34 protein-coding genes (2 of these 34 running past the window's edge) are annotated in these 57,671 nt (G+C 53.1%); 30 read left to right on the top strand and 4 right to left on the bottom strand.

The features are described from left to right. On the top strand, positions 1-96 hold the end of the coding sequence (locus KP806_RS18630) for a dipeptidase (protein WP_224725239.1). 1,260 nt of this gene lie to the left of the window's left edge; 96 of the gene's 1,356 nt are visible here — the last part of the coding sequence; its start codon lies beyond the left edge, outside the window; the stop codon is at positions 94-96. A 40-nt stretch (positions 97-136) separates the two neighbouring features. Here the strand turns inward: KP806_RS18630 and KP806_RS18625 are convergent, their stop codons facing one another. Continuing rightward, positions 137-1,429, bottom strand: coding sequence for a galactokinase (locus KP806_RS18625; protein ID WP_224725238.1), 1,293 nt, complete (start codon positions 1,427-1,429; stop codon positions 137-139). A gap of 201 nt (positions 1,430-1,630) precedes the next feature. Between KP806_RS18625 and KP806_RS18620 the strand changes: the two genes are divergently transcribed. The 9 genes from KP806_RS18620 (at position 1,631) to KP806_RS18580 (ending at position 30,063) form a co-directional block, all read left to right on the top strand. Further along, a complete protein-coding gene (locus tag KP806_RS18620) occupies positions 1,631-7,483 on the top strand; it encodes a PKD domain-containing protein (protein WP_224725237.1) in 5,853 nt (1,950 codons plus the stop codon). Between the two features lie 211 nt (positions 7,484-7,694). Beyond that, on the top strand, positions 7,695-8,384 hold the full coding sequence (locus KP806_RS18615; RefSeq protein WP_224725236.1) for a hypothetical protein: 690 nt from the start codon (positions 7,695-7,697) through the stop codon (positions 8,382-8,384). Between the two features lie 4 nt (positions 8,385-8,388). After that, positions 8,389-8,874, top strand: coding sequence for a DUF485 domain-containing protein (locus tag KP806_RS18610; RefSeq protein ID WP_224725235.1), 486 nt, complete (start codon positions 8,389-8,391; stop codon positions 8,872-8,874). Positions 8,875-9,006: 132 nt separating this feature from the next. Then, positions 9,007-9,285 (top strand): hypothetical protein, encoded by a 279-nt coding sequence (locus KP806_RS18605; protein WP_224725234.1) that lies wholly within the window; start codon positions 9,007-9,009, stop codon positions 9,283-9,285. Positions 9,286-9,545: 260 nt separating this feature from the next. After that, positions 9,546-17,528, top strand: coding sequence for a SpvB/TcaC N-terminal domain-containing protein (locus tag KP806_RS18600; RefSeq protein WP_224725233.1), 7,983 nt, complete (start codon positions 9,546-9,548; stop codon positions 17,526-17,528). Positions 17,529-17,645: 117 nt separating this feature from the next. Next, positions 17,646-25,205: a neuraminidase-like domain-containing protein gene (locus KP806_RS18595; protein ID WP_224725232.1), complete on the top strand. Its 7,560-nt coding sequence runs from the start codon at positions 17,646-17,648 to the stop codon at positions 25,203-25,205. Next, complete coding sequence (locus KP806_RS18590) at positions 25,202-28,999, top strand: Tc toxin subunit A-related protein (protein WP_224725231.1); 3,798 nt, start codon at positions 25,202-25,204, stop codon at positions 28,997-28,999. The genes KP806_RS18595 and KP806_RS18590 overlap by 4 nt, the downstream gene beginning before the upstream one ends. A 270-nt stretch (positions 29,000-29,269) precedes the next feature. Next, positions 29,270-29,692: a hypothetical protein gene (locus tag KP806_RS18585; RefSeq protein ID WP_224725230.1), complete on the top strand. Its 423-nt coding sequence runs from the start codon at positions 29,270-29,272 to the stop codon at positions 29,690-29,692. Then, on the top strand, positions 29,692-30,063 hold the full coding sequence (locus KP806_RS18580) for a type II toxin-antitoxin system RelE family toxin (RefSeq protein ID WP_224725229.1): 372 nt from the start codon (positions 29,692-29,694) through the stop codon (positions 30,061-30,063). Before KP806_RS18585 ends, KP806_RS18580 begins: the two co-directional genes overlap by 1 nt. A gap of 94 nt (positions 30,064-30,157) precedes the next feature. Here the strand turns inward: KP806_RS18580 and KP806_RS18575 are convergent, their stop codons facing one another. Together KP806_RS18575 and KP806_RS18570 are read right to left on the bottom strand one after the other, a co-directional pair. Beyond that, on the bottom strand, positions 30,158-30,982 hold the full coding sequence (locus KP806_RS18575) for a WYL domain-containing protein (RefSeq protein ID WP_224725228.1): 825 nt from the start codon (positions 30,980-30,982) through the stop codon (positions 30,158-30,160). Next, positions 30,969-32,279 (bottom strand): helix-turn-helix transcriptional regulator, encoded by a 1,311-nt coding sequence (locus tag KP806_RS18570; RefSeq protein WP_224725227.1) that lies wholly within the window; start codon positions 32,277-32,279, stop codon positions 30,969-30,971. The genes KP806_RS18575 and KP806_RS18570 overlap by 14 nt, the downstream gene beginning before the upstream one ends. Before the next feature lie 472 nt (positions 32,280-32,751). Here KP806_RS18570 and KP806_RS18565 point away from each other — a divergent pair, with 472 nt between their 5' ends. The 16 genes from KP806_RS18565 (at position 32,752) to KP806_RS18490 (ending at position 55,111) form a co-directional block, all read left to right on the top strand. Then, positions 32,752-34,251 carry a TROVE domain-containing protein gene (locus tag KP806_RS18565; protein WP_224725226.1) on the top strand — a complete coding sequence of 500 codons (1,500 nt, stop codon included), beginning with the start codon at positions 32,752-32,754 and terminating at the stop codon, positions 34,249-34,251. An 18-nt stretch (positions 34,252-34,269) separates the two neighbouring features. Beyond that, complete coding sequence (locus KP806_RS18560; protein ID WP_224725225.1) at positions 34,270-35,067, top strand: nucleotidyltransferase domain-containing protein; 798 nt, start codon at positions 34,270-34,272, stop codon at positions 35,065-35,067. A gap of 15 nt (positions 35,068-35,082) precedes the next feature. Further along, positions 35,083-36,309: an RtcB family protein gene (locus KP806_RS18555; protein ID WP_224725224.1), complete on the top strand. Its 1,227-nt coding sequence runs from the start codon at positions 35,083-35,085 to the stop codon at positions 36,307-36,309. A gap of 94 nt (positions 36,310-36,403) precedes the next feature. Then, entirely contained in the window at positions 36,404-36,775 is a 372-nt protein-coding gene (locus KP806_RS18550; protein WP_224725223.1) for a helix-turn-helix domain-containing protein, read from the top strand. Beyond that, complete coding sequence (locus tag KP806_RS18545) at positions 36,768-37,592, top strand: ImmA/IrrE family metallo-endopeptidase (protein ID WP_224725222.1); 825 nt, start codon at positions 36,768-36,770, stop codon at positions 37,590-37,592. The genes KP806_RS18550 and KP806_RS18545 overlap by 8 nt, the downstream gene beginning before the upstream one ends. Beyond that, positions 37,585-38,175, top strand: a complete 591-nt coding sequence (locus KP806_RS18540) for a hypothetical protein (protein WP_224725221.1) — start codon at positions 37,585-37,587, stop codon at positions 38,173-38,175. Before KP806_RS18545 ends, KP806_RS18540 begins: the two co-directional genes overlap by 8 nt. A gap of 123 nt (positions 38,176-38,298) precedes the next feature. Further along, the gene (locus tag KP806_RS18535) at positions 38,299-39,006 is read left to right on the top strand and encodes a nuclease-related domain-containing protein (RefSeq protein WP_224725220.1); all 708 of its coding nucleotides are present in this window, start codon (positions 38,299-38,301) and stop codon (positions 39,004-39,006) included. 20 nt (positions 39,007-39,026) lie between these two features. After that, positions 39,027-39,353: a nucleoside triphosphate pyrophosphohydrolase gene (locus KP806_RS18530; protein WP_224725219.1), complete on the top strand. Its 327-nt coding sequence runs from the start codon at positions 39,027-39,029 to the stop codon at positions 39,351-39,353. Further along, on the top strand, positions 39,346-41,778 hold the full coding sequence (locus KP806_RS18525) for a DEAD/DEAH box helicase family protein (RefSeq protein ID WP_224725218.1): 2,433 nt from the start codon (positions 39,346-39,348) through the stop codon (positions 41,776-41,778). Before KP806_RS18530 ends, KP806_RS18525 begins: the two co-directional genes overlap by 8 nt. Before the next feature lie 325 nt (positions 41,779-42,103). Beyond that, positions 42,104-44,023 (top strand): AAA family ATPase, encoded by a 1,920-nt coding sequence (locus tag KP806_RS18520; RefSeq protein ID WP_224725217.1) that lies wholly within the window; start codon positions 42,104-42,106, stop codon positions 44,021-44,023. After that, on the top strand, positions 44,010-45,032 hold the full coding sequence (locus KP806_RS18515) for a hypothetical protein (RefSeq protein ID WP_224725216.1): 1,023 nt from the start codon (positions 44,010-44,012) through the stop codon (positions 45,030-45,032). Before KP806_RS18520 ends, KP806_RS18515 begins: the two co-directional genes overlap by 14 nt. A gap of 172 nt (positions 45,033-45,204) precedes the next feature. Further along, a complete protein-coding gene (locus tag KP806_RS18510) occupies positions 45,205-46,458 on the top strand; it encodes a vWA domain-containing protein (RefSeq protein WP_224725215.1) in 1,254 nt (417 codons plus the stop codon). Positions 46,459-46,539: 81 nt separating this feature from the next. Beyond that, positions 46,540-47,502, top strand: coding sequence for a helix-turn-helix transcriptional regulator (locus KP806_RS18505; protein ID WP_224725214.1), 963 nt, complete (start codon positions 46,540-46,542; stop codon positions 47,500-47,502). 31 nt (positions 47,503-47,533) lie between these two features. After that, on the top strand, positions 47,534-50,494 hold the full coding sequence (locus KP806_RS18500) for a PD-(D/E)XK nuclease family protein (RefSeq protein WP_224725213.1): 2,961 nt from the start codon (positions 47,534-47,536) through the stop codon (positions 50,492-50,494). Next, positions 50,487-53,744 (top strand): UvrD-helicase domain-containing protein, encoded by a 3,258-nt coding sequence (locus tag KP806_RS18495; protein WP_224725212.1) that lies wholly within the window; start codon positions 50,487-50,489, stop codon positions 53,742-53,744. The genes KP806_RS18500 and KP806_RS18495 overlap by 8 nt, the downstream gene beginning before the upstream one ends. 38 nt (positions 53,745-53,782) lie before the next feature. After that, positions 53,783-55,111: a hypothetical protein gene (locus KP806_RS18490; RefSeq protein ID WP_224725211.1), complete on the top strand. Its 1,329-nt coding sequence runs from the start codon at positions 53,783-53,785 to the stop codon at positions 55,109-55,111. Between the two features lie 87 nt (positions 55,112-55,198). Here the strand turns inward: KP806_RS18490 and KP806_RS18485 are convergent, their stop codons facing one another. After that, the gene (locus KP806_RS18485; RefSeq protein WP_224725210.1) at positions 55,199-55,861 is read right to left on the bottom strand and encodes a 3'-5' exonuclease; all 663 of its coding nucleotides are present in this window, start codon (positions 55,859-55,861) and stop codon (positions 55,199-55,201) included. Between the two features lie 183 nt (positions 55,862-56,044). Here KP806_RS18485 and KP806_RS18480 point away from each other — a divergent pair, with 183 nt between their 5' ends. From KP806_RS18480 to KP806_RS18465, 4 genes are all read left to right on the top strand, one after another. Beyond that, a complete protein-coding gene (locus tag KP806_RS18480) occupies positions 56,045-56,623 on the top strand; it encodes a hypothetical protein (RefSeq protein ID WP_224725209.1) in 579 nt (192 codons plus the stop codon). Positions 56,624-56,742: 119 nt separating this feature from the next. Beyond that, positions 56,743-56,988 carry a helix-turn-helix domain-containing protein gene (locus KP806_RS18475; protein ID WP_224725208.1) on the top strand — a complete coding sequence of 82 codons (246 nt, stop codon included), beginning with the start codon at positions 56,743-56,745 and terminating at the stop codon, positions 56,986-56,988. After that, positions 56,985-57,587 (top strand): DUF1819 family protein, encoded by a 603-nt coding sequence (locus KP806_RS18470; RefSeq protein WP_224725207.1) that lies wholly within the window; start codon positions 56,985-56,987, stop codon positions 57,585-57,587. Before KP806_RS18475 ends, KP806_RS18470 begins: the two co-directional genes overlap by 4 nt. A gap of 1 nt (position 57,588) precedes the next feature. Further along, positions 57,589-57,671, top strand: partial view of a DUF1788 domain-containing protein gene (locus KP806_RS18465; protein ID WP_224725206.1) — the 5' portion only. Its footprint extends 496 nt past the window's final position; 83 of the gene's 579 nt are visible here — the first part of the coding sequence; the start codon lies at positions 57,589-57,591; the stop codon falls past the right edge of the window.

Raw genomic sequence — 57,671 nt, 5'->3', positions numbered from 1 at the left:
CCGGATGAGAATCTGCATGCGCCGAACGAACATTTTAATCTGCACAATTTCGATAAAGGGCTTCTGACGATCGTATCGTTCTTGAAGCGGCTATAGGGATGAAAAAATCACGAAGCGGGCGGCTTCGTGATTTTTTTTAAGCCTGCAAGAGCGTATTCAAGCAGACCGCTCCGATTTCGCGCACGCGGATTGTGAACAGCTCCGTGCCGGTCGTACGCCCGATTAGTTCCCGGTATTCCGCTACCGCCGTATGCGGCAGAACGGCGAGAATGACGCCGGCGAAGCCGCCGCCGTGTACTCTGCAGGCACCGTCGCCCAGCCGGACGATGAAACGTTCGGTAATGGCGAGTGTCAGCGCAATCCCCTGTTCACGGGACACCGATTCTTGGTAGATGTTCTGCAGCCATTTCCAGGAGGAATTACCTGAAGCGGTAATATCCTTCAGCACGTTCTGCCACTCGCCCGCCTTAATTGCCTCTACCTGCCGCCCGACGCGGTCATTTTCATCCAGGTAATGCAGCGCCCGCAGCACCGCCCGATCTCCGGCAGTTCCGCGTAGTTCCGCGAGCCGGCCGTAGATCATCTCTGCCGTCAAATCGCGGCATACCTCTACGCCGAAGGCATGCGCCACCGCCCGCATCTCGTTCGGGATCGAAGCATAATCCTCCGTCAGGTCGGCATGGTTACCGCCGGTGCTGACGATGACAAGGCTGTAACCGGCAGCCTCAAAGGTACCTGGAATACGCTCGACCTGCGGCTCTGCAGGCTCCTTAAAGTCGATTGTAATCAAACCGCCGTGCGAGCAGGCCATCTGGTCAAGCATCCCCGATGGCTTGTTCCAATAAAGATTTTCGGCATACTTGCCGATGCGCGACATCATGACCGCATCCATCTCTCCGTTGTTATAAAAAGTATTTAGAATCTGGCAGATCAGAACTTCGAAAGAGGCAGAGGAGCTGAGTCCTGACGCCGGAAGCACGTTACTGCTGACGTAAGCATGGAAACCGCCGATTCGGTACCCGTGCTGCCGGAAACCGTGTGCAATGCCGCGGATTAAAGCAGCCGTCCCGCTCTCGCCGGCCTGCGGTTCCAGATCATCCAGTTTGATCACCGACATGCCTGGATACCCTTCGGAAATGACGGAAATGACTCCGACGTCCACGGCTGCTGCAGCCGCAATCGTATCCAACTGAATACTAGCCGCCAGAACCTTTCCATTGTTATGGTCCGTATGATTGCCGCCTATCTCTGTGCGACCCGGCGCACTGAAATATTTCAACGACTCTGTCTTTCCATATTGCGCACTGAATCCTTCCATACACCTCCGGTACCTGTCGATCTGTCGCTCTCGTTCTTCGCTGCCATACATCTGCTCCAGCAGCTGTTGTGCCCGAGCCGAATCAAAAAGTATTTCGAATTGATCGTTCATCTTGAATGTTCCTCCTGATTCTAACCTTGTGAGTAGCAGTTATCATGTCCATTGTACCGAATGGCAGCGTTCACGGATAGGAAATGATCCTCGGGACTTTTTTTTGCGTTCAGGCGAGGTCCGGGGAGGGGGTGAAAAAAGTTCATCCTTACGGATCATGTCATCTCTTTATATAATTCAAAATGTGGCAAGGGAACGAAAATGGGGAGGTTCTTATGGTACAGCAACAGGATGGGAGTGATTATTATTTTTCGTAAATTAATTGCAATGATGGTAACGAGTTTGCTGCTTCTCGGAGCTGTGCTTCCGGCAGCGAATGCAGATTCGGGGCTCGGCCAGTGGATCTGGTGGAACGATGAAGGCAATGACTATACCACATTCGGAGGAAACGCCGGTATTACGATCCACACCGGGAAGATGCAAATCATCCCGAGCTGTGCGGAAGGAAATCCGGACGGGTTAACCTCATGGACCGACCTTTATATCGTGGAGAGCGGAAGCGTTAACGCCCTTTCCCACGGGGATGAACTTGAGGATGCAGGCGGCGGCGATCCGAACACCGTCATGAGTTTATCAAGCGGCATCTTCATCTCGGAAACGATCGGCTACACAGGGCCGGATGGAAAAATACCCCCTGGCGAATACGCCATCGTGTTTGACGAATGCCAAGACGGCAAGTTCGATTATCTCGTCGACGGCGTCATTGATCCTGCGTTCAAGGTTGAATATACGACCGGCTTCGTTCCGCCGCTGGATCTGACACAGCTGAAGGAAGATGCAGGAAAGCTGGCGGAACGCTGGAAGAAGTATGAGGAATATGCAGACAAATTGTTCAAGCTTCAGAAAGCTGCCGATGCCGGAAGAAATCCAAATGAGAAATTTGTAGATTTCCTGATGCGCAGCGGCCTTCAAGATCCGCGGACGATGGCCTTGCTTCAGCTGGCCAATCAGTCCAAACATTATCAAGGCATCAAGGATGACCCGCCGGATCCGGACTATAAACATATTACTCCGCTTGGAGAGAGGCTCCTCCTGGATTTCCAAAGCAGTGATCCGGTGGATGCCGCGATGCAGGGCTTGGTGAATGATATTGCCAAAGAGCAGGCGATGACCCGTCAAATGTGGACGCAGCTTGAACGTTATCAAGGAGCGCAAGCGACGGGGAATGTGAATTGGGCGCTGGTACACGGCAAGGCGCTTAGCGACAACATCAATCTGCTGCTCTACCAGCTGCAGTTTACAAGCGCAAGCCTCTCACGGTTCAACCAGGCATTCGCACAGGATAACGAAGCATTAAACGAGAAGGCTGCCGAGCTGACGCAGCTGCAAGATCGAGTTGCAGCGTCAGGCTTCACGAATGAGGAGCTGCAATATTTTGCATCGCTTGGATTTACCGAGTCTGAAATGGCGCAGTTCAAAACAGAGTTCACGGCTATGGATTTTGATTTTTCAAAACAAAATATGCTGGCAGAAGGTTCGGCTATCATTGATGACAATAACGTCTTCGGTACCAACCTGGTAGACTTCGGAGGCCATGTGGTCGGACTCGTTAACCAGCTGCTGCAGGATCCGACCGTAGTCGACGATGCTCCTTATGCGGACGCAGGCGGTCCATACTCCGGGAAAGAAGGAGCTCCCGTCACCTTTAAAGGAACATGGTCCAGAAGCGATGCCGGTATCGCCGCCTATGATTGGGACCTGGATAGCGACGGATTTTTCGACGATGCTCAGGGCGTACAGGTGACACACACGTTCACCAAGCCGGTTAATGGGCTTGTCGGATTGAGAGTGACGGACAATAACGGCAAACAAGCGGTTCATTACGCGCAAACCGTCATTGCGGATGTGAATCGCGCTCCGCTTCTCGTGGAACAATCGCCCCCTGCCCGTCAAGTGCAGCAGTATGTAGGGGAGGCGGCGTCATTCGAAATGACGGCCATCGATCCCGATAACGACCCGATAACTGTTGAATGGTTTGTTGATGGGGCAACCGCAGGCACAAGTACAGGAAATAAGTATACGTACGTTCCGGCTTCCGTCGGTTTGCATGCGGTTGAGGCGGTCGTGTCGGATTCCAATCCGCTCGGCGGAGCCTTCCGTATCAGTTGGACGGTAAAAGTCGTTCAGAAGCAGCCGCCCGCGGCTATCCATCTGACTCCTGACAGCGCATCGCTTTCGGTTGGCGCGAAACATACGATAAAAGCCACTGTCCTTGACCAGCAAGGCCAACCGGTGGCCGGGACGCCTGTTTCCCTTGTCGTTACCGGCGCTAACCCGGGCACCTATACGGCAAACACGGATGATGCCGGTGTGGCAGCCTTTCAATACACGGGCACAAAGACGGGCGAAGATCGGGCCGTCGCACAGGCCGGTTCGCTGTCCAGCAGCCCTGCAGTTGTTGTCTGGAGTACGGAGGATGTGACCGCTCCTTCTACGACGGCATCCTTGTCGCCGTCAGAGCCTGACGGTACGGGCGGTTATTACCGGTCCCCGGTAACCGTTGCCTTTACAGTCGATGACGAGGGCAGCGGCGCTGCGAAGACGGAATACCAAGTGAATGAAGGCGATTGGGCGATTTATTCGGCTCCGGTCACTTTTAATACGGACGGAGCTTACACGATTTCATACCGGAGCACCGACAACGCAGGGAATGTCGAGGCCGTGAAGCAAGTCTCGTTCAGGATCGGCGCATCGGAGGTTCCGCAAGCGTTCTTTAATCCCGTTACGGCCGGAAAGAACGTCGCGTTATTAGAGGAAAGAGCAAAGGTTGAAGCCGTATCCGGCAATTACGACTCGGGCCACAGCGCAGAAAACATGCTGAAATTTAACCACAGCAACCCGTGGGCAACAAAGTCGAAGGACAATCAATGGGTGAAGATCAGCTTGGCAGACGGCGAGTCGTACCTCATTGACCGGATCCAGATCAGACCGCGTATTTCTTATGCGGAGCAGCGGGTGAAGGATTTTGAGGTTGCGATTTCAAATGACAGCTTAACCGAATTCACTACAGTCGTTAGCGGCACGCTGGAAAACAACGGAGAGCTGCAAGAGTTCAAGCTTCCAAAGCCGATGTTTGCCAAATATATTTTGTATAAACCCCTTTCCTCTCAAGGAAACGGATCCATTATTTCAACTCAGCAATTGAAAGCCAAGACAGGTCAGATCGGCGCCGAAACCGTCACTTTCCAAAACCTGTCCACGGACAAAAACAACGATATTGTTTCTTACGAATGGGATTTCGGGGATAACAGCCCGACGAGTGATGTGAAGGAACCGACTCATACGTTCCCGGGTCCGGGCACCTATCCGGTTACGTTGACCGTAACGGATTCGCAGGGCCAGTCGAGCAGCTTTACGCTGGAGCAAACGGTGGAGCCTGCAGACTTCGAGTTTCTCCCCCAGAACCCGAAAGAAGGGGAGCTGGTCACGCTTATCAATACGACAGCCGGCGGTGACCAAGGACTTATTGCAAGCAGCACATGGGATTTCGGTGACCGCTCCTACACGGATTACGGAATGACCGTCTCGAAATATTACCATGACAGCAATACCTATATGGCAACGCTTGATATCGTGATGAAAGACGGCAAGAAATATCAGGTGAAAAAACCGATTACTCCGTCAAACGTTGCGCCTGTCGTCGATACAGGCAGAGCTGTAACGGTGCTTGGCGGCCAAAGATATCAAGGAACGACCCGAATTACCGATCCGGCCAGAGACGACCGTCACACCTGCGTCTGGGATTTCGATGACGGAACGACATCCACGTCTTGCCACTTTGATCATGCCTACCCGGCATTGGAAAAGGATGCGCCTGATAAAACGTATACACCGACCGTCACGGTTACGGATGATGACGGCGGAGTGGGCACGGATACGTTTGAGATTACCGTTCGCGCAGAGCAGACGCCTAGACAGATCGCTTACTATACGTTTGACGGCGATTTCCGGGACTCTTCGGGTAACGGCAACCACGGAACGTCTAAGGTGGGGAATCCGACATTTGCCGAAGGGATTATCGGCCAAGCGGCGAAGTTTGACGGCAAGAGCGGAGTGCTCGTAGAAGACAGCGATTCGCTTGATTTGGCGACATCTTTCAGCTTCTCCATGTGGATCTACAAAGAGAATGGAGGCACGGGCGGCTACGCGCCTATATTATCCAAGGGCCATACGGAAAATTACGGTCCATATTCGTTCCTGCATGACGGATGGGGAGACTCTCCGGGCATGCGCCTTGTAAGCGGCGACCGCAGCGGATATACGCATCTCTTTCCGAACACGCCAATGCCGGATAAAGAGTGGTATATGTCTACTGTCACTTGGGACGGCACGACGGCTAAATACTATATTAACGGCGTATACAAGGCTTCGATGCCTTGGAAAGGCGTATTTGAAAATACAAACGAGAAGCTGACCATCGGCTTCGATCCTCCGGGAGCGACGGAATATTTTAATGGGATGATGGACGATTTTAGAATGTACAATTATCCTCTCACCGAGGAGGAAGTCGAGCAGCTGTACGACCTGAAAAATCCGGCGCCTGCTGAAATTGCGGTTACCGCGGATCCGGCCGTTCTTAACGCCGGCCAATCGAGTACGGTTACCGCCGTTGTGAAGGATGCGAACGGCCAAACGATGCCGGGAGAAGAGATTACGTTCTCGACGACACTCGGTACGATTACCCAAACAGCCGTCACCGATGCGAATGGAGCGGCAACAGCTGTGCTGACGTCGCCGGTCGCCGGTACCGCGAAGGTGAAGGCGCAGGCTGCCGGGGAAGCCTACGGGGAAACCAGCGTGCAGTTTACGAATACGAATACGCCTCCGGTTGCACGGACGGATTCCGTTCAAGGGCATGAGGACCAGCCGTTGTCGGGAGCATTATCCGCAAGCGATGCGGAGGGGGATGACCTCACCTTCAGCTTGGTCGACCAGCCGTTGAAAGGCACGGTATCCATTCTTCCATCGGGACAGTTTACGTTTGTACCGGACGCCGACTGGAACGGAACCGACAGCTTTACCTTCAAAGTGAATGACGGCAAGGAGGACTCCGAGCCTGCTGTTCTATCGGTAACGATGGATCCGGTAAACGATGCGCCGTCCTTTAATAAAGGAGAAGACCAGGCGGCAAATAAGGCCGATACCGTTCAAGGGGTAAACGTGCCGGCTTGGGCTTCGGGCCTTTCCGCCGGTCCGGCTAACGAGTCCGGTCAGGCTCTGGCGTTCAGCGTGACCAATGACCGGAACGATCTGTTTGCCGTTCAGCCGAAGGTCGCACCGGACGGTACACTGAGCTTCACGCCTAAGGCTGGCATCAGCGGTACGGCAGCGGTTTCCGTCATTCTGAAGGATGACGGGGGCACGGCAAACGGCGGCGTTAACGCATCCGCAGTCCAAACCTTCAATATTACTATCGATGCGGTCGCTCCGGTGACGGAAGCTTCCGTTAATCCGACTGGACCGAACGGATGGCATACCGTCGATGCGGTTCTGACGCTTTCGGCTGCTGACGATTTGTCAGGCGTAGCCAAGACGGAATACCGGATCAATAACGGTGAATGGGTCACTTACACAGGTTCGATCCCGGCCTTCCATGACGGGGAGTACCGGGTGGATTACCGCAGCGTGGACAACGCGGGGAATGTGGAAGAGGAACAATCGGTAACGCTTCGAGTGGACACAACCGCCCCGGCCTTAACCGTCAGCCTAGATCACGGAACCTTATGGCCGCCAAATCATAAAATGGTCGACATTACGGCAACGCTTGATTTCGCAGACGCAGCCTCAGGCATTGCCTCGTTCGAACTGACTTCGATTACGAGCAGCGAGCCCGATGACGGGCTCGGCGACGGCGATACGGCGAACGATATTCAAGGCGCCGATTACGGAACGCCGGATACCAAGTTCAGCTTGAGGGCGGAGCGCTCCGGGCAGGGGACGGGGCGTGTCTATACGGTTACGTATACGATAACCGATAAAGCAGGCAACCAGTCGGTGCAAAGCGTGACCCTCAAAGTGCAGCACGATAATTCGGATAAACCGTCCAAAAAATAATGGTTAAATGGCAGGCCGTACCCTTGGAGATGATCCTTGGGTACGGTCTTTTCGCAAGAATAAGACAGTAACAGAATGGAACAATAAAGAAAGCTGGAAAATAAGCCGGAAATTAGGGGGAATTCATCTGGATGGAAATCAGCAGCCGCGAAGACCGCGTGCCAGGATCAGCACTTTCGGCATTACTCATCTCCGCTGGATCAGTCCCTTTATGGTTGCTTGGTGGTCTGCGGCATTTCCGGGTTTCGGCCATTATTTGATGGGTCAATACATACGTGCGACAATGCTTACGTTATCGGAAGTCATCTTTAATACCCTAGCGCACATCAACGAAGCGCTGGTTTATTCTTTGTCCGGAAGATTTGCGGAGGCCATCGAGATTCTCGAGCCCAGATGGACGTACGGTTATTTGCTCGTCTATATGATTTGCATCTGGGACGCCTACCGTTCCGCCCTGCATAATAATCAGTTAGTCCAGCTGGCGGAGCTGGAGAACAGCCGAATCAGGCCATTTTTTATCGGGAGATCTGAGATTCAATATTTGGAGAGGAAGAGTCCGGTCAAAGCGGCGGTCTTCTCCTTTGCCTTTCCCGGAATGGGGCATTTCTACAATCACCGCATCGGATTGGCTTGTTATGCGATATTCTGGTGGTGGGTGTACCTGACCTTGTCCCATTTGCATGAAGCTTGCTATTTGCTATTTTACGGACAGATTCAGGCATCCACTCAAATGCTCCACCCTCATTGGCTGCTGTTTATGCCTTCCGTAATGGGAGGTGCCGTGTATCATTCTTTCGCGACGGCTCTTGAGCATAACCAGCTGTTCTGTGTCGAACAAAGGCAATATTTCGCCGATAGGTACGGCGGTTCCTCCATACGAATTTTCCCGGATCCGAGGTGACGTTATGCTGATCGTAAGCACATTCGAATATTGCACGGAGCTTGAGCTGGCGCTTTCTCTTCTGGAGCATAACGGTATCGATAAAAGCCGGATCATGGTCGTGCCGATGGGTATGAACCAGGAAACGAAGTCTGCTTTGACTCCCCGGACGGCGACCGATGCCGAGAGGGCATTCGAGACCGGCATCGCTTCCGGCACAGCATGCAGCGTCATTGGGGTCAGCATCGGGTTTTCCTTATCCTTGGGGCCTTTGTTATGGGGGATCATTTTTGCCGCCGGAGGTTTCTTGGTGGCATTCGGCATCACCATGTGGGTGAGAAAGAAAAACAGAGCCCAATCCGGAAATAAAAATACGAAGAAAAAGAGCAAGAAGGCGGATCAAGTGACGGTGCTGATTCAATGTGAAGCGGAGCGCACCGAGAAGGTTAGCCAGATTTTATGGGCGCACGAAGCGCTCTCCGTAGGGACGGCGGCGTATGACTCCGAATAAAAACCCATTTTACATAAAACGATATTCTTTTGCGGCGGCGAACATATTCTATGAATATATCAAACTATTATTTATTTGGAGAGTGATCCAATGAGAGAGCTTCAAAGATTAAGAGAGAAGGAAGGGAGATAGATGCCGCACGTACGCCGGTTCCGGAGTGAAAATTCCAACATTAAAATCAAAAACATCAATATTACGACGATGAACGGCTCGGCCTCCTTTAACACTGGAGATTTTGTAGTCATTGACCCGGTCAGCAGCCAGAACACGACGACCGAAAACAACAACAGCTCTAACAATTCCAGCACAACAACGACTAATCAGCGCGGAGGTGCCGGTGCTTTCAATACGGGCAACAACAATAAGTTCGTTTCGCCGTTCAACCGGATTAACGACCTTGGCAGCGGATGAAAATTTTTTCAAAACAGGACTTACGCCCCGCTAATTTGCAGGATGGCGAGCTCCGGTCGTTTCTTCATGCGGAAACGTGCCTGTAAATGTCAGATCATTGCGTAAAAGCGCGGAGCTTGAGCAGCGAAATTGGGGGAAAATTCTGAAAAATAGTCATTCAGACATATTGGTTATTTTATCCATCTGCCCAGATAATAGGTATTGGGGTTATAGGACTTTTATGCCGATAACGCCAGACCATTATCAGGGGGATGAATGGAATGACATCACCGGACATGGCCTCAAGTTCAAGCAGCAGTGCACAGCCGCAGCTGCAAACGCTTCCCGGCCTTTCGCTGCCCAAGGGGGGCGGGGCGATCCGCGGCATGGGGGAGAAATTCGCCGCAAGCCCGGTAACGGGCACCGGCTCCATGAGCATACCGGTCGCTGCGAGTCCCGGGCGCGCAGGCTTCGGGCCTGCACTTGGACTGACTTACGATTCCGGCGCGGGCCAGAGCCCTTTCGGCTTCGGATGGAGCCTGTCTCTGCCGGCCATTACCCGCAAGACGGACAGCGGATTACCGCGGTATTTCGACTCGGATGAATCCGACGACTTCCTTTTATCGGGGGCGGAAGATCTTGTCCCGGAGCTTATGCCGAATGGGGGCCGTTTGGAAGACACCGTCACCGCTCCGGGCTACTGCATTCACCGCTACCGGCCGCGCATCGAAGGGACGTTTGCACGAATCGAACGATGGACCCGTCAGCCGGACGGCGACGTTCACTGGCGTATCATTTCTCCGGACAACATCATCAGCCTCTATGGAAAAGACCCCAATTCACGCATTGCAGACAAAGAACGCATATTCAGCTGGCTCATCAGCGAAACCCGCGACGATAAAGGAAATGCCATCATTTATACATACAAAGCGGAGGATCAGGCAGGCGTCGATCTGACCTGCGCGCATGAGCGGGGGCGCGACGAACATTCCCGAAGCATGAACCGCTACCTCAAGCAAATCCGTTACGGCAACCGGATTCCGCTGCTGGATGGCGCCGGCCGCCGGCCGCGCTTCCTGGAGAACGAGCAGCTCGAAAGCGCCGGCTGGATGTTCGAGGTTGTTTTCGATTACGGCGAACACGACGCTGTCGGTCCTTCCCCCGGCGATGCCGGTGAGTGGCTGTGCCGGAGCGATCCTTACTCCAGCTTCCGCAGCGGCTTCGAAGTCCGCACCTACCGCCTATGCAGGCGTGTTCTGATGTTTCACCATTTCCCGGATGAACCCGGCGTTGGCGTCAACTGCCTGGTGCGGTCCACCGAATTTTCTTACAAAGAAACGCCTGCCGGCACGTTCCTGACAGAAGCTGTGCAATGCGGCTTTAAACGCTCCGGTTCCGGCGGCTACAGCCGTAAAACTTTGCCTCCCGTCGAGTTTGAATACAGCGAGGCTGTCATCGGACAGGAGATCCGCGATATCGATCCGTCAAGCATAGAGAATTTGCCAATCGGCGTGGATGGAGCCCGTCATCAATGGGTCGATCTGGACGGGGAAGGGCTTCCGGGGATATTGTCGGAGCAGGGCGGAGGCTGGTTCTACAAGCGCAACGAATCGGCGCTTACTCATGAGTCGGGCACGCCTTCGGCACGGCTGGCGCCGTCCTCCGCAGTTGCGCGCATCCCGTCCGCCGCCTCGTCCGGTCAAGACCGCTGGCAATTTAACGACCTTGCCGGCGACGGGCAGACGGATGTGGTGACGCTTCAGCCGCCGATGAGAGGTTTTTATGAGCGGAGCGGCGGTCAGTGGGAAACGTTCCGCGCCTTCTCCAGCAGCCCGAATTTGAACTGGAACGATCCGAACCTGAGATTCATCGATCTTACCGGCGACGGACAAGCCGATCTCCTGATTTCCGAGGACCAGGCCTTTGTCTGGTATCCGTCGCTTGCCGAGGAAGGCTTCGGAGCGGGGGAGCGCATCAGCGTGCCGACCGACGAGGAGCGCGGCCCGCGCATCGCGTTTGCCGACGAGACGCAAACCATTTTCCTGGCCGATCTGTCCGGCGACGGACTGACGGATATCGTACGCATCCGCAACGGCGAAGTCTGCTATTGGCCGAACCTGGGCTACGGCCGCTTCGGGGCCAAAATTACGATGGACGACGCACCGTACTTCGATCATCCCGAACAATTCGCTCCAAGCCGAATACGCCTCGCCGACATCGACGGCTCGGGGGTAACGGACATCATCTACCTGGGCCGTGAAGGCGCCCGCTTCTGGTTCAATCAGTCCGGCAATTGCTGGAGCGGGGCGTACGAGCTGCCTGTTTTTCCGCCTATAGATAACATCGCTTCCGTTGCGGCCGTCGACCTGCTTGGCAGCGGCACCGCCTGCCTCGTCTGGTCGTCGCCGCTGCCGGGAGCTTCCGTCAAGCCGATGAAATATCTCAATCTCCTATCCGAAGGGAAGCCTCATTTGCTAGTGAGTACCCGCAATAACCTTGGAGCGGAGACCCGGATTCACTACGCTCCGTCGACCTATTTCTATTTGAAAGACAAATACGCGGGCAAACCTTGGATCACGAAGCTTCCTTTTCCGGTGCATGTCGTCGAACGGGTAGAGACCTTCGATCACATTAGCCGCAACCGTTTCGTTACCCGCTACGCCTATCATCACGGCTATTACGACGGCGCCGAGCGCGAGTTTCGCGGCTTCGGCATGGTGGAGCAATGGGATACGGAGGTCATGGCCGCTCTCGGTACGGATGGCGGGCTTCCGGCCGCTTCGAACCTCGATGAGTCGTCGGACGTTCCGCCGGTCCATACGAAAACCTGGTATCACACCGGGGTTTATGCGGACCGGGAGCATATTTCGGATTTTTATGCCGGGAGGTTAGGCTCGCCGCATCCGGGCGAATATTACCGGGAGCCGGGAGCGTCCGACGAGCAGTACCACGCGATGCTGCTTCCCGACACGGAATTGCCTTCCGGGCTGACGGCGGAGGAAGAACGGGAAGCCTGCCGTTCGCTGAAGGGAACGATGCTGCGGCAAGAAATTTATTCGCTCGACGGCTCGGAGAAGGAGGAGCATCCGTATTCCGTCATCGAACAAAATGTAACGATCCGATGCCTGCAGCCGCGCGGCGGCAACCGTAATGCGGTGTTCTTCACTCACCCGAACGAGGCGATTACGTACGGCTATGAGCGGAACCCCGCCGATCCGCGGGTCAAGCATGCGCTGACGCTGGAAGTGAATGAATTCGGCCATGTGCTGAAGGAAGCCGCGGTCGGCTACGGCCGCCGCCGGCCCGACATGAATTTGGCGGAGCCCGATCGCAGGAAGCAGACGCAGACGCTAGTCACGTATTCCGAGAGCCGCGTAACCGGGCCGATTGTTGATCCGGTGAAGTACCCGGATGATTACCGCCTGCCGCAGACGTGCGAGACTCGCACGTACGAGCTCACCGGCTACCTCCCGACAGGCGGCGCTGGAAGGTACCGGAGTTCGGACTTTGTACGGCTCGCAGGCGATAAGCTTGTCCATCGGGATGACAGCGGGCTTCTGGATTACGAGGAGTCGCCGGCGGGCGGCATGCAGCGCAGATTGGTCGAATGTGTACGTACGCTTTACCGCAAGGACGATTTGTCGGAAATACTGGAGCTCGGCAAAATGGAAACGCTGTCTTTGCCCGGCGAAAGCTACAAGCTCGCGTTTACTCCGGGACTTCTGGATTCGGCGTACCGGCGCGGCGGGTTGCAGCTGCTGCCTGACCGCTCCGATGTGCTCGAGGGACCGGGCGCCGATCGGGGCGGCTACGTTTCCAGCCGGCAGCTGCAGGATGACGGACTATTCCCTGAAGGCGATCCCGACGAATACTGGTGGATTCCCGCGGGGCGCGTGTTCCTGTCGCCTTCGGGAAGCGATACATTCGAGCAGGAGCTGGCTTATGCACGGAATCACTTTTACTTGCCGTGCCGGTACCGCGATCCTTTCCATACGCGCACGGCCGGCACGGAGAGCATCGTTACCTACGACGCCTATGACCTGCTTGTGCAGGAAAGCTGCGATCCTTTCGGCAACCGCTTTACCGTCGGTGAACGGCTGCCTGGCGGCGAGCGTAACGCCGCCGCGCCGGGCAACGATTACCGTGTGCTTCAGCCTGCACTGATGATGGACCCGAACCGCAACCGGACAGCGGTCGCTTTCGATGCTCTCGGCATGGTGACGGGCGCGGCGGCGATGGGGAAGCCGGAGGAGAGCAAAGGGGATTCATTAGCCGGATTTGCGGCCGACCTCAGCGATACGGACATCGTCAGCCGCCTCAGCGATCCGCTGGCCGATCCGCATTCGCTGCTCGGAAGCGCCTCGAAGCGGATGGTCTATGATTTGTTCGCCTATATGCGAACGAGGGAAGATCCGGAGCCTCAGCCGGCGGCCGTCTATACGCTGGTCCGGGAGACGCATGCGGCCGATCCCGCTCCCGGCGGGAAAACCGCCGTGCAGCACAGCTTCTCGTATTCGGACGGCTTTGGGCGGGAGATTCAGCAGAAGCTGCAGGCCGAGCCCGAGATCGCCGGCGGGAGTGTTGGGCCTCCGCGCTGGCTGGCAAGCGGATGGACGATTTTTAACAACAAAGGGATGCCGGTGCGCAAATACGAGCCGTTTTTCAGCAGCGGTCACGCATATGAGCCGAACGTGGAGGCCGGCGTCAGTCCCGTCATTTTCTACGATCCGATGAACCGCGCCGCCGCCACCTTGTACCCTAATCACACCTTCGAAAAAATCGTGTTCGATCCGTGGCGGCAGCTGACCTACGACGTGAACGACACGATCGCGGCCCGCGGCGGACAGACCGGAGACCCGCGAACCGATCCGGATATCCGGGGTTTCGTCGCCCGCTATTTCGAGAATCTGGCGGCCGGGCCCGGCACGCCTTGGCAGTCCTGGTATACGGAGCGGGCGGGCGGAGCGAAAGGACCCGCCGGTAAGGATGCCGCGGACAAAGCGGCCGCGCATGCCGATACGCCGACGACGGTTCTGTTCGATACGCTGGGACGCCCTTTTCTCACTTATTCGCATAACGGGTACAATCCGGACGGCTCGCCTATTTTATTCGCTGCAAGGGTCGAGCTGGACATCGAAGGCAACCGGCTGTCGCTGCGGGATGCCATCGAGCAGAATGGTGACAAGCTGGGTCGTATCGTCACTCGTTATGCATATGACATGCTGGGCAACCGGATTTATGAAGCCGGCATGGAGGCGGGGGAGCGGTGGATTCTCAGCGATGCGGCAGGCAAAGCGATTCGCGTCTGGGACAGCCGCGGTCACGAATTCCGCAGCGAATACGATCCGCTTCGCCGCCCTTTGCGCACCTTCGTTACCGGCGCGGATGCTGCCGACCGAAGCAGGGAAATGCTCGCGGAGAGGCTCGTTTACGGCGAGCAGCATCCGGAAGCAGAGGAGCGCTGCCTGCTTGGCAAACTGTATCTGCATCTGGATCAGGCCGGGGCCGCATCGAAGGAGCGCTGCGATTTCAAGGGCAATCCTCTGCACGCTTCGCGAAGGCTTGCCAAGGAGTACAAGGAAACCGTCGATTGGCGGTCCGTTGACGAAGCGCTGCCGGCAGCTTTGACGGATAAGCTCGATCTTGCGGCTCTGGAAGCAGCTGTCCTGAAGCTCGCCGAAACGGAGACGTTCATAAGCCGCACGGAATACGATGCGCTCAATCGTCCTGTCCTCATGACCGCGCCTCATTCAGCAGCGATGCAGCCGAGCGTCATTCGGACGGGGTACAGCGAAGCCGGCCTTCTGCAGCGGATCGAGGTGAACCTGCACAGCGAGAAGTCAGCCGGAGGGGAGCCGGTCTGGCAGCCGTACGTCGTGAATATCGATTACGATGCAAAGGGGCAGCGGCAGCGCATCGATTACGGCAACGGCGCCAGCACGCTGTACAGCTACGACCCGCTTACGTTCCGTCTCGACCGGCTGCTGACCTTGCGCGATGCCGCGAGCTTCCCGGACGATTGCCCGCAGCCGCCGCGGGACGGATGGCCCGGCTGCCGCTTGCAAAACCTGCAGTACGCTTACGATCCGGCGGGGAACATCACCCGTATACGGGATGAAGCGCAGCAGGCGGTGTTTTTCCGCAACAAACGGGTCGAGCCTGGTACGGATTACACCTATGATGCAATATACCGGCTGATTGAAGCGACGGGGCGCGAGCACTTGGGACAAGCAGGCGGCTCGCCGGTCGTACACTCGCAGGACGATGCTTCCCGGGTCGGCATCCGCTGGTCGGATAACGACGGTCTGGCGATGGGCACTTACACGGAAAGTTACAGCTACGACGCCGCAGGAAATATGCTGGAAATGCGGCATCGCGGCAATGACCCGGCCCATGCAGGCTGGACGCGGCGTTTCGAGTACGGTGAGGCGAGCCTGATCGAGGACGGAGCGGGAGGCGTGCCGCTCAAGACCGGCAACCGGTTGAGCAGCGCGACGTCAGGGGGCGACGATTCGCCCGTGATGCGGTTCATGTACGATGCGCACGGCAATATGACCCGTATGCCTCACCTGGGCGGCGCATCTCCGGATCCCAACATGCATTGGAATTACCGGGATCAGCTGAGCCGGACCGACCTCGGCGGCGGAGGGACAGCCTATTACGTCTATGATTCTTCCGGCAGGCGCATGCGCAAGGTATGGGAGAAGCCGGGGGGCCTTATCGAGGAGCGCATCTATTTGGGCGGCATCGAAATTTTCCGGCGGCGCGACAGCTCCGGGGAGGTTGTGCTGGAGCGCGAGACGCTGCATGTCACGGACGATCGGCAGCGCATCGCCCTTATCGAGACGCGCACGGTCGACAAGGCGGGCAGCGATCCCGCACCGGCCCGGATGATCCGCTACCAGCTGGGCAACCATCTGGGTTCGGCCAGCCTGGAGCTGGACGAGCTGGCGCAGATCATCTCTTACGAGGAGTACACACCCTTCGGCAGCACCTCGTATCAGGCGGTGCACAGCAGGACGGAAACGCCGAAGCGGTACCGGTACACGGGCAAGGAGCGCGACGAAGAGAGCGGATTGTACTTCCACGGGGCACGCTATTATGCGCCTTGGCTGGCACGGTGGACAAGCTGCGACGTCGTCGAAAAGGCAAACCGCTATGCTTACGTCAGCAACAATCCGGTCCGGTTCGAGGATCCGGACGGCAGGGACGAGAACGAAGGGGCCAACCGCTTCTGGGGCGCCATGCGAATGCTGGGCGGAGGAGCGCAGCTCCTTGTCGGCGGAGCCGCTCTGCTGGCGCCGGAGCCGACAATGGTAACCAAGGTCGTAGGGACCATTGCCGTCGTCAACGGCACGGACGACTTCCTGACCGGATGGCGGCAGATGGTGACGGGCCGGCAGGAGAGGGGCGCAATTGAATCGACCGTCACGGAGGTCGCCGTTGTAGCCGGGGTGGAGCGTCCGACGGCCGAAGCGCTCGGAACCGGAACGAGTACGGCACTGGGTTTTGTCAGCCCGACTGGCCCGATTAGCGGCGGACCGCGTACCGGCATGGTGCTGGCGACGGCTGGGGGCCGGACGCAGAGAACCGTCGCGGTCGTAGCGGATACCACCCAGATAGTAAATCATGCTAGGGGCGCGCAGCTTGCTTCGCATGGCGCGGGCGCAGTGTCGATGATGATGTCCTCCAGCGGCGGCGACTCTTCCAGCAGCAGCTCTTCTTCCAGCTCCAGTTCCAGCTCTAGCTCCAGTTCGAGTTCAAGCTCGAGCTCGGTGTCCGAAAGCCCTAATCAATCGACGATTCCGGACGAATACTTTGACGAAGCGATGAGCAGCATCGATCAGGGCGGGCTTTCGCCGGCGGGTGCGCATCTGGATGACCTGACAAGCCATGCGCAATCCCCTGCCGCGCGCGCCGAGCGGGGGCTGACGGGGCAGTCCGCACATACCGGGCCTCAATCCGCTCTTCGGGACCTGCCTAACTACGATCCCCGCGCCGCGCTTACGCGAATCCTGGACGTCGCGGCGCACAGAGGGTTTGACGATTACTGGAAAAGCGTATTCCGGGCGCGCTGGGGAGCGACCGGCCAAACGACGGTCACGGCCGGCGAGCTGTTCAACGTCGTGCGCGACGCAGCCGGAAACAACCCGCATTTTACAACCGCAGAGGCCAACAGCGTCGTCGAGCTGCTGCGTGATGAACTGTTCGTACAGTTGGGATTAACGGAGAACAGCCTCGTACGGGCTCCGTATTCCAGATAGCTTCAGCTAGCTCCAAATGCTCAGGTTCCAAACAACTTCAGATTAACTCCGGATTCATCAGCCATTCGATGATCTTAATCCATCCCGTCTACCGGGACCAGATATGGAGGGAATGCTTTGGAAACGATTTTTACGTTTAGCTTGACCGGACGGATCATTAATCTGAATAACAAGCCTCTGGGCCGGCTTATCGTCAGTGCGTACGACCATGACCCCGATTCGCCGGACGATGCGCTCGGGCACGCCGTCACGGATGCGAACGGGATCTACACGATCAGGTTCGCGGCGGATCTGTTCCATGTCGGCGGGAAGGAAAGCGGCGGACCGGATCTATATATCACCGTATACGACGGCGACACGTTCGTAGGCAAAAGCTCAACCTACGCCAATGCCCAAACGAACAGCGTGATCGACTTGAAAGTGAATTACACGCCGGGAGGAACGCAGGCGAAGGGAGCGATTGAAGGGCGGATTGTGCTGGAGCACAAGCTGCCGGCCCGGAATACGAAAGTGCGGCTCTACCGCAAAGGCTTCGGCGGCCAAGCCGAGCTCGTAGGAGAGTCCGTCACCGGCGATGAAGGCCATTACTCTTTTGCTTACGAACGGAGGGGAAATGCCGCGGCGCTCGAGGTGCGCGCGGTCGATGCGCAGGGCAAGGAGCTGACTCTCTCGAAGCCGCTCTATTCCTCGGACAGTGAAGATCGGATGGAGGTCAACCTGATCGCGCCGTCCTCCCTGCAGCCGAACGTACCGGAATACAAACGCCTGGCGGATGATCTCAAGACGCAGCTCGGCGAGCTGTCGAGGCTGGCCGGGGCCAAGGAGAATGCCGAACGCCAGGATCTCACCCTGCTGAACCGCGCTACCGGCTGGGATATGCGGCTGATCGCGCTCGCCGCCACGGCCGAGCGGATGAGCGCCGAGCCGGACGTCAAGCTGCCGCAGGAGCTGCTGTACGGGCTGCTTCGCGCCGGACTGCCGTCCGACAAGCTGGCGCTTGCGCAGGTGTCGCCGGATGCGGCCGAGAATGCGCTTAGAACGGTGCGGGATGCGGGGATCGTCGCTTTTACGGACGAACAGATCAGGCAGCACAAGGCGAGCTTTACCGCTTTTTCCAACAGGACTCGCCTCAGCATTACCGCTCCCGGCTCCCAAGCGACCTACGGCCAGCTGCTGAAAATATCCGGTTTAACCGATGACGAACAGACCAGGTTCGCATCCGTCTATTTGAATCACCGCGGCGACGCGGCCGGGCTATGGGAGAAGGCGCGCCAGGCGGGGCTGGGCGAGCAGAAGGTCGGCAGGCTGAAGCTGCAGGGCAAGCTGGCGTTTCTCGCGGATAACAGCGAAGCGGTAACAACCAGACTTATGCAAAAAGTGACCGATCCCGCGCAGCTAGCCGAGCAGGATTACCATCTGCCGGAGAAGTGGAAGGCCGAATTGCGGAGCATGGCGGGGACCGACGCGGCGAAGCTGGCCGCTGCGATTCCGTCCGTCTACGTGGGAGAGAACACCGAAGCCAGACTGAACGCCTACGCCGAAGAGATGGCGCGCAAAGTGCGCCTGAGCTATCCGACGCAGGTCGTGGGCCGGCTCATCGAGCAGGATACCGCCGATGCTTTCAAGCTGGGCGCCGGCCGCAAGAGCGCGGCACAGCTGCTGAAGCAGGCGGCAAAAGCGGGCTTCCGGCTGGGCGAGACGCCTGTCGGGACATTCCTCAAAGCAAATGCGGACGTCGCGGCGGGCCTTCCGGCATCTGCCGCCGAAATGGCCGGTCAACAGCTGAGAGCGCTGCAGCGCGTGTATCAGATCACCCCGAGCAACGAGGCGATGCCCGTTATGCTCAGTCTCGGCATGACGTCGGCTTACGATGTAACGGCTTACTCCGAGCAGGCGTTCGCGGATCTTTACATGAACAAATACAAGGAAATTTACAAAAAAAGCCCGACCAAAGAGGAAACGCTGCTCGTCTACCGCAAAGCGAACCAGGTGAGCAGCGTCACGTACAATCTGTTCACCGCCGCCAAGAAGCTCGAAAGCGAGGTGCCGCTGCACGGCCTGTCGGCGCCGGTCGAGGCGAGGGAGCAAGCGCGCAGCGAGATCCGCGACGAGTTCATCAAGCAATTTCCGACGATGGAGTCGCTGTTCGGCTCGATGGACTACTGCGAATGCGAGCACTGCCGTTCGGTGCTCAGCCCGGCCGCTTATCTGGTCGATCTGTTTCAATTCGTCGATGCGGAAGACGAGGTGTGGAGCGGCTTCCTCAAGCAGTGGGAAACGACGCACAACAACCAGTCCTATGATGCGAAGTACAAGAAGCCGTTCGAGGTGCTGAGGAACCGCCGTCCCGATCTGCCCTATCTGCCTCTGACCTGCGAGAATACCCAGACGGTGCTGCCGTATATCGATATCGTGAATGAAATTTTGGAGTATTACGTCGCGAATGGAAAATTAACCGAAGCCGCCGTCCGCGATACGGGCGAGGTGCCGTCGGAGGAGCTGCTGGCCGAGCCGCAATACGTGATCCAGGAAGCGTATAAAAGAGTGCTCGAAGCCCGCTACCCGCTCCAGCTGCCGTTCGATCTTTGGCTCGAGACGGTCCGCCGTTTTTGCGGCCATTTCGAGACGCCGCTGGCAAAGGTGCTGGAAGCGTTCCGTCCGGGAGATGCCCTGTTCGCTCCCGCTCAGCCTTACGATCTCTCGGCCGTATTCCTGGAAGCCTTGGGGTTGTCGCCTGCAGAAGCGGCGATTCTGACCGCTCCGAATCCGCTCGCCGATTGGCACACCTTGTACGGCTATGCCTCCGCCGCCGAAGCGACCACGCCGAAGACCGACGCAGCCAGCGGCCGGCGGACCGACCTGAATTCCGCCAAGGCTCTCGCGAGACGGCTGGGCGTAACCAACAAGGAGCTGGCCGACATTATCCAGACCGGCTTCGTCAATCCGAAGCTGGAGAAGCTGGCGCTGCTCTACAAGCTTGGCGTCAGCGTCCACGACGTGCGTTTCTACTTGACCAACAAAACGCTCATCCCGCAAGCACCGGCCGTGCTCTCCGCGGATGCGAGACAGCGCCGGCTGGAGGCGATCGCGTTCTCCGACAGGCTTACGGCGCTTGCCGGCACCTTCGGTATTCCGGCAACTCAGCTCGAAGCCCAGCTGCAGGCGATCCCCTTCGGCCAGGTGCTGCTGCTTGCCGATCCGGATGCCGGCTCCAGCTTCGATCTGACCGAGCTGCGGTACGCAAGCGGCAATCCGGCGGACGCCATAGCTTTTCTTCGGATCAACCTGTTTGTCCGGCTTTGGAGAAAACTGGGCTGGAGCCTGGAGGAGACCGACCGCGCCCTGCAGGTGTTCATACCGAAGCTTGCGCCATTCGAAGCGGTTCATCTGAATAAGCGGCCGCTGCTGACCGCGCTCATCTATATGGCTCATTTGAAGGTGCTGGAAACGAAGCTGCAGCTCGGCAAGCAGGCCCGACTCAAGCTTTTGACCTTGTGGTCGGACATTTCCGTGACGGGCAAAAGCTCTCTCTATGCACAGCTGTTCCTTACGCGCGGCGTGCTGAAGAGCGATCCCGTCTTCGATCACCCGCTCGGGAACTATTTGACTGGCGGCGCATGGATCAAGGATCATCTGCCTGTCCTACAGGGCGCGCTCGGCCTGACCGCCGAGGAGGTCGGCAGCATTTTGGGCGACGCGGGCCTGACCCTCGAGCAGGCGAAGCTGACGCTGCCCAATGCCTCTCTGCTTTACCGGTACGGTCTGCTGGCCAAGGGGCTGAAGTTATCTGTTCGCGAGGTGGTCGCTCTCAAGCAGTTATCGGGGCTGGATCCGTTCAAGCCTTTATCAGAAGGGCCTTTGACGGCTACCGAAGAGGATCATCCGTTTACACAGACTTTGCGCTTCGTGGAAGCGGCAGAAGATATCAAAGCGAGCGGAATGTCGGTCGCGGACCTGGACTATTTGCTGCGGCACCGCTACGACGAGACGGGCAAATACCGTCCGGACCGGGAGGGGATGCTGAGCCTGCTGAAGTCGCTGTCCGAGGGCATCCGCGCCATTCGCGCCGAGCACGCCGTGCCGGCCGATCCCGGCGGCTTGTCCGAGGACGTGCTGCGCCAGAAGCTGAGTCTCATACTGCCTGGTGCTACGGTTGAACGGTTCCTGGCGATGCTGAACGGAACGGCCGAGTTTACCGCAGCCGCGCAAGGGGTATCGCCGGGCGAGGAGCTGAGTCCGGTCGAATTCGCAGACGAGCCGGCGATCCGCGAGCTGCGCTACAACGAAACGCGCCAGGAGCAGAAGCTGACCTTCCGCGGCGTGCTGTTCGAGACGGAGAAGCAAAAGCTGCTCGACCGCCATCCATCGGAGCTGCTGAAAGCCTTGCTCAGCGACGTGCAGGAGCAGGCGAGGGCGTTTTTCGAGCAGCATTTGCAGCTGACCGAGCTGCAGCCTCAGACGGGCTTCCTGAAGGGCGAGCTGTTCGAGCTGCTGTTCGACAGCCGCCTTCCGCTTGAAGACGGCGAATCCGAGCAGGACAGGCAGCGCAAGCGGCAGGCGTTCATCGCCGAAGCGTTCCTGCCGTTTCTGCAGGAACGCCTGATCCGCCGGTTCATCGTCCAGAAACTGACGGCGCATACCGGGGCCGACCCGGCGCTCGCGGAAAGCCTGATCAGCGACGGGCGTCTGCTGGCCGTGTCCAAGCCGCTCGGAGCCGCATTTGCCGGAGTCGGGTACCGGGGCGTGACGGCGACGTATTTCTCTTCTGCCGACGGGACCGGGGCGAAGCTGTCCTCGTTCCCGATGGCCGACGCCGATACCGGTCTGAAGGGGCCAAGCGGCAGTCCGCTTAAGCCGGCGGCTGCGGGCAGCGCCCGTTTTGACGGCTATATCGAGGTGCCGGCCTCCGGGGCGTACCGGTTCTACGTGGCGCTGGACAAGAAGGACGCGGAAGCCGAGCTGCGCTTCGAGCATTTGCAGGACCCGGTTTTCTGGAGGGCATCGGCAGGCACCGACAACAGCGTGCTCGGCAATGAGCCGCAGCAGTTTCTGGAGCTGAAGGCGGGCGTTCCGTACCGGTTCTCCTTGCTGCTGCATCGCCTGAACGGAGGAAACGCGCGGCTGCTCGTGCAGGGCGAAGCGCTGCCGAAGGGCAGTCCGGCACAGCTCCTCTATCCGCTCGCGGCCATGGAGGAGTCGGAGCGCGCCGCGGTGCTGCTGGCCAAAGCGCTGCAGCTGCTGCAGAGCCTCGGCCTGAACGAGCGCGAAGCCCGCTACCTGCTGACTCACGCCGCGGCATTCGACGGCTTGAATTTGAGCTTGCTGCCGGCGACTGCAGAGGAAGGTACGCTTGCGAACGGCCAAGCCTTGTTCCGGCAATGGCGGCGTCTCGCCGGTTATGCCCGCCTGAAGCGCGAGCTGGCCGGAGGGCTCGACAGCCTGGTCGATATTTTCGAAGCGAACGGCTCGTCGCAGCCGGATCAAGTGTATCCGCTGATCGCGAAGCTGGCGCGCATGGACGAGCTCGAGGTCAAAGCCGCCGCCAAGACGCTGTTTGCGGCACCGGCCTTCGCAAGCGAGAAGCCGCTGGCCCGTCTGTGGGAGGCGCTGCAGATCGTCCGGGCATTCGGGATTTCGGCTTCGTCCGTGGCGGATTGGACGCGCATCGTCAGCGCATCGTCCACTCCGGCGCAGCGGTTCGCCATCGCCCGCGATTTGAAGGAAGCGGTGAAAGCCCGGTTCGAGACCGAGACGTGGCATCGCATCGCGCAGCCGATCTTCGACAAGCTGCGGCAGCGCCAGCGGGATGCGCTCGCTGCACGAGTGATGCATCTGCTCGGCTTTGACCGCATGGAGCAGCTGTATGAATACTTTCTGATCGATCCCGGCATGGAGCCGGTGGTGCAATCGTCGCGCATTCGGATGGCGATCGGCTCGCTGCAGCTCTTCATCCAGCGCTGCCTGCTGAACCTGGAGCCGCAGGTGCATCCGTCGGCCATTAACGCCAAGCAGTGGGAGTGGATGAAGCGGTACCGCGTCTGGGAAGCCAACCGCAAAATCTTTCTCTTCCCGGAAAACTGGCTGGAGCCGGAGTTCCGCGACGACAAGACGCATCTGTTCAGCGAGCTGGAAGGCGCGCTCCTGCAGGGCGACGTCACCGCCGATCTGGCCGAGGACGCGTTCCTGAACTATTTGAAAAAGCTGGACGAGCTGGCCCGGCTCGACATCGTCGCGATGCATCTGGAGGATCACGCCGACCCGGCTCTTCGCAAGCTTCATGTTATCGGCCGGACCTACAGCCAGCCGCATAAATATTTTTACCGCCGCTACCTTCACCGGATGTGGACGCCGTGGGAGCCGGTGAGCGCGGAAATCGAAGGGGATCATCTGGCGCCGGTCGTCTGGCGGGATCGGCTGTACCTGTTCTGGGTGACGTTCATGGACAAACCGGCCGACAATCAGCCTCCGTCCGGGACGACAAGCACGACGAAAATGGCCGATGCGACCGTGAACGCTTTATACGCGAATGTCGCGGTCAAGCAAATCCAGATTCAGCTGCACTGGAGCGAATACGTAGGCGAGGAGTGGAGCACGCGCGAATCCGGCGGATGGTCCGCCGTCATTACGAAAACCGTGGCCGGCAGCTTCAATCCGAAAACCGTGTTTGTTCACGTCTCCAAGGCTTACGAGGACGGCGAGGAACGTGGCGTATACGTGCATTTGGGCGGGGCGATTGAGAAGGCGTTTTATTTGGCGGGCCGCAACAGCGAGCCTGCTGCTCAGAGCTACACTTCGAACGGCACGATGGGCGGCAAGCCTGACAATCCGTACAGCGCCAAAACGGTGCGGGCTGCGCGCTATGCGGGAAGCGGAGCGCTCCATGTGACGTATAATCACCGCATGACGACGGAAGCCGGCAAGGCGCCGAAGACGGAGACGGAATCGCCGGGCATTTTGCAGAAGGGCGCAAGCGAGTATACGCTGCTGCCATGCGATAACAACATCGAGATTGGCATTCCTGCGTCTGCCTATGAGGGAGCGGACGATCCGGCGGGCGTCAAAGCGGCGCTCGAGAGAAGCTCGCGCGAGCTTGCGGCGCTGTCGAAGCCGGTTTTTTATCAGGATAGCTTGCATACCTTGTTCCTTGAACCAAGCGTGACGGAGAAGACGATCGAGGAGGTGCAGGAGTGGATTACGCGTACGCCGCAGCCCGAGCAGAGCTGGGAGCTTCCGGACTGGTGGAAGGAGATGCAGGTCGCGCCCGCCATTCCGTTCAATCCGATCGATCCGGTCATCAACATCCCGTTCGATATCTGGTCTAATATCCAACCGGTCGACAAGATTGACTGGATGATCAATGAAAGCACGGTTCTCCAGTTCGACGAAGTGTATATCGCTCCCGAGCGGATCACGGCGGACATCGGCGGTGTGCTGACAGATAGCGGCATTTTGCAGGCCGGCACTCCTCAGGTCGGTATCCCGCAGGGCGGTATCCGCGAAGTCGGCATTGCCGGATCGCCTCAGCTATCAGGGACGATAACGACGCCGGCAGCCAAAACCTACAATGTAATCGGAGCTATGGGTTACCAATCGACCCAGCTGAAAAACTTCCAGGATTCGTTCAAGCTGTCCGCAGGCAGTCTATTGTTCAACCAAGGAGGAGGGTTCCAGCGATGAAAAAGACGGCGGTCATCAACCGTTTCCACGACATGTCGGATACGATAGCCTGGCGCAGGCCGCGCTACGTGGAAACGAAGGAGACGAAGGAGTTTCTCATTCAGGAGCATGAGGTCAGCTACCGCGTCACCCTGCACCAGCATCCCTACGTGCAGCAGCTGGTGCAGCGGCTGCTGCGCAAAGGCACCGCGGGCTTGCAGGACGCGGATACCGAATATACAGCCGATGGCGCCGCGCTCGCGGGCAGCATCGAGCTTGCGCTTGGGGCCGGCGAAAGCATGAAGCTCGCGGCCGATACGGAGCTTGTCCTGACCGCAGCCATTCAGGTCATTTCCGCGGGAGTCCCGGTCAATCTGGCGGCGGGCATGGCGGTTAGAACCGCGGCAAGCGGGGGCTATTCGGCGCAGGCGCCGAACGGGATAAGGGCCGTGCTGACGGACGGCATGACGAATATCCCGCCTGTCGGCTCCGAGCTGACGCTCGCGGAAAACCGCGAGGCTTCCGTTCTCGGCAGCGTTAAGATCGTCCTGTCCGCCTCGACGCCGATCGTGCTGCATGACGGGCAGCCGGCGGCGCTACCCGCCGGAACCGCCGTGCAGCTTGCAGACAGCGCGCGGATCACGATGGCAAGCGGCACAAAGGCCAGGCTGCTGAGGCGCAAGCTGCGCCCGAGCCTGTACGCGGATTTTTTCGATCAAGTATACGGGGCAAGCGAGCAGCACATTCAAGTTCCTTATCCGGTCAAGGACCTGGACTTCTCCTCCGGCGGCGCGTATTCGGCCTACAACTGGGAGTTGTTCTATCACGTCCCTCTGACGATTGCGATGCATCTGAGCAAAAACCAGCGGTTCGCGGAAGCGCAGCGGTGGTTCCACTACCTGTTCGATCCGACGGACGGCAGCGACGGCCCGACGCCGGAGCGGTTCTGGAAGGTGCGTCCGTTCCAGTACACCGACGTCAGGAAGATCGAAGAAGTGCTGATCAACCTCGTGACCGGGGCGGACCGCGAGCTGCGGGAAGAGACGATCAGCAGCATGAACAACTGGCAGGAAAATCCGTTCCGTCCGCATGTAATCGCGCGTTACCGGCAGCAGGCGTACATGTACAAAACCGTCATGGCTTACCTGGACAACCTGGTGGCATGGGGCGACTCGCTGTTCCGGCAGGATACCGGCGAAGCGATCGACGAAGCGCTGATGCTTTACGTGCTCGCGGCGAATATTTTGGGACCCCGTCCCCAGCCTGTTCCGAAAAAAGGCACCGTCCGCCCTCAAACATACGCCAACCTGAAGGAGGATATTAAGCAGTTCGGCATTGCGGTCCGCGATCTGGAGGCGGATCTGCCGTTCGATCTGATGCCGCTTCCCGCAGACAGCGCGGCGGACAACGACCGGCTGGCGACGCTTCGCAGCCTCGGGAAGGCGATGTACTTCTCCGTGCCGCGCAACGAGAAGCTGCTGGGCTATTGGGATACGGTGGCCGACCGCCTGTTCAAAATCCGTAACAGCCTGAACTTCCAGGGCATCTTCCGCCAGCTGGCGCTGTTCGAGCCGCCGATCGATCCGGCTATGCTGGCACGGGCCGTCGCCGCGGGACTAGACGTCAGCGCCGTGTTATCCGGGCTGAATCAGCCGCTGCCTTTGGTGAGATTCACGTTCCTTGTGCAGAAGGCGGCGGAGCTCGCGCAGGAAGTGAAGGAGCTCGGGAACAGCCTGCTTGCCGCCATGGAGAAGGAGGACGGCGAGGCGATGGCGGTCCTGCGCGCGAAGCACGAGCGGATCGTCATGGAGATGGCCGAGCAGGTCCGTTACGGGCAGCTTCAGGAGGCGATCAAGTCGACGGAGGGCCTGCGCAAAACGTTAGCCTCGGTCATCCAGCGCTACGCCTACTATGAGAAGCAGCTGGGCAAGACGCCGGAGGAAATCGAGCAGGCGACGAAGGCGGCGGTCGATGCGCTCGGCGAGGTGGACAGAGACGGCTTGAAAAAAATGAAGTTCAGCATGGAAGAGCCGGAGCTCGGGCTGCGGGACATCGAGGCGGACATCGCCACCGACGCCTTCGCGCAGGCCGCCCAGCTGCTTAGCGGCGGGAAGCTGCTCAGCTCGTATGAGGTGCTGGAGACGCTCCTCCTCGAGGGCGCACAGGTGGCTAGCGATATTGGCAGCCTACACAACGTAGCAAGCTCGGTTGCAAGCATCGTGCCGCAATTCGAAGTAAGCGCCGAGCCATGGGGGATGGGCGGAGCGACGACCTTCGGCGGGCAGAACGTTGCCGCGGGCATTACAGCCGTAGCGAATGCGTACAAAGGAATCGCCGACCGGTTAAACTTTGAAGCCCGCCGCGCGAGCCGCATCGACGGCTTTGCCCGCCGCGAACGCGATTGGGCGTTCCAGAGCAATCAGGCCGCGGCGGAAATGACCCAGATCTTCAAGCAGCTGCGCGCCTCGCAAATCCGCGAAGCGGTCGCCGAGCAGGAGCTCATCAATCACCGCCAGCAAATGAAGCACGCCGAGGAGATCGAGCGGTTCCTGAACGAGGAAGGCGCCGAGCGGACCGGCAAAAAGACAAATAAAGCTCTTTATGCCTGGATGAAGCGGGAAGCGAAAGGCGTTTACTCGCAGTGCTTCCAGCTCGCGTTCGATATCGCACGCAAAGCGGAGCGCGCCTTGCAGCATGAGCTGGGCGATCCGTCGCTGAGCTATCTCCAGTTCGGCTATCTGGCCGGCAAGGAAGGCCTTCTTGCGGGTGAGAAGCTGGGTCTCGACGTGAAGCGGATGGAGCTGGCTTTCCATGAGCTGAACCGGCGCGAGTACGAGCTGACGAAGCATGTCAGTCTGCTGCAGGTCGACCCGATGGCGCTTGTTCTGCTGCGTACGACCGGCCGTTGCGTGGTGAAGCTGCCGGAGTCGCTGTTCGACCTCGACGGCCCCGGCCACTACTTCCGGCGGATGAAGGCCGTGTCGGTCAGCATCCCTTGCGTGACCGGCCCTTACGCCAGCGTGAACTGCACGTTGACGCTGCTGAAGAGCAGCATCCGTACGACGCAGCTTCTCCGCGACGGGGCGTATGCCCGGGAGGACGCCGAGGACGACCGGTTCAACGACTACTTCGGCTCTCTGCAATCCATCGTCACCAGCTCCGCGCAAAATGACAGCGGCTTGTTCGAGACGAGCTTGCGGGACGAGCGTTACCTGCCGTTCGAGAACGCCGGCGTCATCAGCGAATGGCAGCTGGAGCTGCCGGCGGACCCGAGCCAGGGAGAGCCCTGCCAGTTCGACTACAGCACGATCAGCGACGTCATCCTGCATATCCGCTACACGGCGCGCGAAGGCGGCGCCCTGCTGCGCAAAGAGGCCAAGAAGCATGTCCAGCAGCAGATCCAGGACGGACAGGCCGCGGGCTCCATTCGACTCTTCTCGGTCCGCAGCGAATTCCCGACCGAGTGGGCAAAGCTCCAAGGCCAGATTCCGGGCGAAAACAAGCGGTTCGAGCTGTCCCTCCAATTCCGGCCGGAGCATTACCCGATCTGGAGCAAGGGGCGCCTCAAGAACGTAGCCCGCGTCTATTTGCTGGCCCGCAGCGCGGCGGATACACCTCCGGCGGCGCTGGATATTTTCGATGACGCAGATAAAACCAATACGAGCAAGAAAGGCACACTCGGGGAGAAAAGAGGCAGCCTGCTGGGCGGGGCGTTAACCTCCGGTCTCCCGGCCAAGCCCGACGGGGAATTGAAGCTCTATTTGGAGGACAAATCGATAGCGGATTTGTATATTGCTTTGACTTGGAGCGAATAGCAAAGCCAACCTATAACAAGGGACGGCGCCGAAGTGACAGCGATGAGCTGTTGCTTCGGCGCTGTTTTTTTGGGGGTATATGGTATTTCACTAAGCCCAATATTGAAAAATAACATTTTACATATAATATGTCATGTAAAGTGTGTTATAATATGTGCAACTGATGTATAGAATAAAATGACATGGGGAAAGATGGTGTTATCCTTGTTTGATGTCGGTTTGAAGTTCCTCGGAACTGGCCTGCCATATGGATATGGAGGTGTTGCATCTATGGTTGACGATAAAAAAGGATACGAAGAGTCTTTGCTTGCTGCAATCGAGTTTTATCAGAATAATGTTGTGAACATTAGTGAAGCTACAAGACAGAATAAACTTGCGGCTATTCTTGAAGATTATGCCAATGAAGGGCGGGACGCACAGCTCTTTGTGATTCAAAACAGTAAGAAAAAGGAAGCTTCGGGAGTTTTGATGAGTATTGACCGATACACAAGTTTGGTTAAAGAAAATGCCGCCGTTAACAAAGAGAATGATTACCTGAAAGAAAAAATAATTGAACTGGAGCTTGTATTAAAGACATTGCAGCGTGAATCCCAGGACACTTATTCAGTTGAAGCGGCTCTAGCCAAACTTGATCTGAATGATGACGATTTAATGGAGATCCTGAGTAATGATGTAGAGGTGGAGATTGACTAATGGCTGCTTCACCTCAAGTTGTCCAGTTATTCCAACAGACGTTGCATGCCCTTAAAGTTGATTTGCGTTTTAAAGAAGGGGTTATTGAAGAGGATCTAACTAATTTTGACAAGGGTCAACTTAAGGTTATTCTGGCAGCAATCAAAAAACGATTTACCGGCAACGCAAATCCGCACCATACAAGCACTGATTGGGAGCTGCACGACGATCTCAAAGGCGCCTATAAAATACGAATCATGAGCCCTTATCATATAAGAATTGTTTATCGGATTATAGAGGAATCAAATTGCACGATTGTACACATCTACGCGATCGGTCCGAGAGCGGATAGTGAAGTTTATAAGGCAGCAAAAAACAGAATAGATTGGTAACGTTAAAACAACTAAGCCTTAAATGTTCACAGTCAAAGCTCGCGGCTATAACAAAACAAAGGTGTCTGAATCTGCATGGATTCAGGCACCTTTTTTAAGTAGAAGATTCATCATCGGCCGGAATGACCCCATACCGTTCCAAAGCCTTGGTCGACGATTCCAGCATCCGTTTTTTTAAATATGGCCCCTCAACCACCCGAACCCGTTTCCCCAGAAAACGGAGCTTGGAAAGCAAATACTCCATCTCATCCCCAAGCGTACACACTCTAACCCGGTAAGTGTCGTTCTCCGTATCGTATTCTACATTTTTCTCGAAGCTGGAAAAGGCGTACATGATGCGGGACATCTCGGCGTTGTATGCACGAACGATTTCAATCACGACTTCGCTTTTACGAGAATCCAATGTCTCCCCAAGCTTCTTCAAAATGCTTTCCGCCGCCCACGGCTTGATCGGCTCTGCCTCGACGGAATGGATGTTCTTCAGCCTGGTGCTCATGAAGGCGTGATGCCGGATGTGATGCCAGAGCAAATACCATTCTCTTTTGACCATGGAGTATTCCAGCTTGTACGGAAACCCGGAATGGCCTGTTTTCACACGACCTCCCTTAATCTCGTAGGTGATCCGAATGCCCGTTTTATTCATAATGTGACGGCGTAAAGGCCGCAGGAGCGGATGGTAGACCTGTTTTTCCATGCTGCGGGCTTTCTCCATCAAATGAAGGGAAATATCCATCACCGGATCCGGTTCGAGGGCGGAACGCAGCTTGTCCAACGTGTCTGCAGTAAAAGCATCGGCCGCCGCGGGATGCTCCAGCATCGTTTTCAGCCATGCCCGTTCGTGAGAGGTGACCATGAAAGTGCCGGAATCCTCCAACCGGGAGAGGATCTGGTGATTGAATATTTTTTCAAACAGATTCATAGTAAGACTGGATCTCCTTCCATTCGGCAATCATTTCCCGGCGCAGCGCGGCGGGCTCTAAAATCTCGCAGCTCGAACCGAAGCTCCGCAGCCACGGCCTGATTTCGGTCGTCCCGTTCACCGTGATTTCGTAAATAAACGAATCTTTATCTTCAACCACAATTTGTCCCCACTGACCCTGCAGCAGCACCCGTTCTTTGATGAAATTCTGCTCCGAGCCTTCCGGATTAAAAAAGCGGGCGCGAACCGTCACCGGCCGTCCGGTATCGATGAGCCAGCTGTACCGCATTTTCTCGGCCAGCTCGGTTTGCCTCTCCTTATACCAAGCTTCGTCAACGGACTCATCCTCTTCGATTTGCGTGAGCCCTTCCATGCGGAATTTCCGGATTCCTTCTCTGCCGTAGGCTATCAAATACCATCTTCCATATTGATGATCATAGACGATCTTAAGCGGAAGCGTCTTCTCGGCTTTGCCCTTCGTATCGCGTTCGAATAAGGGATTGGTATTTTTGGAGGCGTAGCTTTTTTCGGATTTGGGCGAGAAGTACAGAAAGCGGACCTTGCGGCGGTGACGGATGGCATGAAGCAGCGTGAACAGGTGTGCCTCATCCAGAATCCGCGAGTAATAGTGATACTTATATAAAAACGGCTCGACGGAATGCTGCTCGACATCCTTTCGCATCAGATGTTTTTTGAGTCCGTCGCGCAGCAGATAACCTTGCACGGAAGGCACCTGCGTGTTCGCCATCACATCCACAAAATCATACAAATCGATCAGCTCGTCATTCGTCAAGCTTCGTACTAGATCATCCTGAATTCGAAACTTGTAGGGGCGGGGTCCCGGTTCCTTGCGGATGACTCCAACCTCCTCCAAATACTTGAGGTCCGACCGGATCGTTTTCTCGTCAGGCATGGGAAGCTCGGAAGATGTACTGCCGCAGCACAGATCCAGCAGCTCCATCGCGGTCCGGGCTTGTCCTGTCATTGCACCCAAAAGCAGAGAGATTCTGTGACTTTCAGATTCCTTTACGGATTTGGCGCGAAACAGAAACAAGAGCTGCGGATCGGTGGAGTCATAATAGCTAAACCGGAGCGACTCGGAAAATTCTTTGCTCTGCTCCTGCGGCAAATGCTGGTGCATGGAGCTGACGACATCTTTGAGCCGCCGGATCGTTTTATCAAAGGTGTGGACGGAAATGCCCAGCCGCTCTGCGAATTGTTGTCTGCTGAAGGCCCCGCTTGTGAGCACCAGCATGCGCAGAAATTGGATTTCTTTATCGAAGCTTTCCTTAGCCAATGGTATCCCCCGTTCCTTAGAAGCAGCATCCTTTTCATTGTAACAGGGGACAGATAGGGGGGGAATGGAAAGATTTTCTCGTGTCGTAATACTTTCGCCATGTTCGCTGCTCCAATAATAAGCGAAAATAAACCCATCAGCCGACGCGGCAACGTGAGAGCTGATCAGATCACCGAGGCGCATGGAAGGGTTACTTCGACTTCTAATCGGCTTGTCGTTGGTTCGAGTCCAACTTCCCCTGGCGGGGGAATAGCTCAGTTGGTAGAGCAGCATGTGCCTTTCCGGCCAACTTCCTCGGTGATCTTTTAAAATAGCTGAAGCGCCGGTGAGGCGCTGGGATGGGTTACTTCGACCTTAATCGATCAATGGTTTACCCTTACCCGGGCAATATGGCAGGTTCGACTCCTGCAGCAAACCTATCCCGCCTTTTCCTCACCGGTTTCTTTGAAAGCTTTTTAGGAGGGCAATCACTATGAGCATGGCCAAAAAACTGTTCGGCTCGTTGAGACCGAATCCAACCAATAAAGAACATTACCCGGCGTTCGCACGGTCCATTGAGGAGCAGTATGTGCAGACGCTTCTGACCAATACGATGAGCAATACCTTCTATGCGGATCGGAAGGAGCTCCTCAGCGATGCGGAGCAGCTTCATCATGAGATGGCAGTTAGCAATCCGGGCTTCATGGCCAAGGCCATCGTGTTTGCACGGAACGAAGGCTTTATGAGGCTGCAGCCTTTGTTCGGTTTAGCCATTCTATCGATTTATCGTCCGGATCTGTTTGCGGCGATCTTCCTGCAAGTGGTGCGCATTCCGTCCGATTTGTCGGATTTTCTGACGATATTGAAAGGGCTGGGACGCGGGGAGGGCGGCCGTGCGGTCAAGCGGCAGGTTAACCGTTTCTTGTCCGGCGTGTCCGAATATTGGGCGATAAAATATAACGGCCGCGGCCGCGGCTACAGTCTCGGCGATGCGATCGCAACCGCACATCCGAAGCCGGAAGACCTGAAGCAGCGGTCCTTGTTCAGATATTTGCGGGGACTGGAGGCAAACCTTGCGCTGCTGCCCCAAGTCGAAGCTTTGGAAAAGCTGAAGCTTGCCTCAACCGAGGAGGAGCAGATCGCGTGGATTGAACGCGGCAGGCTTCCCTATGAGACGGTGACGGGAGCCATCAAGCCGTCCAAAGCCGTATGGGAGGCGCTGCTTTACCAGATGCCGACGTTTGCGCTTCTCCGGCATATGAACGCTTTGCAGCGGGCCGGCGTTTTGGAAGAGCAGCGCAATCTGGACTATGTTGTGAACCGTATAACCGACGAACAGGCACTCCGGAAAGCTAAAATTTTGCCGTTTCGGTTGGCGACCGCTTTCCGCCAGGTCGATCATCCGGAGCTTCGGGATGCTTTGCGGGAAGCCGCGGAGCTTACCTTCGACAACCTGCCCGAGCTTGGTGAGAAAACGGCGATCTTCCTTGATATATCCGGCTCCATGGATGGGCAATACTTAGAGATCGGCTCGGTATTTGCTTTGGCGCTGTACAAAAAAACGCAGGGCAGCTCGTTGTTCTGGCTGTTCGATACGGACGTTATCGATGCGAAGCCTTCCCGCAAAGACAGCATTTTAACGCAGGCCTCCCAAATCCATGCCTGTGGAGGAACCGATACAGGGGCGCCCGTCCGGAAGCTGATCCGAGAGCGGAGGAAGGTCGAGCAGATCATCATCATCACGGATGAGCAGCAGAACAGCGGCAGCCCGTTTTACGAGCAGCTGAAGCGGTACCGCTCCAAAGTGAACAAGGACGTGAAGGCGTTTGTTGTCGATATTGCTCCTTACCGTCATGCGATGGTACCGGTAGAGGATCCTCAAACCTATTACATCTACGGCTGGAGCGACACCGTGCTTTCCTATATCGCGCAGTCCGTGCAAGGTTATTCATCGATAGTGGAGCGGGTAGATGGGTTAAGCTTAGACGGTTAACAGAAAGGAGAGACCGGCGTGTCAGAGGTTAGACAACAAATCGTAGACGAACTAACCAAAATCGAAAAAGAAGAAAACGTTCGGATCCTGTACGCTTGCGAATCGGGAAGCCGCGCCTGGGGCTTCCCTTCCAAGGACAGCGACTATGACGTAAGATTTATTTATATTAGACCGGTAGATTGGTATTTATCGATTTTTGAGAAGCGGGATGTTATCGAGCGGCCGATCAACGACATGCTGGACATCAATGGCTGGGATTTGCGCAAAGCCTTGAGCTTGTTCCGCAAGTCGAATCCGCCGCTGCTCGAATGGCTTCAGTCCCCGATTGTGTATATGGAGAACCATGCGGTAGCAGAGCAAATTCGCGACATCTCTCCACTCACGTTCTCCCCCAGGTCCTGTATGTTTCACTATCTGCATATGGCGAAAGGGAACTACCGCGACTACTTGCAGGGGGAACAGGTGAAAATCAAAAAATACTTTTATGTGCTCCGCCCGATTCTAGCCTGTGAGTGGATCGAGAAGCACAATACGATGCCGCCGATCGAATTTGATAAGCTTGTCGCGGATGTCGTGCCAGGGGAAAGCGAGCTTAAGGCGGCTATCGACAGTTTGCTGGTCCGCAAAAGGGCAGGCGACGAAATGGATTTTGAGCCGCGGATCAATCCGATCAGCGAGTTTTTGGAGGAAAAAATAGCGTATTACGAGCAGACGGCATCAGGCATGCCGTCATCCGGCGGAGTCCAGGATCAGCGGCTTGACGATTTGTTCCGGACCGTGCTGAAGGAAGTATGGGAAACAAATGATGAAAGGTAGGAGTGAAAGGATTTTATGGCTTATCAAAAAATAGACGGTGTACGTGTCTGGGGCAATCCCGACGACGCGGCGCTTGCTCAAGCGAAAACGTGCGCACAAACAGGAAACGTCGTTCAAACCCTGCTTATGGCGGATCATCATAAAGGGTACAGCCAGCCGATCGGCGGAGTTGTCGTCTACGACGGGCAAATCTCCCCTTCCGGCGTCGGATATGATATCGCATGCGGGAATAAAGCGGTGCGAACCGGCCTTTTTGTGGAAGACGTAAAGCCCAGACTGGCGAAGGTTATGGATGAGATCGCCCGCAAAATCTCTTTTGGAGTGGGCCGCGTCAATAAGGAAAAGGTCGATCATGACCTGTTTGACGATCCCGATTGGGACGTTTACAGGGCGGTAGGCAAGCAGGAGCATGACAAGCTGAAAGCCTTGGCGCAGAGTCAGCTCGGCACCGTCGGCAGCGGCAACCACTTCGTGGACTTGTTCGTAGAAGCGGAAACCGGCCGGTTGTGGATTGCGAATCATTTTGGAAGCAGGGGCTTCGGGCATAAGACGGCAAGCGGTTTTATCAACTTGGCTGCCGGCAGAGACTTTCTCGCGAACGCCCCCGGTGAGAAAATGGATCAGCCGCCTGTACTCCTTGATCTGAGCAGCGAGCTGGGCGATATGTATTACAGGGCGATGAAGCTGGCCGGGCGTTACGCCTATGCCGGAAGGGAATATGTGATCCGCCAAGTGTTAGCCATTCTGGGAACGGAAGCGGACCTTGAGGTGCATAACCATCACAACTATGCCTGGAATGAGACGCACTACGGCAAAGAAGTTGTCGTCGTCCGCAAAGGGGCGACCCCTTCAGCACCGGGTCAGGTTGGTTTTATCGGCGGCAGTATGGGGGATATCTCCGTTATTGTACAAGGGAAGGACAGTGCAGAGAACCGGGATGCTTACTACAGCACTGTTCATGGCGCGGGACGGATCATGAGCCGAACCCAAGCGGCGGGCAAAATGAACTGGAAAACCCGCACCCGCAGCGGCGGACAAATTACGCCTGAGCAAATGCAGCAGGCTGTCCGGAATTTCGGTGTAGAGCTTCGCGGCGCGGGGACGGATGAGAGCCCTTTTGTATACCGGAAGCTACAAGAAGTGCTGGATGCGCACTCCGAAACGATCGATGTCCTTCACGTGCTGAAGCCAATCGGCGTCTGCATGGCCGGGGCGGATGAGTTTGATCCTTATAAGGATTGAGGGGTTTAATTTTTGTGTATAAATTACACGTCAGTGTGTTGAACTTGTGTATTTTAGTGTATAATAGTTCTGTAAGAACTAGGAGGTGATTCCAATGGCCAAAATAAAGGATGCCGTCATTGGGAAACGAATTCGTCAAGCGCGGCAGGAATTGTCTTTTACTCAAGAAGAGGTTGCTTCCGCTGTAGGGATGTCGAGGGATAAATTTGCAAATATTGAATCCGGCCGAACGACATGTTCACTGTCAGATGCAAAGGAAATATGCGATTTTCTCGGTCTTGAAATCCAGGAGCTGTTGAAGAGCGATGAAAGCTCACTGGAGAACATGATCTTGTTCCGTGATGGAACTGGGGAAGATGATGATCAATTGTTGGATTTGTCCGACACGATTTATCGTGAGTTGATGGGACAACTTAAGTTGTATCGTGAAAACGTGAAGAAAGAGGGACAGTTTCGACATGTTTAATCGGCCAGAGGGGAAGATCGACCTTACCGATCCGGAGAAATCCACTCTTCGTTTAGATGCAGTTGCCTTCGCCAATCAAACACGGGAACGACTAGGTATTTCCCTGTATGATCCCATTGATATCATTAACCTCGTCGAGAGAGATGGTATTTATGTTTTTCAAATTAAAGATCTGGGATGCTCCGGTTTTGTTCGTGTATTTGATGACCAAAGAGTCATCTTTGTAAATGCAAGCGAGTCTTTGGGACGTCAACACTATACGATAGCGCATGAGTACTGCCATATTTTGCGTGATCTTAAGAATTACACGCGACTCAAGGAGCTTCCTGAAGACGAATTTCAATATGAGATGAAGCGGATGGAATACTTTGCTTTCAAATTTGCCGATTACTTCATCATGCCGGAAGCGTCGCTTTTTCATGCATTAACGCAGTTTGACGTCCGCGATTACGGGAAAATCACCTTGCAGGATATTTTGCGTATACAGCATCATTTTGGAGTAAGTTATCTTCAAACGATTCGGATGTTAAATAAAGCGCACGTCCTCACGGACCTCCAACAGACTGAATTTAGAGCATACAGTACGAAAGAGGATCCTGAGCGACTGATTAAGGTAACGTTGGAGGCTGGTTTTTCAGAAGCTTTGATCATCCCATTGAAACATTCCCGAATCCCTGGCGAATATTTGGAGTCTTTGGCCGACAATATTCATAATAGACGACTAACTCCGAGAAAGGTCAAACATCTCGAGAGCCTACTTGGCATTCCTCTCATGAATCTGATGCCAGAGCCGGGCCAGGGAGGGACGGATGACTAGCAGATCTGTTATCGTTTCCGATACGGATATTTTAGGGCATACCATAAAAGGCGGAATATTTGATGTTCTTGTTCCGAGTGTAATCGAGGAGATATACATAACCCCTCAAGTAGAAAAAGAGCTCAGATCCAATCATCTACACTATCAGGTGTTTCACCAATATAACCAAAATAACCGGATAAAATTAACCAAGGAAAGATGGGCATTGCTCTCCGTCAAGTCCCGTCAGGAGGTTAACAAAGTAAAAAATCGAATGAGGGCTGTTCTTGATCCAGGGGAGTTGGAGTGTTATGCCTATTCCGTTGGATTAGGTATCGATGCGATCATCAGCGATGATAGAGATGCTAGAGAAAAGATCATACATGATTCCGGACATCAGAAGTTGGTCATGAATTTTGCCCAGCTCCTCATTCTTGGTGTGAAAATGGACAAGTTTGATCTTGAAACAGCCGAGAAGTATTACGATCAGGTTGTCCAAAGAAACATGCTATCAAGGTTCGCATCTTTCTCGAAACAAATTGAACTTTTTGACCGTTTTACGATAAATCATTCTTGGACACAACAAATACTTGCCGAGTTGTAAGACACAGACGTCTATCAGGACGTCTTTTTTGTTGCTGCATGTCAGTCTTTCACTCCAGCAGGACTTCCTACCCAAATTGTCGAATTATACCAAAATAAATTCACGTCACGAAGGAGCTCCGTAATGCTTAAGAAGTTACTTTCTCTCTTCCACTCAAAACCCGCAAAACCAGAACCGAAAATAACACCAAAAGAAACCCAAGCAAAAAAGCCGGCCAAGCCGAAAGTGGCGCCAACACGTATCGGTGAACTGGGAGAGCATAAAATCAGCATCCAGCTTGATCAGCTGTCCAAGCAGTATCAACATCTGAATGATCTGCTCATACCCAATCCCAAGGCTCGCTCCGGTTACTCCCAAATCGATCATCTCCTTATTACTCCTTATGCCATATTTGTGATTGAAACTAAAAACTACAATGGTGAGATCAAAGGGACGCGTGAGGACCGGAATTGGAGCGTCAGCAACCGCTTTAAAATGTACAATCCGTTGATGCAAAATTACGGTCACATCAAAGCGGTGGAGCAGCTATTAAACGATTACCCAAATGTAAGGTACATCTCCATGATTTCCTTCACGATGAGATGCAGATTCAGCATCGATCCGGAGCTGAGAAAGATCGGATCGGACGAGCTGATTGTTTATGACGTGGAGCTGACTGAGTTTATTGAGCGGAAATTAGCAAGACTCAAAGCAGAGAATCCTTCGCCACGGTTTACAGATGAAGAGGTCCGGGCCATTAAGGCTAAGATCGCTTCGGTGAATATAACAGATCCTGCTATTAGGACTCAGCATATTGAGAAATCGAAGATCGTGAAATCTACCTCAAAATAAACAAAGATAAGGAGACACTTATGCCTACATACAACAAACTAGTCCGTGACCGGATACCAGAGATCATTACGAAGGAAGGCTTGTCTTTGACCAGCCGTATTTTAGAATCGGACGAGTATTTAACTGAGCTTCGCACGAAGCTGAAAGAGGAAACGAACGAGTTTTTAGAGGCGAAGCCTGGTGCCGAAGCCGTTGAGGAGCTGGCAGATATGCTGGAGGTCATTCACGCGCTTGCGGAGGCAAACGGAGTAACCGTTCAGGAGCTGGAGCGGATTCGTGCGGAGAAGGCGGAGAAACGCGGCGGCTTTAAAGAGCGAATCTTCCTTATTGAGGTCGAAGATGCCTGACATTAAGCTCATCACAGAAAATCTCGCAGACGAACTCATCCCAAGCATACAGAAGGCTTCAGGGATTTATATTTTAACATCCTTCGTTATGGAGTCGGGCGTCAGGCTGTTGGCGCGGCATTTGAAGGAGGCGTTGGATAGAGGGGCGGAGGTTAAGCTGCTGGCAGGCGATTATCTGTTCGTCTCCCAGCCGGAGGCGCTGCGGGCTTTGCTCCGCATTCATCCGAGCATTGAGGCGAGACTTTGGCGCAGCCGTGGCACTTCTTTCCATCCAAAAGCCTACCTCTTCGACTATGGCGATGGAGAAGGTCTGTTTATCGTGGGCTCGTCGAACTTGTCCTTGTCCGCGTTCCGGATGGGCGTGGAGTGGAACCTGGCGGTCAATGCGCAGGCTGAGCCGTTTACGTTCCAGCATGCGCTGGTCAACTTCATGCGGAATTTTTACCACGAATTTACGCAGCCGTTGAATGAAACGACCATCGCTTACTATGAAACGGCCTACAAAGCCTACCATCAAAAAAATCCGGAGCTCGTCCAGTCCATCACTGAGATGGAAGAGTCGGAGCTGATGCTCCCTCAGAAGGAGCCGAAGCAGGAGGACAGCGCGTCAGACGGAAAAGAAGGTGCGATCACTCCGAGAGCGGCACAGCAGGGAGCGCTCGAAGCGCTGGATATCACGTTCGCGGAAGGCTATGACAAGGCGATGGTAGTGATGGCAACGGGGCTTGGCAAAACGTATTTGGCAGGTTTTTTCGCCAAGGAGCGGTTTCGCCGCGTGCTGTTTGTTGCGCATCGCGAGGAAATTCTGCATCAGGCAAAGCGGTCGTTCCTCCACATCATGCCGGACAAAACGGCGGGACTATACAACGGCTCGGACAAAGAAACCGGAACGGATTTTGTATTCGCATCGATCTATACGCTGAGCACCAAAATGCACCGGGAACGCTTCAAGCCGGACGCCTTCGACTTGATCGTCGTCGATGAGTTTCATCACGCCGCGGCGAAATCGTACCAGAGTGTGCTGTCGTATTTTCAATCGCGCTTTCTGCTGGGCATTACGGCAACGCCGGACCGGATGGACGGGAAGGACGTTTATGCGATTTGCGACGGGAACGTGGCGTATCAGCTGCATTTTATCGAGGCGATTCAAAAAGGCTGGCTCTGTCCGTTCCATTACTACGGCGTCTATGACGCGACGGACTATTCGCAGCTGACTTGGCTCGGAACAAAGTACGATGAGAGCGAACTGCTCGAGGTTCAGCTTCGAGAAGAGGTAGCCGCTAACATTTATGAGGCTTGGATGCGGCATAAGCAGACGCGGACGATCGCCTTTTGCTCGTCGATTATGCAGGCTAACTTTCTTTCGGATTATTTTACCGGGCAGGGCGTTGCCAGTCTGAGTCTGCACTCGGATACGCGGTCGATGTCGAGGCAGGAAGCGATTCGCCGTCTGGAGCAGGGAGAGCTTCAGGTGATTTTTACGGTGGATTTGTTTAATGAAGGCGTCGATATTCCATCCGTCGATACGCTGCTGTTCGTCAGGCCGACGCAGTCACTTACGATCTTCACGCAGCAGGTTGGCAGGGGGCTTCGGCTTCATGACGGCAAGCAAGCATGCACGATTATCGACCTGATCGGAAACTACCGGAATGCTGATATTAAACTGAGCTTATTCGATACGGGAGTGAGTGAGGATGCCACTGGCAAAAGAGGGCGTGTGACGCCGATCGCTCCGGCTGGCTGCCTCATCGAGCTTGAAACGAGCGTCATCGATATGCTGGAGGAGCTGGCTAGCAAGAAGCAGCCACGCAAGGACAAGCTACGCAGCGTGTACTTGGAGATCAAGGAAGAGCTTGGCCGCCGGCCTCATTATTTGGAGCTGCATCTGCTGGGTAACGCGAATAGCCAGGAGTACCGCCAGGAGTTCGGCTCCTATACCGGATTCCTGTACTGGTGCGGGGAGCTGAATGAGCTGGAGGAAGCTGTCTATCTCCGTTATGAGCGCTGGTTCAAGGAAGTGGAGAGCACGCGTATGGAGAAAAGCTACAAAATGGTGCTTTTGATGGCGATGCTGGAAAGAGGGGCTTCGTTGTGGACTACCCCGATAACGCCGCGGGAGGCGGCTCCGTTCTTCCACCGGTATTTGACAGAGAAGGAATATCGCCGGCGGATTGATTTTTCGGATAAAGAAACGCTGCGGTTTAAGGAGTATAACGAGCAGAAGGTTGCCGCTCTAATCGCGCGTATGCCTATGACCAAGTGGAGCGGGAGCTCGAAGGGGCAGATTACGTTCGACAACGGGGAGTTTGCGGTTCAGCAGGAGATTCGGCCAGAGCACTTGGAGCTGGTTTATGCGTGGACGAGGGAGATTTGTGAGTATCGGTTGCATGGGTATTTTGAGAAGAAGGCGGAAGCTGTGACATAGAAAAGGGGATCATATGAGTCAGAAGCAAATATCAACGTCTGCATTAGCGAAAGAATTGGGATTACCGGCAAAGCAGCTATTTCAAACTTTATTGGATGTATTCAGAGAGATAATGAAGCATGGGTGCTGACCCATAAAGGAATTGATTTGGGCGGTACAATGAAGAGCCATCCTCAGCATGGCGCCTATATCGCATGGGATGGCAAGATAAAGGCATATCTATCAGCGCAGGGCGGTGCTGAGAAGCTCATTAGCATATGATTTGTTCATAGAGTCATTGCTTCATGAAATGAAATAATAATTATGGTGCAAGGGTGATCTAATAATGACGTTACTGTACATATGGTTAGACAATTACGGTTCCTTTCAAAAGCAAGGCTTTCAATTGGACAGTAAACTACGATTCCATTATAACCATGATAATAGGGAGCTTAATATTCAAAACAATGATCACTACATACCAGACTTCTTCGACTTACAGCGCAGAGGGAGTATGGAGGAGAATGGTAAAATCGCCAATGTTACTGGCATCATTGGAAAGAACGGAGCGGGCAAGACAACCTTGTTGGATTTCATAAAGGAGCAGCTCGTGCATGGGGCGGGAGGAATTCAGGATAAAGCTATTGTTGTATTTCAAACGAAAAACGACAGGGTTATTTTTCACCATGTAGATCTTCCTATTGAAATTGGTAATTACAAGGAATTTGGGTTTTATCTGAAATCGTATGATGAGTTTGATTTTTCTTTTAATTTAATTAATTATTCCAAGATATCCTCCCATATTTCATACATTTTCTTCTCAAACATTTTTGATGCGAAACGGGAAATACAGCGGGGGAATCTAATGAACATTTCAACGAACTTTCTAGTGAAACAAGATAAGCTGGATGCCCTTGAAACACATATTCGTGACTCGAACTTTAGTGAAACTGAGATTTTTCGGCTAGCCGAAATCAACCGGAAATTGAATTTTATTCATAATTACAAAGTCAGTGATTTGCAATTGCCTATCAAATTACCATCCCAAGTCACGGTAGGCGTGAATGGCATATTCCCAACGGAAGCGGTTGATGAAAAGAAAAAAAGTATCAACGTTCTGAAAGAGCGTGTGTTGTCCTTTAGGGGTAAAATGAAAGTCATGTTGTCAGAAAAAAACTTTAAGACTGCCGGAATCGAAAAAGTGAAATTGGCTTTCTCACATGCCTTGATCGACTCTTTTCTTTATGATTTGGCAAATTACCGTGAGACATCCATCCCAAAGTCATTTCCGAAGGAATCCGGAATCGAACCCCAGAACGCGGATTGGCGATCGTTAATTGTCCGAAATTTGGAGCAGATCCGATCTAGCTTTGTCGGTGAAAAAGTTGCGAATCGTGATTTGATCCGATGGATGGATGGAGTACAAGAAATGCTGGACTTTTTCGACAATTACATAAACGAAAATAATATCGATGATGGTCAATTGTTAATGCCTTTAAATACGAATGGTAGATCCGAAAATATCATGAAGCATTTGCTTGAAAAGTATAAAAAGGCAATGGGTTTTACACCGTTTCTAAATTTCGACTGGAGAGGCCTAAGTTCTGGGGAAAAAGCGATGCTTGGTACTTATGCCCGTTTTTTCAGATTGTCGGATGAGCAGGAACGTGCCACCAATCTCCATTTGCAAGATCAGGTTATTGTCCTCATTGATGAGGGAGAATTGTATCTTCACCCGGAATGGCAAAAAGGATTTTTGTTAAGTCTTATTGAATTTTTGCCATCAATCTATAAGGGTCGAACAATTCAAATCATCATAACTTCGAATTCACCAATAGTTGTCTCAGATTTGCCTGCCGCTAATTTAATTTTGATCGATAAAACGGAAAAAGGTAGCCGGGTTATAGACGGACTGGTGGACAACAAACAAACGTTTGCGGCCAATATTCATACTTTAATGTCGGATGCTTTCTTTATGAATACCGGGATGATCGGGGATTTTGCCAGATATAAGGTCAATCAATTGGTTAACAGGGTCATGACTGGAACATCCGCCTTGTTGTGGGAAGATCGGCTTGAATTGGAAACTTGGATTAACCTAATAGGCGAGTCCGTATTGCGTAGCAAGATCCGGCATATGCTACAGGAAAAATTGTCCAATCAATATATGTATGAAGAAGCGAACCAAAGGCTGTATACCCTTGTTCAGAAACTTCAGAACGATCTGGAAGAACTAAAGAAGGATACAAGACATGATCAAAATTAATGCTGATCGGAAAGTGAATTTGAAGGAACTTGAAAAGAAACATTTGGACTACATGAAGGCCTATCATTTGCCTAAACTCCAAAGTATTACAGGAATAAAAAGGATTCGAAACAAAGGCATTTACTTGTATCTGCTCAATCATTTTGATGAGTTGGTAACGGGGGAGCCAGATGTTTTGCGTAAAATAATTATAGATATCCAAAAAATGGGGGTAGTTTTCGATTCCAAGTCCAGTAAAAAGACGAAGCTCTATAAAGATCTTCTGGAAGTTTTCAAATATAACGATTTCGTAACACGTTACCCTAATCCGGCTTCTGCTACACCTGTTTGGGGGGCCTACACGTTTGTAGCGGAACTTGGCGTAACCGTATGTCCATATTGCAACCGACAATATATTTTCACCTTATGTGATTCACACACAGGCAAGACACGGGGCTCGATAGACCATTTCTATAAGAAATCAACATACCCTTATTTGGCTCTTTCGTTTTATAACCTGATTCCAAGCTGTAAATTATGCAATTCGGATTTAAAGGGAAACAAGGAATTTTCGTTGGACACCCATGTCCATCCGTTTTTAGAAGAATTCGGGGAAGCCTATACGTTTAGTTTGAAAATGCGACCGGGCTTTACACTATTTAATAGAAAAGGTGAGTGTCAGATAGACTTTTTGTTGGGCTCCGGGGATGAGTTTGATATTGAACTTAAGAGCAATACACCAGACAACAAATTCGAAGATCGCCTAAAGAATAGCGCCGATATCTTCAAGCTCAAAGAGTTGTACAATATGCACAAGGATTATGTAGTTGAATTGATTAAAAAGAGTGTTATGTATCCTGATTCAAGAATTGATGAATTGCTCCATCAGTATCAGGGTAAGTTGTTTACAAGTAGAGTGGATGTGATACAAACTTTACTTTCTAACTATGTACAGAGCGCGCATCTGGACAAGCGGATTTTAGCGAAGCTATCGAGGGATATTAGTAGAGAACTAGGGATTGTGAATTAGATTTTGAATCGCCAAGAAGTAGAATAGATGAATGACTATAATTTTTACAATATTAACTTAGCTCAATTTAGGGCTAAGTTTTTTTACATACGAACAGCCATTCCCTGACACAGAAGCGTCCAAACGGTATGTTACATTCTTATCATCAATTAGGTAAGAAGGGATGCTGCAGATGAGCGAGAGCATTGGTACAACGACAAGGTTGAATAATCGGTACTGGCCGACGAGAGGAACCGAGAAAGCCTTTTTGCTGCTTGAATTGAACGGGGAGGCAGTGGAATTACGAAAGAAAAATCGTGCTCCTATGAACATTTCGCTTGTTCTAGATCGAAGCGGATCGATGGAGGGTGCTCCGCTGGTGTTTAGCAAGAAGGCATGCCAATTTGTAACGGAGCAATTAACGGATAATGACCGATTCAGCCTGGTCGTCTTCGATGACGAGGTGCAAACAGTAATCCCGCCGCAGAAGGTGACCAATAAGGACGGATTGAAAAAGCAGATCGAATCGATTGTTGCAGGAGGAAGCACGAACCTTAGCGGCGGGTTGTTGCAGGGCATTCAGCATGTGAAGCAAGGGAAAGAAGAGGGTAGTGTGAATAGAATCATTCTTCTTTCCGATGGCCATGCCAACGAAGGAATAACGGATAGTGATAAGCTTCAGTCTATAGCCAAGGAATTTAGCAGCATGGGAATAGGCATTACCGCAATGGGAGCTGGAGACGGGTTTGACGAGGAGCTGATGGAAGGCCTTGCTGAGCACGGAGGAGGCAACTTCTATTTCATTGCCAAGCCCGAAGAGATTCCAGCTATATTCTCTAAAGAGCTAGAAAGCTTACTATCGGTCATTGCGCAAAATACACGTCTAACAATTAGGCCGTCAGCGAACGTATCAATAAATCGTATTTACGGTTATCAATCCGAACCTGTCGAACAGGGGGTGCAGCTTTTACTAGGCGATGTGTTTGAAGGGGAAACCAAATCCGTTTTAATTGAGCTTTCATTCGGTCTGCATTCGGAAGGCAGGCATAGAGTGCTTGATCTTATATGGGAGTATGCTGATGTCACGGAAGGAGTTCAGCTGTGCACGATCCAGGATTCAATAGAAGCAGACTTCACAAGCGACATTCATCTACTTATGCATCAAGAGGCAGATCTGTACGTGGAGAAACAGATTAAAATTACCGAAACCGCTCTAGCTATCGAAGATGCGATTGTTGCTTTTGACCAAGGCGATGAGGATATGGGGGTAAGACTGCTTCAGCAGCAGGCCGATACGATGCTCTGCGCCGCGATTCAATCGGAAGATGCGGAGCTGAGAGAAGAAGCTCAGCTGCTCTACCATCAACTGGAGAATTTCTCGTTCACCAGTCAGACAAGGAAAACACTCCATCAACAGAAGTATCGCCAAATGAAAAGAAAGAAGTAGCAGGACTCTCCTAAGCCTAGGTCGAAGTTACTAGATATTGCCTTAACTGACGATAGTCTAGACAAGAGGAGAGAATCTGCCGTGACCGAACGTTTAATTCGCTTAATGCGCATGATTAATTTGATACAATCCAAGCCTGGTATACTGGCCAGGGAGCTGGCCGAACGCTGTGAGACAACGGAACGGACGATATACAGAGATCTAGAGACGCTTTCCGCCATGAATATACCTATTTCTAACTTTGGACATGGGAAGGGATATGCATTTATTAGCAACTTCTCGATGTATCCGCTGGATTGGACAGAAGAAGAGGCGGTTTCATTTTCTATGCTACCTTCCGTGCTGGAGCCGATCAAAACGCTCATTCCTGAAGGTTTTGAGTCTGCGTATGAGAAGGTCATGGGCACACACCACAAGGAGAGAGTAAGACGAGTCGATATTGTGCAGCATGTAGCGGATATTATTCAATTGGGAACGCCTGCTTACAGGGAAGACAGCAGCTCCTACTTATTTGATATTATTCAGGCTGCTCTGTCCCAGAAAACGATCCGTGCGGTCTACTATTCGCAATATCGCGATGACGAGTCGGCTCGAGAGATTGATCCTTATTTTCTAATCCCGCGAGATTATCGCTTCTACGTCATTGGTTATTGTCATAAGGCGAAGGATATTCGGACGTTTCGTATCAGTCGCTTTCGATCGGTGGAAGTCCTGGAACAAACGTTTGATAAGGGCGAATTCAATCTGAAGCAATATATGAAAAATACATGGTCGATCGAACGAGGCAGGGAGCTCATTCGCTTCAAGGTGAGGTTTCATTCCGATATTGCCCGGTATGTGAAGGAAGAGGAAATGTTCTTGAAGCCGAAAATGACACCGCAAAAGGACGGTAGCCTTCTCTTCGAAGTGACGGTGAATCATGATCGTGAATTTCTGAATTGGCTCAGCCAATACGGACCTGATGCGGAGATTTTGGAGCCAAACTCTTACCGGGATGTCATGCGCGAGAAGCTTGAACGTTGGAAGACGCTTTATGAGGTGTAAGGCATGAATATGACAGTCTGGAGGTCATTGGATGACGCCTAATGCGAAAATTCAGCAATTGTACACCTTCATACAGAATCATGCGTTGCAACGAAAGTTGGTCATTGCCGGCAGTCATGCAGAGGCTCATCAGTGGCTGGAGCAAGCGAGCAGAAGGTTCGGCCCTTTGCTGAATGTTGAGGTGCGCACGCTGGAAGGCTGGGTGCTGGAGAGAAGTAAGCTGTTGCTCGCGAAGAAAGGGCTTCGTTATCTTCCAAATGCGCAATCCAAATGGATCATCTGCAGACTACTTCAGGAATTAAGCCGCTCCGAAAACAACTATTTGAACGGCATTGCTCTAACTCACGGACTGACGAATGTGTTTCATCAAGCGATAATCGAGCTTCGCGAATGCGGTATCAAAGCGGCGGAGCTTAGCCCGGAACTGTTCGAGAACGCGATTAAAGGGAGTTTTATCAAGAAACTTTTGCATCGTTATGAACATTGGCTGGCAGGCAGCGGACTCATGGATTGGGCGGGACTTGATGAAGTCATCGAGCAGCCTGCGCAAACGACAGATGTCATCGCAGTCGATGAAGGCGTGCTCCACTCCCGATTACATAGAAGCCTGTTTCATAAGTTAACGAATGGAAACTATACGACATTAGCCAACGAAGCAGTTTTTACCAGTCCCGATTCGTTGTTCCCTTGCGAGACAGCAAATTTCTTTCATGCGACTGGCTCCTTGGCTGAGGTTCGAGAGGTACTTAGGCGGATTGCGAAGCAGAAAATACCGCTTGATCATGTCGAGATTATCGCTTCCGATTACAGCTTGAATGCCGCGGCCGTCTACACAGCTGTTACATCAAACGGTATTCCATGCACGTTCGCAGAGGGCTTGCCGATCGGGATTACACGTACAGGGAAAGCTGCGAAGCTTTTTATGGATTGGTTAGAGTCCGGTTTTCAAATAGATCACATCCTGTATGGCATGAAGCAAGGCATTCTCCGATTTCTAAATGTTGAAATAGAAGAGGATGGAATGTCCAAAATTATACGAGCAATTGAGCAAGCCGGCATCGGATGGGGGAAAGATCGATACGCTTTATTAGGTAAGCTGGCGCAATCAGGCAAGCTTTCAGTAGAGCAGGCTGCACTCATGCAAGAACTGCATCGTCAATTTGAAAGGCTGCTGAGTGCGATTGATAATGCTCTAACCTCTCCCGAGAAGCTGGTTAATGAGTTGTGCACTTTTGTTGAAACGTACGCTGCACTGCAGTCAGAGGAGGACTTTGAAGCTGCGGCCGCCTTGCGCAGTCTGGAGCAAGAGATACGAACAGCCGGTGGGCTGACGATGAAGCCGGAAATGGCGCTGCGATATATTCGTGAAGAATTGAAAGCGATCAAAGTCCAATCCGTCGCGCTTCCAAAGCCAGGGCATATACAGGTGACCTCACTAAGCTCCGGAGGACAAACAGGCCGTCCCTATTCCTATATCATCGGCATGTCGGAGACATGTTGGTCCCCTTCGATGAGACAGGATCCCGTTTTGCTGGACGAGGAGCGAGTCAGGATCAGTGGAGATCTTCCAGTGAGTTCAGAGCTCGCCGGACAACGAATTCGTCAACGAAACAGCCGAGTAGGTATGATTCGCGGACAATGTACTATGAGTTTTTGTTCCTATGACTTGTCTGAGCAGAAAGAGCAGACGCCCGCTTATGAGCTGCTTCAGATCTTTCGCCGAAGGACAAATCAGCCGGATGCTGATTATGAGCAGCTTTACCAATGGATGGGCCGCGCAATGCGTTATGTAGGAGTAACTTCCGGTGCGGCTGTCGATGCGTTAGAGGTATGGCTGGGAGCGATGCTCCGCGAAGACTCTCGGCTTGCATCGGCCGAGCGCCTTCTATCCCCCTGTTATCCTTGGCTTCAAGAGGGAGCCAGGGCGGAGTACGCGAGGCGAGACCTCAGCATTTCGTCTTATGACGGCATCGTAGATACGTCTCGTTATCCGCTGAGGTTACCAGGAGAGGCGGGCAACGGCTCCTCATTCAGTGCGAGTATGCTGGAACGTTACGGAAGATGTCCATTGCAGTTCTTTTACCAATACACGCTGGGCGTAAATCCGAAAGAAGTGGCCGTCTACGATCGAGCGGCATGGTTGAATGCAAGTCAGCGTGGGAGCCTGCTGCATGATATATTCGAACGTTATATCAGTCAGTTGAAGGTCATTAGCCGTACCGCGGCGGATAATTGGCAGCATACAAACGATACCGCTCATGCCGCAGCTGCAGGTGCAGTGATCCACGATCTTACGACTCTGCGTCGGATTACAGAGGAAGTAATTGTAAGCTTCACGGAGAGGGTGCCTGCACCAAGCGAGCATATTTTTCAGAAAGAGGCGGAAAGCATCCGGAAGGATGCAGAGATCTTTTTTGCCTATGAACGACGGAGGTCAACGCTTCCTGTCTTCACCGAGCTTCCATTGCATAATGATCAAAGTCCGCTGTTACTGCAGCTAAGAGAGGATTGGATGCTCCCTGTTAAAGGTTTCGTAGATCGTGTCGATCAAATTGCTCCTCATCGCTACAAAATATTTGATTATAAGACTGGCAATCCACGCAAATTCAAGCAGCATGAATGCTTCTCTGGCGGAACGCAGCTGCAACTGCCTTTGTACGGTATGGCAGTTGAGCAATGGATGCGGGAATCTGGATTCGACGCGGAAGCGCGGGTAACGGAATCTGCTTATGTATTTCCTACCGAGAGAGGGATGGGTGAAGAGGTCAGTCGCTCACAGAATCGAAGGGAGTCATTAGCAGATGTGCTTCAGGTCATGACGGAAAGTATGAAGCAAGGACTGTTCCCGCCAACCAGCGATGCGAACAACTGCACCTGGTGTGATTATCAAGCGGCTTGCGGCGGGCAAGCGGAGCTGTTCGAGGAGAAATGGGACGCTCCTAGCAATGCTGTAACACTTGGGCGGATATTGGAGGTGAAGGGCTTTGCTTAAGGAGCTGGCCATTGCGCATGATGAGGAAGCTCGTTATCGGATCGTAAGTGAGTTGGATACGACATTTCTAGTAGAAGCGGGAGCCGGCTCCGGTAAAACCACTTCAATCGTCGGCAGAATGATCGCTTTGATAAAAGCGCGGAAGACAGAAGCTCGGCATATTGCAGCGATTACATTCACAAACAAGGCCGCCTCGGAGCTTCTCACACGATTCCGGATCAAGTTGGAACAAGAGATTGCCCGTGCAGAGAACCCTTCAGGGAGAGAAGCATTGGAAGCCGCGCTGCGTCAGGTACCAGAATGCTTTATCGGTACAATCCATTCGTTCTGTGGTAAGCTACTGCGAGAGCGGCCAATTGAAGCTGGGCTTGATCCTGCTTTCCGTGAAATGGAGGAGCAGGAGGATGAGGAGCTCCAGGCACGAAGCTGGGATGAGTATGTGCAAGAGCTGCAAGCACGAGACGAAGCGGCTGTGCTGGAGGAGCTGGCCGCCCTGCAAATTGATATTGAAGACCTGCGGGCTGTATATAACCGGGTCTGTGAGTACGAAGATGTGGCGATTTTCACCGAGCACATCGAGCGGCCTGACTTCGATCGAATTAGAGTGACTTTGTTTCCTATGGTAGAGGAAGCGGAACTTTATATACCGACAGTGGAGCCCGAGAAGGAATGGGATGCACTGCAAAAGGCCATTCGGGCAGCTCGCAGGCATATGGAAACTAAAGATATGAACGATGATAGGAATGTGCTGCTGCTTGCCAAGCTGTTCGATCGAGGGTTATTGCCAACATTGAAGCGATGGACAGATGCCAAGAAGGCGAAATATTTCAAGGAGCAATTTCAAGAATGGCAGGCTGCGGTGCTGAAGCCTTTCCTTCAGCAGTGGCGTGAATATGTACATCCCAAAGTAATCGCATTCGTTCTGCCGGCGGTGCGTTACGCGCGTGAGAAACGGATGGAAGCGGGCAAGCTTAACTTTCAAGATCTATTGATGAAAGCTGCTGAGCTGCTTCGTTCTCATCCTGCGGTTCGGCAGTATTTTGCAGGGCGTTATAGAAAACTGTTCGTCGATGAATTTCAAGATACGGATCCGATCCAGGCGGAAATGATGATGCTGTTGACGGGAGCGGACAGCTCAGAGTCCGATTGGCGGAAACAGCTGCCGCGCCCCGGTTCTCTGTTCGTTGTAGGCGATCCGAAGCAATCGGTCTATCGGTTTCGGAGGGCGGACATTTCAACGTATAATTTTGTGAAAGAACGAATTACCACTGCAGGGGAAGTGCTTCAGTTAACGCGTAACTTTCGTTCTGTACAGGCCATAGGGGATTATGTCAACTATGCGTTCGAGAGCAAATTTGCCCAGCCGGGCATCCTTGTATCTGATTGCCAAGCCGCATTTGTGCCGATGTTGACGCAGCAATCGAATCCCTTAGGCAAGAGGGCTTGGCATGGCGTCTATACGCTGACCGTTCCGAAGCAAGAGAGGGATCGCCAAGCAGACATCTCATTGTACGATGCGGAACGAACGGCCCAGTTCATCTCCTGGGCGTGTGCGGGAAACCTAAAGATTCAAGAGAGAAGCAGGAACGGGGGGCTGACACAGAGGCAGGCTGTTCCGGGGGATTTTCTCATTTTACTCCATTTTCGAAGATATATCAGCTTGTATGCTCAGCTTCTAGAAAGCTACGGTCTGTCATCCGACACTTCGGGAAGCCAGGGCGTTCTTCAGGAGCTGGAGGCATTGCATCTTCTCGCGCAGGCGCTGAATGACCCGAGCGATCAAGTTGCTTTATTGGCCGTACTTCGCGGGATATTGTTCGGAATAAGTGACGATGATTTGTACCATTACCGCCAGGAGGGAGGCAACATTCGGCTCTACCCAAGTGTTGAAAGCGACTTGTTGACTGCTAAGGGGAACAGGGTCGAACAAGCGCTCTGCAAGCTTCGCCAGTATGCGGAGTGGACTCGGCTGCTTCCGGCAGCTGCAGCTTTTACTCGAATTACGGATGACATGGGAATCGTTCCGGTTGCCGCAGCGGCAACAGCAGGTGCTATTCGGAGCGGCACACTTATCAAGCTGCTGGAAGTACTGCAAAGCGAAACCGAAGCGGCTGTATATTGGAGAACGCTAACGGAACGATTAGGCAAACTGACGGAGAAGGACGGCATGGAAGCAGCAAGCCTGTTCGCGGGAAGCGGTACTGCGGTACGAATCATGAATTTGCATAAAGCGAAAGGATTGGAAGCTCCGGTAGTGTTGTTGGCTTGTCCATGCGGTAATGTCGATCACGATGCAAGCGAGTATGTGGACCGAATGTCCGAACCTCCACAGGGTTACTTTACGATTACCAAACCTAAGGATACTTATACAACAGAAATCATTGCTCAGCCGACAGGCTGGCTGGAACGTGCGGAGACTGAACGACTGTATATGCATGCTGAGAAGGAACGACTGCTGTACGTGGCGGCGACCCGAGCCAAGCAGCTACTCGTAGTTAGTCAATATCCAGATCGTCCGGCGATTGATCCTTGGAGCCCGCTGAGCGACTCGCTTCAACATCAGTTAGAGCTGGATGTTCCACAGGTAGCTCCCGTTACGGCAGAGGAGCTTTCATTTGCTCCTGATGTACTGGGAGCGCTGGATGAGCGGGTTCGCGGAGTGGCTGCCGCCGCGCAGCCTACTTATCAACTTGACAGCGTTACGCGACTCGCCAAGTCTGACAGTGAGATGTCGCTACAGCGTTCGGCGGAAGGCAAAGGAATGGCTTACGGTACGCTCGTTCATCGTCTGCTGCAAGCGCTTGGAGAAGGAATGGACAGGGAAGATTTGAAGATCTATTGCCGTATAGCGGCAGAAGAAGAGGGTGTTGAGGAGAAGTGGCTGGAACAAGCGGATCAAACTGCATGGCTGGTTACCGAATCACCTGTATGGGCAAGAAGCGTTAGAGCGAAGCGCTGTTACCATGAGTTTTCTTTTATGACTGCTCGAGCTGTTTCAGGTAAAGACTCAGCATCAACGATAACCGCTTTGCTCCGTGGCGTAATTGACCTCGTGTTCGAAGAGGAGGACGGTTGGGTGATCGTCGATTACAAAACCGACCATTACGAACTGGGACAGGAGCAGTGCTTAGTCGAGTTCTACAAGGCGCAGGTGCTCGCTTACATGGACGAGTGGGAAAGAAGCGTCGGCGGCAAGGTGAAAGAAGCGGGGCTTTACTTTTTGCATTCGAATCGGTATGTGACAATATAAAGCGAACCCGTATCGGGAGACGGATGGTGCAGAGAAATATGGATATTCAAGCTGTTTTGCAAGCCTTGGCGAATAAAAGGCCGATCTTCCATAATGAGGCCGATTTCCAACATGCGCTTGCTTGGGAGCTGCGAGAGCTTTACCAGTATGAGATTCGTCTGGAACGCCGCATCGAGTTGAATAACGGCCAGCGGACTTATATCGACGTACTGGCGGAGAAGAATGGACAGAAGGTCGCCATCGAATTGAAGTATAAGATGAAGGCTTTCCAATGCAACGTGGGGGACGAAGAATTCTCGCTTCTTAACCAAGGAGCTCATGATATTGGACGATATGATATTCTCAAGGACCTTCAGAGGTTGGAAGCGATCGTCGGAAATGAATTAGCTGCCGAGGGATACTTGGTTTTACTGACTAACGATGTCTCATACTACGCTGAGCCTCTTGTGACGAGAGCTACAGTGGATCAGGAGTTTCGCATCCATCAAGGCAGGCGAATTCACGGCTTGTTGTCATGGGGAGAGAGGGCTGGAGCGGGTACGATGAAAGGTCGTGAAGCCGCGATTGCCATAAAAGGACAATACGAGATGGAATGGTTGGATTACAGCATTCTCGATCATTCGGCTCAAGGTACTATAAGAGCACTTATAGTACATGTTCATTCGGCTGCTGTTCAGGAATCGAGCATTCCAGAAGCCGTTCAAATTTGTTTAGTTCGGGAGACTGAAGATCCGAGCAATGTAATTGAAGTCGGCAACTCGCACGTATCAGATCTCCTGAACTATATTTGTGCCATTCAAGATATTCCTCTGTCTCAAATTGATCTGCAGCACAAGTTATCTCAGGTTCTGAGTAACAGCGGGTACAGAGTAGAGACCAACCGCACCTTTGGACCATTTAAAATCGATGTATGGGCGGACAAAGGGATGGAGCAGCTTGCTGTTGAAGTTCGATGTAAAACGGCCCTGCTTCAATCCGAGTATAATGGCAAAAGTATTCATCTCAAAAATCAAGCTGCTCATGATATTTCCCGTTATGACTTTTGGAAAGATGTAGAGAAGCTTGAGAAGGCGCTGAAAAGCAGACCTGGCGTAAAGGGTTATGCCGTTCTGATTACCAATGATCATTCCTATTGGGAGAAACCGAGCCGATCGGGTACCGTAGATGAAGATTTTCGAATTCATCAGGGACGTGAAATTCATGGGCGTCTTTCCTGGAGAGGGGCATCTGGAGGAACAACTCACTTACGAGAAGAAGTAATAACGATTAAAGGCCGTTATCGGTTGAACTGGCAGCCTTTCTTGAGGCTAGGGTCAGGTAAGAACGAAACCTTCAAGGTGTTAATGGTTCAAGTTGACGCTTCTTAATAAGAATGGATAATCAAGCTTGAAATGTAAGCGTCAAATGGTAATTGGACTGTCCATAGTGGGACAGTCCATATCAAGTTGAGAGCATTAAGTAGCGATTTGAAATAGATGAGCCAATTGCCCGAAGGGATTGTTCTTCTCATGTCCCGTCGTGTAGACCAGGGAAGTAGTAAAAATCGGTTCCGCGGCAGCGTTATTTTGCTCCAGGCGGATATGAGGGAATATGAGTTTGAAGAGCTTGGCGGTATTAAACGCATCATCCAAAGCATTATGATGATTGCCGATAAAGGGGAGTTCCTTTGCTACGAGCGCCTTCTTAAGCCCCCATCGCTGGTGATATTCTCCACCCTGGAGCCGAGTGAAGGCTAATTGAATGTCATTGTAGTTTTGGATCCAGTTCAAATCAAACTTATGCATCTTACAGTGTCTTATCAGCTGCTGCTTATCGTCCGGTCCCCAGGAGCATAGATAGTAGGGATCGTCACCCATCCATGACTGGAAGTCTGAGGCAGCCTCACTAAAGGAAGGAGCCTTGTCGGCGTGCTCCTGTGTAATGCCAGTGAATTCAGTCGTTAGCGGCGATATGACTTTATGAGTAGTAGGCCGCACATGAGTGTGAAATAAATCGACCATCTCCAGCTGACCGCTATCGTCACTTAGCTTAATGGCGCCAATCTCCAAAATGTCAGCCGTGTACTGTTGTCGATTTCGGATTACTGTAAACTCCATGTCATAGACTATGTATTGCATCAGAAACCCTCCTCCGGAAAATTCATTCATATGGTAAGGATAGCAGAGGAGAATGACAAGTGGGTGTCATGGAACGTTTGTTCGAATGAATAAAACGATTAGTAGAACAGGTGTTTCCTGACATTCTGCTGTCTGAATTTTACGATATGATGATGACAAAGGGATGCTGATGGAGGCGATTCTATGAAGAAGTATGCACTCTGTGACACGAATAAGCGCTGTCTGGTTTGCGGTTCTTCTCTTCAGCTCGTACGGAAGCAAGCGACTTGGTACTATCAGATGAAACAGACTCCAATTGAACGCCCAACAAACCTATATAACTGTAATGTATGCAAGCTGGATCACGTTATAAAAGGTGATCATATCGATGATTCCGGTTGGGAGCGTCTCGTGCTGCCGCTTGCTAATTCATTTGAGCTTAAAAGCAACATTAAAATTCGACATTCTGGAAAAAGCTCGCCTGTCAAAACCATTGTCGCTCCTAAAAAGAAAGAACATACTTCGGGTAAACAGCAAGATAAGCCGCAGCAAAAGACAAAGCCGACGCCACAACAGAAAGCAGAAAGTGACTTCTCAGATGTGAAGAAAGCCAAAGGGATTTATAGAACCAATCATGATTATCGCAATTGCGGAAATTGTGATTTTTACATAAAAGGTCGGTGTCAGACGTTTAGTTTACCGACAGCAAGCAACGAAGTGTGCAGGAGATTCAAGCATTATCATAAGCGTGAGGTTTTTGGTGGAGGTTTTTCGCCGCGTTAATAAAGAGTCACTTGTTTTAAAGAAAAAATCGCAATTTATTATACATCTTGTATAAGATCGTATAAAATATGCTATCCTATTACATGTAGCTTAAATGCATGTAATTGAGGTGTTTAATTTTGGCCGTATCCTATAACAAACTATTCAAACTGTTAATCGATAAAGGCATGAAGAAAACAGAATTACGGAAACGGACAGGAATCAGTCCTAACACGTTAACAAAGCTTTCGAACAACGAATTTGTTTCGATGGAAGTGCTTGTAAAGATTTGTTACGTTTTAGAATGTGATATTGGTAACATAGTTGAGATTGTTAACCACAGCGAAAAGTCATACGTATTAGCATCAGGTGGAGAACAAGCATGAGAAAAAAAGAATATAGTGCAGCGACAGTAAAGCACTCCTTTTGGTTCTCTGAATTTCGTAAAGTAGTTGCCCTTCTCAATAATGGAAAAACGTTTGATGATATTAAAGTTCTAAATGCAGATCAAAATTTATTTGCAGCCCCTACACAAGCAAGAGCAATTCAAATATATAATACGGTTACTAACCGTGTAAAAAGCTTAGATCAGACATTTTATCTGATGTTTGAACAAAGCGATGTCTCTACGCAGAAGATTATTGTTCTCCTTTCTATCATGCAGACAGATAGTCTCTTCTTTGATTTTGTATATGAAGTTTATCGGGAGAAGCTGATCATTGGCAGTAATGAATTGTCTGATAGTGACATTCGAATTTTCTTTAAGGATAAGCAATTGCAAATTGAACAGGTAGCTAAATGGACGGATTACACGCTACAAAGATTAAGCAGATCTTATAAGACATTTCTGATGGAAGCTGGAGTAACAGATCGTGCCCCCGGAAACAGGCAGATTCTGAAGCCTATCTTAGATCCGAAGTTGGAAGAATGCATGAAAGAGAATGGGATGATAGTGATGATACAGACCCTGACGGGGGTAAGATAAAATGGCCAGTTTGGAAGAAAGATTAGATATAGCAGAGCGAATGATTAAAATGCCGAGTTTTCGTCAGAACAAAGGTCTGGGCAA

Source organism: Paenibacillus vietnamensis (genome assembly GCF_020169515.1).
GTDB lineage: Bacteria > Bacillota > Bacilli > Paenibacillales > Paenibacillaceae > Pristimantibacillus > Pristimantibacillus vietnamensis.
Note: the sequence above shows the minus strand (reverse complement) of the source record. Positions and strands in the feature narration are given on the sequence as shown.

Bases quoted from the DNA above. Each gene is read 5' to 3' on its own strand.
- KP806_RS18625 (WP_224725238.1), bottom strand. From the start codon at position 1,429: ATGAACGATCAATTCGAAATACTTTTTGATTCGGCTCGGGCACAACAG.
- KP806_RS18620 (WP_224725237.1), top strand. From the start codon at position 1,631: ATGGGGAGGTTCTTATGGTACAGCAACAGGATGGGAGTGATTATTATT.
- KP806_RS18615 (WP_224725236.1), top strand. From the start codon at position 7,695: ATGGTTGCTTGGTGGTCTGCGGCATTTCCGGGTTTCGGCCATTATTTG.
- KP806_RS18610 (WP_224725235.1), top strand. From the start codon at position 8,389: ATGCTGATCGTAAGCACATTCGAATATTGCACGGAGCTTGAGCTGGCG.
- KP806_RS18605 (WP_224725234.1), top strand. From the start codon at position 9,007: ATGCCGCACGTACGCCGGTTCCGGAGTGAAAATTCCAACATTAAAATC.
- KP806_RS18600 (WP_224725233.1), top strand. From the start codon at position 9,546: ATGACATCACCGGACATGGCCTCAAGTTCAAGCAGCAGTGCACAGCCG.
- KP806_RS18590 (WP_224725231.1), top strand. From the start codon at position 25,202: ATGAAAAAGACGGCGGTCATCAACCGTTTCCACGACATGTCGGATACG.
- KP806_RS18585 (WP_224725230.1), top strand. From the start codon at position 29,270: ATGGTTGACGATAAAAAAGGATACGAAGAGTCTTTGCTTGCTGCAATC.
- KP806_RS18580 (WP_224725229.1), top strand. From the start codon at position 29,692: ATGGCTGCTTCACCTCAAGTTGTCCAGTTATTCCAACAGACGTTGCAT.
- KP806_RS18575 (WP_224725228.1), bottom strand. From the start codon at position 30,982: ATGAATCTGTTTGAAAAAATATTCAATCACCAGATCCTCTCCCGGTTG.
- KP806_RS18565 (WP_224725226.1), top strand. From the start codon at position 32,752: ATGAGCATGGCCAAAAAACTGTTCGGCTCGTTGAGACCGAATCCAACC.
- KP806_RS18555 (WP_224725224.1), top strand. From the start codon at position 35,083: ATGGCTTATCAAAAAATAGACGGTGTACGTGTCTGGGGCAATCCCGAC.
- KP806_RS18550 (WP_224725223.1), top strand. From the start codon at position 36,404: ATGGCCAAAATAAAGGATGCCGTCATTGGGAAACGAATTCGTCAAGCG.
- KP806_RS18545 (WP_224725222.1), top strand. From the start codon at position 36,768: ATGTTTAATCGGCCAGAGGGGAAGATCGACCTTACCGATCCGGAGAAA.
- KP806_RS18540 (WP_224725221.1), top strand. From the start codon at position 37,585: ATGACTAGCAGATCTGTTATCGTTTCCGATACGGATATTTTAGGGCAT.
- KP806_RS18535 (WP_224725220.1), top strand. From the start codon at position 38,299: ATGCTTAAGAAGTTACTTTCTCTCTTCCACTCAAAACCCGCAAAACCA.
- KP806_RS18530 (WP_224725219.1), top strand. From the start codon at position 39,027: ATGCCTACATACAACAAACTAGTCCGTGACCGGATACCAGAGATCATT.
- KP806_RS18525 (WP_224725218.1), top strand. From the start codon at position 39,346: ATGCCTGACATTAAGCTCATCACAGAAAATCTCGCAGACGAACTCATC.
- KP806_RS18520 (WP_224725217.1), top strand. From the start codon at position 42,104: ATGACGTTACTGTACATATGGTTAGACAATTACGGTTCCTTTCAAAAG.
- KP806_RS18515 (WP_224725216.1), top strand. From the start codon at position 44,010: ATGATCAAAATTAATGCTGATCGGAAAGTGAATTTGAAGGAACTTGAA.
- KP806_RS18510 (WP_224725215.1), top strand. From the start codon at position 45,205: ATGAGCGAGAGCATTGGTACAACGACAAGGTTGAATAATCGGTACTGG.
- KP806_RS18500 (WP_224725213.1), top strand. From the start codon at position 47,534: ATGACGCCTAATGCGAAAATTCAGCAATTGTACACCTTCATACAGAAT.
- KP806_RS18490 (WP_224725211.1), top strand. From the start codon at position 53,783: ATGGATATTCAAGCTGTTTTGCAAGCCTTGGCGAATAAAAGGCCGATC.
- KP806_RS18485 (WP_224725210.1), bottom strand. From the start codon at position 55,861: ATGCAATACATAGTCTATGACATGGAGTTTACAGTAATCCGAAATCGA.
- KP806_RS18480 (WP_224725209.1), top strand. From the start codon at position 56,045: ATGAAGAAGTATGCACTCTGTGACACGAATAAGCGCTGTCTGGTTTGC.
- KP806_RS18470 (WP_224725207.1), top strand. From the start codon at position 56,985: ATGAGAAAAAAAGAATATAGTGCAGCGACAGTAAAGCACTCCTTTTGG.